The 57,199-nt window shown below is 67.0% G+C and carries 53 protein-coding genes, 1 tRNA gene and 1 pseudogene (2 of these 55 only partly in view); 30 read left to right on the forward strand and 25 right to left on the reverse strand.

Features of this window, described 5'->3' with window-relative positions; all coding sequences use genetic code 11:
• From AC5Y3Z_RS14465 to AC5Y3Z_RS14495, 7 genes and pseudogenes are all read right to left on the reverse strand, one after another.
• Window positions 1-30: the 5' portion of a thiolase family protein gene (locus AC5Y3Z_RS14465; RefSeq protein WP_473139367.1), read on the reverse strand. It extends 1,173 nt beyond the left edge of the window; the window shows 30 of its 1,203 coding nt (coding positions 1-30); its start codon is at window positions 28-30; the stop codon falls past the left edge of the window.
• Window positions 27-458, reverse strand: a complete 432-nt coding sequence (locus AC5Y3Z_RS14470) for a MaoC/PaaZ C-terminal domain-containing protein (RefSeq protein WP_463825736.1) — start codon at window positions 456-458, stop codon at window positions 27-29. The genes AC5Y3Z_RS14465 and AC5Y3Z_RS14470 overlap by 4 nt, the downstream gene beginning before the upstream one ends.
• Window positions 455-955, reverse strand: coding sequence for a MaoC family dehydratase (locus AC5Y3Z_RS14475; protein ID WP_463825735.1), 501 nt, complete (start codon window positions 953-955; stop codon window positions 455-457). The genes AC5Y3Z_RS14470 and AC5Y3Z_RS14475 overlap by 4 nt, the downstream gene beginning before the upstream one ends.
• Complete coding sequence (locus AC5Y3Z_RS14480) at window positions 948-2,072, reverse strand: acyl-CoA dehydrogenase family protein (protein WP_473139368.1); 1,125 nt, start codon at window positions 2,070-2,072, stop codon at window positions 948-950. The genes AC5Y3Z_RS14475 and AC5Y3Z_RS14480 overlap by 8 nt, the downstream gene beginning before the upstream one ends.
• Before the next feature lie 4 nt (window positions 2,073-2,076).
• Complete coding sequence (locus AC5Y3Z_RS14485; RefSeq protein ID WP_473139369.1) at window positions 2,077-3,255, reverse strand: acyl-CoA dehydrogenase family protein; 1,179 nt, start codon at window positions 3,253-3,255, stop codon at window positions 2,077-2,079.
• A gap of 51 nt (window positions 3,256-3,306) precedes the next feature.
• On the reverse strand, window positions 3,307-4,749 hold the full coding sequence (locus tag AC5Y3Z_RS14490; RefSeq protein WP_473139370.1) for an amidase: 1,443 nt from the start codon (window positions 4,747-4,749) through the stop codon (window positions 3,307-3,309).
• 13 nt (window positions 4,750-4,762) lie between these two features.
• A pseudogene (locus AC5Y3Z_RS14495) lies at window positions 4,763-8,064 on the reverse strand (LuxR family transcriptional regulator).
• Between the two features lie 124 nt (window positions 8,065-8,188).
• Between AC5Y3Z_RS14495 and AC5Y3Z_RS14500 the strand changes: the two are divergent.
• Window positions 8,189-9,535, forward strand: a complete 1,347-nt coding sequence (locus AC5Y3Z_RS14500) for a hypothetical protein (protein WP_473139371.1) — start codon at window positions 8,189-8,191, stop codon at window positions 9,533-9,535.
• A 10-nt stretch (window positions 9,536-9,545) separates the two neighbouring features.
• Complete coding sequence (locus AC5Y3Z_RS14505; protein WP_463825729.1) at window positions 9,546-9,908, forward strand: SgcJ/EcaC family oxidoreductase; 363 nt, start codon at window positions 9,546-9,548, stop codon at window positions 9,906-9,908.
• Here the strand turns inward: AC5Y3Z_RS14505 and AC5Y3Z_RS14510 are convergent.
• Window positions 9,901-10,164: a hypothetical protein gene (locus AC5Y3Z_RS14510; protein WP_473139372.1), complete on the reverse strand. Its 264-nt coding sequence runs from the start codon at window positions 10,162-10,164 to the stop codon at window positions 9,901-9,903. The two genes, AC5Y3Z_RS14505 and AC5Y3Z_RS14510, sit on opposite strands and share 8 nt — an antisense overlap.
• A gap of 13 nt (window positions 10,165-10,177) precedes the next feature.
• Window positions 10,178-11,134, reverse strand: a complete 957-nt coding sequence (locus AC5Y3Z_RS14515; protein ID WP_463825727.1) for a DNA polymerase domain-containing protein — start codon at window positions 11,132-11,134, stop codon at window positions 10,178-10,180.
• A gap of 371 nt (window positions 11,135-11,505) precedes the next feature.
• On the opposite strand from AC5Y3Z_RS14515, the gene AC5Y3Z_RS14520 reads away from it, so the two are divergent.
• The 4 genes from AC5Y3Z_RS14520 to AC5Y3Z_RS14535 all read left to right on the forward strand — a co-directional run bounded on the left by AC5Y3Z_RS14520 (window position 11,506) and on the right by AC5Y3Z_RS14535 (window position 15,685).
• Window positions 11,506-12,309 (forward strand): mycofactocin-coupled SDR family oxidoreductase, encoded by an 804-nt coding sequence (locus tag AC5Y3Z_RS14520; protein WP_473139373.1) that lies wholly within the window; start codon window positions 11,506-11,508, stop codon window positions 12,307-12,309.
• A gap of 27 nt (window positions 12,310-12,336) precedes the next feature.
• Window positions 12,337-13,890, forward strand: coding sequence for a long-chain-fatty-acid--CoA ligase (locus AC5Y3Z_RS14525; protein WP_473139374.1), 1,554 nt, complete (start codon window positions 12,337-12,339; stop codon window positions 13,888-13,890).
• Window positions 13,891-13,903: 13 nt separating this feature from the next.
• Window positions 13,904-14,836 carry an LLM class F420-dependent oxidoreductase gene (locus AC5Y3Z_RS14530; RefSeq protein ID WP_473139503.1) on the forward strand — a complete coding sequence of 311 codons (933 nt, stop codon included), beginning with the start codon at window positions 13,904-13,906 and terminating at the stop codon, window positions 14,834-14,836.
• Window positions 14,837-14,902: 66 nt separating this feature from the next.
• A complete protein-coding gene (locus tag AC5Y3Z_RS14535; protein WP_473139375.1) occupies window positions 14,903-15,685 on the forward strand; it encodes an emopamil-binding protein in 783 nt (260 codons plus the stop codon).
• On the opposite strand, the gene AC5Y3Z_RS14540 is transcribed toward AC5Y3Z_RS14535, so the two are convergent.
• The 4 genes from AC5Y3Z_RS14540 to AC5Y3Z_RS14555 all read right to left on the reverse strand — a co-directional run bounded on the left by AC5Y3Z_RS14540 (window position 15,682) and on the right by AC5Y3Z_RS14555 (window position 19,352).
• Entirely contained in the window at window positions 15,682-16,827 is a 1,146-nt protein-coding gene (locus tag AC5Y3Z_RS14540; RefSeq protein ID WP_473139376.1) for an acyl-CoA dehydrogenase family protein, read from the reverse strand. The genes AC5Y3Z_RS14535 and AC5Y3Z_RS14540 overlap by 4 nt on opposite strands.
• Window positions 16,828-16,838: 11 nt before the next feature.
• Entirely contained in the window at window positions 16,839-18,314 is a 1,476-nt protein-coding gene (locus tag AC5Y3Z_RS14545) for a flavin-containing monooxygenase (protein ID WP_463825722.1), read from the reverse strand.
• Between the two features lie 106 nt (window positions 18,315-18,420).
• On the reverse strand, window positions 18,421-19,224 hold the full coding sequence (locus AC5Y3Z_RS14550) for a crotonase/enoyl-CoA hydratase family protein (RefSeq protein WP_473139377.1): 804 nt from the start codon (window positions 19,222-19,224) through the stop codon (window positions 18,421-18,423).
• Window positions 19,225-19,268: 44 nt separating this feature from the next.
• Window positions 19,269-19,352, reverse strand: a tRNA-Tyr gene (locus AC5Y3Z_RS14555).
• Window positions 19,353-19,422: 70 nt separating this feature from the next.
• Here AC5Y3Z_RS14555 and AC5Y3Z_RS14560 point away from each other — a divergent pair.
• From AC5Y3Z_RS14560 to AC5Y3Z_RS14575, 4 genes are all read left to right on the forward strand, one after another.
• Window positions 19,423-19,914 (forward strand): YajQ family cyclic di-GMP-binding protein, encoded by a 492-nt coding sequence (locus AC5Y3Z_RS14560; protein ID WP_463825721.1) that lies wholly within the window; start codon window positions 19,423-19,425, stop codon window positions 19,912-19,914.
• 32 nt (window positions 19,915-19,946) lie between these two features.
• A complete protein-coding gene (locus AC5Y3Z_RS14565; RefSeq protein ID WP_473139378.1) occupies window positions 19,947-21,455 on the forward strand; it encodes a flavin-containing monooxygenase in 1,509 nt (502 codons plus the stop codon).
• Window positions 21,456-21,515: 60 nt separating this feature from the next.
• Window positions 21,516-22,541, forward strand: a complete 1,026-nt coding sequence (locus AC5Y3Z_RS14570) for an NAD(P)H-dependent glycerol-3-phosphate dehydrogenase (RefSeq protein ID WP_463825719.1) — start codon at window positions 21,516-21,518, stop codon at window positions 22,539-22,541.
• Between the two features lie 248 nt (window positions 22,542-22,789).
• Entirely contained in the window at window positions 22,790-24,298 is a 1,509-nt protein-coding gene (locus tag AC5Y3Z_RS14575; RefSeq protein ID WP_473139379.1) for a SulP family inorganic anion transporter, read from the forward strand.
• A 3-nt stretch (window positions 24,299-24,301) separates the two neighbouring features.
• On the opposite strand, the gene htpX is transcribed toward AC5Y3Z_RS14575, so the two are convergent.
• Complete coding sequence (htpX, locus tag AC5Y3Z_RS14580) at window positions 24,302-25,165, reverse strand: zinc metalloprotease HtpX (protein ID WP_463825717.1); 864 nt, start codon at window positions 25,163-25,165, stop codon at window positions 24,302-24,304.
• Between the two features lie 92 nt (window positions 25,166-25,257).
• Entirely contained in the window at window positions 25,258-26,265 is a 1,008-nt protein-coding gene (grcC1, locus tag AC5Y3Z_RS14585; protein ID WP_473139380.1) for a nonaprenyl/(2E,6E)-farnesyl/geranylgeranyl diphosphat synthase, read from the reverse strand.
• Window positions 26,266-26,286: 21 nt separating this feature from the next.
• Here grcC1 and menJ point away from each other — a divergent pair, with 21 nt between their 5' ends.
• The 3 genes from menJ (at window position 26,287) to AC5Y3Z_RS14600 (ending at window position 28,701) form a co-directional block, all read left to right on the forward strand.
• A complete protein-coding gene (gene menJ / locus AC5Y3Z_RS14590; protein ID WP_463825715.1) occupies window positions 26,287-27,516 on the forward strand; it encodes a menaquinone reductase MenJ in 1,230 nt (409 codons plus the stop codon).
• A 126-nt stretch (window positions 27,517-27,642) separates the two neighbouring features.
• Window positions 27,643-28,332 carry a class I SAM-dependent methyltransferase gene (locus tag AC5Y3Z_RS14595; RefSeq protein ID WP_473139381.1) on the forward strand — a complete coding sequence of 230 codons (690 nt, stop codon included), beginning with the start codon at window positions 27,643-27,645 and terminating at the stop codon, window positions 28,330-28,332.
• Between the two features lie 33 nt (window positions 28,333-28,365).
• A complete protein-coding gene (locus tag AC5Y3Z_RS14600; protein ID WP_463825713.1) occupies window positions 28,366-28,701 on the forward strand; it encodes a DUF732 domain-containing protein in 336 nt (111 codons plus the stop codon).
• A gap of 10 nt (window positions 28,702-28,711) precedes the next feature.
• On the opposite strand, the gene AC5Y3Z_RS14605 is transcribed toward AC5Y3Z_RS14600, so the two are convergent.
• From AC5Y3Z_RS14605 to menD, 5 genes are all read right to left on the reverse strand, one after another.
• Window positions 28,712-30,490, reverse strand: a complete 1,779-nt coding sequence (locus AC5Y3Z_RS14605; RefSeq protein WP_463825712.1) for a hydroxysqualene dehydroxylase — start codon at window positions 30,488-30,490, stop codon at window positions 28,712-28,714.
• 88 nt (window positions 30,491-30,578) lie between these two features.
• Window positions 30,579-31,271, reverse strand: a complete 693-nt coding sequence (locus AC5Y3Z_RS14610) for a demethylmenaquinone methyltransferase (RefSeq protein WP_463825711.1) — start codon at window positions 31,269-31,271, stop codon at window positions 30,579-30,581.
• Between the two features lie 17 nt (window positions 31,272-31,288).
• Window positions 31,289-32,416 carry a glycosyltransferase family 4 protein gene (locus tag AC5Y3Z_RS14615; RefSeq protein WP_473139382.1) on the reverse strand — a complete coding sequence of 376 codons (1,128 nt, stop codon included), beginning with the start codon at window positions 32,414-32,416 and terminating at the stop codon, window positions 31,289-31,291.
• A 63-nt stretch (window positions 32,417-32,479) separates the two neighbouring features.
• Complete coding sequence (locus AC5Y3Z_RS14620) at window positions 32,480-32,980, reverse strand: DUF3592 domain-containing protein (RefSeq protein WP_473139383.1); 501 nt, start codon at window positions 32,978-32,980, stop codon at window positions 32,480-32,482.
• Complete coding sequence (menD, locus tag AC5Y3Z_RS14625) at window positions 32,977-34,623, reverse strand: 2-succinyl-5-enolpyruvyl-6-hydroxy-3-cyclohexene-1-carboxylic-acid synthase (RefSeq protein ID WP_463825708.1); 1,647 nt, start codon at window positions 34,621-34,623, stop codon at window positions 32,977-32,979. Before menD ends, AC5Y3Z_RS14620 begins: the two co-directional genes overlap by 4 nt.
• 104 nt (window positions 34,624-34,727) lie before the next feature.
• On the opposite strand from menD, the gene AC5Y3Z_RS14630 reads away from it, so the two are divergent.
• Window positions 34,728-36,200, forward strand: a complete 1,473-nt coding sequence (locus tag AC5Y3Z_RS14630) for a serine/threonine-protein kinase (RefSeq protein WP_473139384.1) — start codon at window positions 34,728-34,730, stop codon at window positions 36,198-36,200.
• The gene (locus AC5Y3Z_RS14635) at window positions 36,197-36,697 is read left to right on the forward strand and encodes an Rv1363c family protein (RefSeq protein WP_473139385.1); all 501 of its coding nucleotides are present in this window, start codon (window positions 36,197-36,199) and stop codon (window positions 36,695-36,697) included. Before AC5Y3Z_RS14630 ends, AC5Y3Z_RS14635 begins: the two co-directional genes overlap by 4 nt.
• A 1-nt stretch (window position 36,698) precedes the next feature.
• On the opposite strand, the gene AC5Y3Z_RS14640 is transcribed toward AC5Y3Z_RS14635, so the two are convergent.
• Window positions 36,699-37,487 (reverse strand): alpha/beta fold hydrolase, encoded by a 789-nt coding sequence (locus tag AC5Y3Z_RS14640; protein WP_473139386.1) that lies wholly within the window; start codon window positions 37,485-37,487, stop codon window positions 36,699-36,701.
• Complete coding sequence (locus AC5Y3Z_RS14645) at window positions 37,484-38,461, reverse strand: o-succinylbenzoate synthase (RefSeq protein WP_473139387.1); 978 nt, start codon at window positions 38,459-38,461, stop codon at window positions 37,484-37,486. The genes AC5Y3Z_RS14640 and AC5Y3Z_RS14645 overlap by 4 nt, the downstream gene beginning before the upstream one ends.
• Window positions 38,462-38,586: 125 nt before the next feature.
• Between AC5Y3Z_RS14645 and AC5Y3Z_RS14650 the strand changes: the two genes are divergently transcribed.
• Both AC5Y3Z_RS14650 and AC5Y3Z_RS14655 read left to right on the forward strand, forming a co-directional pair.
• Window positions 38,587-39,771, forward strand: a complete 1,185-nt coding sequence (locus AC5Y3Z_RS14650; protein WP_473139388.1) for an alpha/beta hydrolase family protein — start codon at window positions 38,587-38,589, stop codon at window positions 39,769-39,771.
• Between the two features lie 24 nt (window positions 39,772-39,795).
• Window positions 39,796-41,262 carry a wax ester/triacylglycerol synthase family O-acyltransferase gene (locus AC5Y3Z_RS14655; RefSeq protein ID WP_473139389.1) on the forward strand — a complete coding sequence of 489 codons (1,467 nt, stop codon included), beginning with the start codon at window positions 39,796-39,798 and terminating at the stop codon, window positions 41,260-41,262.
• On the opposite strand, the gene AC5Y3Z_RS14660 is transcribed toward AC5Y3Z_RS14655, so the two are convergent.
• On the reverse strand, window positions 41,256-42,854 hold the full coding sequence (locus tag AC5Y3Z_RS14660) for an amidohydrolase (protein WP_473139390.1): 1,599 nt from the start codon (window positions 42,852-42,854) through the stop codon (window positions 41,256-41,258). The two genes, AC5Y3Z_RS14655 and AC5Y3Z_RS14660, sit on opposite strands and share 7 nt — an antisense overlap.
• Before the next feature lie 65 nt (window positions 42,855-42,919).
• Here AC5Y3Z_RS14660 and fadD8 point away from each other — a divergent pair, with 65 nt between their 5' ends.
• The 10 genes from fadD8 to menE all read left to right on the forward strand — a co-directional run bounded on the left by fadD8 (window position 42,920) and on the right by menE (window position 51,053).
• A complete protein-coding gene (gene fadD8 / locus AC5Y3Z_RS14665) occupies window positions 42,920-44,521 on the forward strand; it encodes a fatty-acid--CoA ligase FadD8 (RefSeq protein ID WP_463825701.1) in 1,602 nt (533 codons plus the stop codon).
• Between the two features lie 23 nt (window positions 44,522-44,544).
• On the forward strand, window positions 44,545-44,997 hold the full coding sequence (locus AC5Y3Z_RS14670) for a nitroreductase family deazaflavin-dependent oxidoreductase (RefSeq protein ID WP_463825700.1): 453 nt from the start codon (window positions 44,545-44,547) through the stop codon (window positions 44,995-44,997).
• Window positions 44,994-45,680, forward strand: coding sequence for a hypothetical protein (locus tag AC5Y3Z_RS14675; protein ID WP_473139391.1), 687 nt, complete (start codon window positions 44,994-44,996; stop codon window positions 45,678-45,680). The genes AC5Y3Z_RS14670 and AC5Y3Z_RS14675 overlap by 4 nt, the downstream gene beginning before the upstream one ends.
• Complete coding sequence (locus AC5Y3Z_RS14680) at window positions 45,677-46,579, forward strand: 1,4-dihydroxy-2-naphthoyl-CoA synthase (protein ID WP_463825698.1); 903 nt, start codon at window positions 45,677-45,679, stop codon at window positions 46,577-46,579. Before AC5Y3Z_RS14675 ends, AC5Y3Z_RS14680 begins: the two co-directional genes overlap by 4 nt.
• Window positions 46,580-46,627: 48 nt before the next feature.
• Complete coding sequence (locus tag AC5Y3Z_RS14685; protein ID WP_473139392.1) at window positions 46,628-47,509, forward strand: SDR family oxidoreductase; 882 nt, start codon at window positions 46,628-46,630, stop codon at window positions 47,507-47,509.
• A gap of 19 nt (window positions 47,510-47,528) precedes the next feature.
• Window positions 47,529-47,915 (forward strand): VOC family protein, encoded by a 387-nt coding sequence (locus AC5Y3Z_RS14690; RefSeq protein ID WP_463825696.1) that lies wholly within the window; start codon window positions 47,529-47,531, stop codon window positions 47,913-47,915.
• 119 nt (window positions 47,916-48,034) lie between these two features.
• Window positions 48,035-49,261, forward strand: a complete 1,227-nt coding sequence (locus tag AC5Y3Z_RS14695) for an inorganic phosphate transporter (protein ID WP_463825695.1) — start codon at window positions 48,035-48,037, stop codon at window positions 49,259-49,261.
• The gene (locus AC5Y3Z_RS14700) at window positions 49,258-49,533 is read left to right on the forward strand and encodes a hypothetical protein (RefSeq protein ID WP_463825694.1); all 276 of its coding nucleotides are present in this window, start codon (window positions 49,258-49,260) and stop codon (window positions 49,531-49,533) included. The genes AC5Y3Z_RS14695 and AC5Y3Z_RS14700 overlap by 4 nt, the downstream gene beginning before the upstream one ends.
• A 60-nt stretch (window positions 49,534-49,593) precedes the next feature.
• Complete coding sequence (locus AC5Y3Z_RS14705; protein WP_473139393.1) at window positions 49,594-49,902, forward strand: DUF3349 domain-containing protein; 309 nt, start codon at window positions 49,594-49,596, stop codon at window positions 49,900-49,902.
• 44 nt (window positions 49,903-49,946) lie between these two features.
• The gene (menE, locus tag AC5Y3Z_RS14710; protein WP_473139504.1) at window positions 49,947-51,053 is read left to right on the forward strand and encodes an o-succinylbenzoate--CoA ligase; all 1,107 of its coding nucleotides are present in this window, start codon (window positions 49,947-49,949) and stop codon (window positions 51,051-51,053) included.
• A 6-nt stretch (window positions 51,054-51,059) separates the two neighbouring features.
• Here menE and AC5Y3Z_RS14715 read toward each other — a convergent pair whose 3' ends face one another.
• Complete coding sequence (locus AC5Y3Z_RS14715) at window positions 51,060-53,162, reverse strand: DUF7159 family protein (protein WP_463825692.1); 2,103 nt, start codon at window positions 53,160-53,162, stop codon at window positions 51,060-51,062.
• Window positions 53,163-53,603: 441 nt separating this feature from the next.
• On the opposite strand from AC5Y3Z_RS14715, the gene AC5Y3Z_RS14720 reads away from it, so the two are divergent.
• Entirely contained in the window at window positions 53,604-55,148 is a 1,545-nt protein-coding gene (locus AC5Y3Z_RS14720; RefSeq protein WP_499917931.1) for a DUF7937 domain-containing protein, read from the forward strand.
• Between the two features lie 4 nt (window positions 55,149-55,152).
• Here the strand turns inward: AC5Y3Z_RS14720 and AC5Y3Z_RS14725 are convergent, their stop codons facing one another.
• Complete coding sequence (locus AC5Y3Z_RS14725; protein WP_463825690.1) at window positions 55,153-55,929, reverse strand: S-methyl-5'-thioadenosine phosphorylase; 777 nt, start codon at window positions 55,927-55,929, stop codon at window positions 55,153-55,155.
• Window positions 55,930-55,963: 34 nt separating this feature from the next.
• Between AC5Y3Z_RS14725 and AC5Y3Z_RS14730 the strand changes: the two genes are divergently transcribed.
• Together AC5Y3Z_RS14730 and fabH are read left to right on the forward strand one after the other, a co-directional pair.
• A complete protein-coding gene (locus AC5Y3Z_RS14730) occupies window positions 55,964-56,836 on the forward strand; it encodes a 1,4-dihydroxy-2-naphthoate polyprenyltransferase (RefSeq protein ID WP_473139395.1) in 873 nt (290 codons plus the stop codon).
• 91 nt (window positions 56,837-56,927) lie between these two features.
• On the forward strand, window positions 56,928-57,199 hold the 5' end (the start) of the coding sequence (gene fabH, locus AC5Y3Z_RS14735) for a beta-ketoacyl-ACP synthase III (protein ID WP_463825688.1). The gene runs 736 nt beyond the window's last position; only the first 272 of its 1,008 coding nucleotides appear in the window; the start codon lies at window positions 56,928-56,930; its stop codon lies beyond the right edge, outside the window.

A 57,199-nucleotide genomic window follows, 5' to 3' on the forward strand; every position in this document is an offset into this window, starting at 1 on the left:
GATGGCCGCCTCGCCCCGCAGGCCGCTCATCGCCTGTTCCGGCGCGGCAACGCGACGCTCGCGGTGCCGGGCATCAGCACCTCCTCGCCGCGCCGGCAATAAATGTCCAGGTCCACCAGTGCACCGGACTCCGACTTGCCCGTCACGTGGCCGCCGAAGGCCAACTCCTGCCCCGGATAGGCAATCGCGCGGTTCTGCACCGCGAACAGCACCAGCCGTCCGGCCCCGCCGATCCAGTCGGTCAGGGCGCGTGACAACAGCGCCGCTTGCAGCGGGCCCTGGACGAGCACGTCGTCGTAACCCTCCACGTCACGCGCCCACGTCTTGTCGTAGTGAATACGGTGGCCGTTGTAGGTGGCGGCGCTGAAGAAGAACATCTGCGTCTCGGTCACCGTAACCGTCAACGGCGTGACCTGATGCCCGATTTCGATATCCTCGTAATGCAGCTGACCGGTCATGCGGGTCTCGCGATCATCGAGGTCGTAGCCTCGGCGAGGAGTTCGCGGTGCTCATTGCGGTATTCACCACGCCAGGTCACCAGCACGAAACGACCTGAGCGCCCCTCTTTTTCGACGATCGATTCGATAGTGCGCACCAACTCGATCTGGTCACGGTGGTAGGCGGGCCGGTGGAAGGTGGTGCTTTCACCACCGGCCATGCGCCGCGGGGCCCTGGGAAAGGCCAGGCTGCCGGTCGTCGCACCGGATGATCCGTCGGGCCGCAGCGAAGCTAGCGCTGTCACACCGAGGACGGCGTACTGCAGGAACAGCGGCGGGCAGATGACGTCCCGATACCCTTGTGCGCGCGCGTATTCGGCGTCGAACCACAGCCGATTATGGTCGTCGACTGCGGCGGCCCAACGTTGCCAGTCACGCCGGTTCACTTCGCCGGTCGCGGTCGCGACCACACTGCCGACCCGCGCAGCGGAGGCGGCATCGATCAGGGTCTCAGTCAATTCTATTCTCCCAGTTCATCTCTGCCTCCAACCATTTCGCAGCGATGTCAGCACCGCCTCCGAGTGTCGCGAGCACGCGGGCACGTTCGGAGTACAGGTGTAGATCGGTGTCGACGACATACCCCATCCCGCCGTGCAGCTGGTGGGCATCCAACGTGATCTGCTTGATGCGACTGGCGTGCATGCGCGCGATGGCGGTCTCGCGGGTGGCGGGGATCCCGCGGCCGATCCAGAACACCGCCGAGTGCGCCGCCAACCGAGCCGCTGCCAGCGCGATGTGCATGTCGGCCACCAGATGCTGGGCGGCCTGAAACGATGCGATCGGCCGGCCGAACTGTGCACGCATCTTGGTGTGGTCGACCGTGCGTTGCAGCACCGCCTCGGCCACGCCGACCAGATCCAGACACAGCAGCGCCAGCCTGGCGTTGGCGACCCTCCGCAGGTCTGATCCGGCCAACTCACCGAGTGCCCGCCTGGGTTCGTCGATCAGCACGCTCTCGAATCGCACTGTCGCCGCGCGATGTCCGCCCATCATCGTCAGCGGTTCGAGGGTGATCCCGGGTGAGGTAGCGTCGACGACGAATCCCATTGTGCCACTGCCGGTATCGGCGGCGACGACCATCAGGTCGGCCAGATCGGCGTCAGCCACGAAGTCGGCAACGCCGCTCAACCACCAGTGGCCATCGACATGCTGCCGGGCGTGCAAACCAGAAGCCAGGTCGGCGGCATTGCGCGGGCTGCACAATGCGGTGGTGCCGCGTGCCGCACCGGAGGCCAGGGTGGGCAGCCAGGCGGCCCGCGCCTCGGCACCGCCCAACCAGTCCACGGCGAGCGCGGCGTGCACGGTGCTGTGCACAACCATGGGGCACAACGCTCGTCCGGCCTCGACGCAGAAGATGCCGAGTTCGGGCAGCCCACCGCCGGCCCCGCCGAACGTCTCCTCGATTGCCAGACCGAGCAGGCCCACCCCGGCGAGCGCTTTCCACAGGCCCGGGGTGATGCGTTCCCCGTCCGGGCGGTGCAGTGCCCGCGCCAGCGTCGTCGGGCATTCGGCTGCCAGCAACTGCCGGCACATCGCGGCCAGGTCACGTTCATCCTGATCGGGGATCAGCCGCATGCGATCACCGGCCGTAGGAGGGCATGCCGTGGCCGCGCTGGGCGATGACATCGCGCAACACCTCGTTGGTTCCGCCACCGAAACGCATCAACGGCGACACCCGGTAGAGGCGCTCGAAGAAGCCGTCCTGCGGCGCTGCAAGGCTGCGGTGCACCAGCAGGCCGTCGGGCCCCAGCAGATCGATCGCCAGATCCGCTATCCGCTGGCGTAATTCGCTGGTGAAGATCTTCTCGACGCTGACCTCGACGCTGGGGATGGTTCCGGAGTCGAGCATGGATGCCGCCTGGTATCCCATCAACTGCGCGACTTCGACATCGGCCTCGGCCTCGGCGAGGCGGCGACGAAAGGCCGGGTCCCGGGCGGGCACCGACCCGTCGCGCCGCGCGGTCCCGGCCAGTGCCAGCAGGTCGTCGAGGGCGCGCCGCAGGTCCCCGGCGTTGGTCAACGCACCGCGCTCCAGGTCGAGCGCTCCGGTGATGTAGGTCCAGCCCCGGTTGACCTCACCGATCAGATTGGTGACCGGCACCCGCACGTCGCGGAAGAACGTCTCGTTGGTGCGATAGCCCGACCACGCGTACAGCGGGCGGACCTCGACGCCCGCAGCGTCGATGGGCACCATGAGCACCGAGATGCCCCGATGGCGGGGCGCATCGGGGTCGGTGCGCACACACAGCCACTCATGTGTGCAGCGTTGGGCGCCGCTGTTCCAGATCTTGGATCCGTTGATCACCCATTCGTCACCGTCCCGTACCGCACGGGTTTTCAGGCTGGCCAGGTCAGTCCCTGCATTTGGCTCGGAATAGCCGACAGCGCAGACGATTTCACCCTTCGCGATCGGAGGAAGAAATTGCGTCTTGTTCTGCTCGGTGCCGTGACGCATGATCATCGGCGCGACCGAGGTGACGGTGAGATCCGGTCCGGGGACTCCCCAGTACTCGAACTCGCTCATCAGCAGGTGCTGGTGCATGGCGGTGAGGCCGAGCCCGCCGTACTCGCGGGGCCAATTCAGCCCGAACCAGCCGCGCTCCCCGATCTTGCGACGGAACGCCGACAGCTCGCCACCGCGGAATTCCAGGTCGTGCTCAGCCATCTCGGCGCGCAGCGCGGCAGTGACGTTCTCCCGGAGAAACTCGCGCACCTCGACCAGCCACGCCCGCTGCTCGTCGTCGAGCTCGAAGTCCACACCGGCGACAGTAGTCCGCCCGCTGGCGGCGGCCAACGGCCCCGATACCCGTCAAGCGATAACGGGTCGCTGCGCTGCCCACGGATGTGCGGATTCCAGTTGAGCGGCAACGCGAATCAGGATGTCCTCCCGCCCGTACGCCGCGGCGAGCTGCACGCCGATCGGCAGACCGTCTGCGTTGCGGTGCAGCGGAAGGCTGATCGCCGGCTGCCCGCTCATATTGAACGGCGGTGTGAAGGCAGCGAATTCCCCGCCGCGGCGCATCGGCGCGGTGGGTCGCCCCGGATCGTTCTCGAATTCCGTCAGCGCCGGCGGCGGCTCGGCGACCGTCGGGGTGAGCAGCAGGTCCCAGCCGTCGGCCCACCACTGCTGCAACGCACGTCGGAATGCATACACCGCCTCCTGGGCGACGGCGTAGTCGACGGCGGTCACGTGTTTGGCCCGCTCGATCAGCTCCCAGTTCACCGGCTCGATGTCCGCGGCAGTCATCTCCCGCCCCACGATGGCGCCGAATCCCCTTGCTGCCATTGCCATCTGCGTTGCCCACAGCGCCATGAACTTCTGTTGCAGTGTGGTATCGGCAAGAGGCGACGGCCACGCGGGTTCGACGTGGTGACCGAGGCCTGCCAGCATCGACGCCGCGGCTCGCACCGCGGACACGCAGTCCTGGTGCAGGAAACCACCGCGCGGATGGATGTCCAGCAATCCGATCCGCAGCCGGCCGGGCTCGACCCTCAGTTCCTCGACATAAGGCCGTTGTGGCGCCGGGGCGATCACAATGTCGCCGACACCCGGGCCCCGCACCGCATCGAGCAGGCGCGCGGTGTCCCGCACGGTGCGACTGACACCGAGCTCGACGCCCAAGCCCACCTCGGAGCGCCTCGGCCCGACGGTGATCCGGCCCTGGCTCGGTTTGAGTCCCACCAATCCGCAGCACGAGGCTGGGATGCGGATGCTGCCACCGCCATCCGAGGCGTTGGCGAACGGCACCATCCCGACTGCCACCGCCGCTGCAGCACCACCGCTGGACCCGCCGGGCGTGCGATCCAGGGCCCACGGGTTGCGGGTGGCACCCCACGCCAGCGGCTGGGTGGTCGGCAGGCTGCCCATCTCGGGGCTGTTCGTGCGTCCGGCGATCACCAACCCGGCCGCCTTGAACCGGGACACCAGCGTCGTATCGGCGGTGTCGATCTTGCCGGCCGCCTTCAGCGCCGCATTGCCGTTGGACAACGTCTGACCCGCGAAGCTGGTGTAGAGGTCTTTGAGCAGAAACGGCACCCCGCGAAACGGACCGCCGGGCAGGTGCGGGTCGGCAGCCACCGAGCGCGCGTGGTCGAACCACTCGATCACCACGGCATTCAGCGCCGGGTTGGACTGCTCGATACGTTCGATCGCTGCCTCCAGCAATTCGCTGGGCGTCACTTCGCCGCTAGCGACCAGCGCCGCTTGGTCCGTGGCGTCCATCCATCGGGTGTCTTCGGCGAGACCGCTCATGGATATCGGTCTATCACGCGTGGCGCGCTGCCTCCTGCGCGAGTTGGACGCGAGAAGTCAGGCCCAGTTTGGTGTACACGTGGGTGAGGTGACTCTCGACGGTGCGCAACGAGATGAAAAGCCTTCCGGCGACGGCCTTGTTGCCCAGTCCCTCGCTGACCAGGTCGACGACGGCGCGTTCGGTCGGGGTGAGCGACGCCCATCCGCTGCTCGGGCGCTTGCGTTGGCCACGTCCCCGCTGCGCGTAGGCAATTGCCTCCTCGGTCGCCATCGCTGCGCCCTCGGCATAAGCGTCGTCAAACTCGTTGTCGCCGAAGCCCGCACGCAACTGGTCGATCGCCTCGGCATGCGAGGACTCGTAGACCTGGAATCGCACCGAACCCATCCGCTGCCGTAGCGCATCGGCCGCGCCGAACAGCCGCGCGGCTTCGGGGAAGCGCCCGGCGTCGATCGCCAGGGTCGCCACCAACTCGAAGAGATCCGGTACCCCGAGCAGCGCCCCCAACGCGGCCGCCAGCGACAGGCCGTCATATGCGTCACGTTCCGCTTGTTCGGTGTCCCCCTGCGCGATCGCCACGCGACTGCGGGTTGTCAGAGCCAGCACCCGGTGCCAACAGCTGGCAACCGAGACGGCTCCGTCGGCCCACCGGCGCGCCTGCGCGATGTCGTTGCCCAGCAACGCGCCCTCGGCCCGCAGATAGACATATGACTTTTGATGGAACTGGTTGACATACAACCGTTCCCAGGCTTCAGCACTGGTCCGCACGACGTCCGATGTCTCTCCGGCAGCCAGGTGCGCGACAGCGTGCATGCCGTTTGCGTTGCCCAGCCAGAGGTCGCCGAGGTCGGTGATGACCTGCATGGGTTTGTTGAGAGCCAGCTGAGCGGATTCCGTGTCACCCCGGTAGGCGAGGGCCAGGCCGAGATAAGTGTTGGCCAATGCCCACGGGAGTGCGTCCTGAGCGGCTGCCGCGTCAATTTCCAGATCGCGCAGGCGGGTAACGCTGCCGGCCAGGTCTCCGACCACAACCTGCGCCCAACCGAGCCACACGGTGCACAGTCGGAGGGTGAACCGATCGCCGACTTCGGTCGCCACCCGATGTCCCTCTTCGGCCGCTGTGCGGGCCGCGATCGGTTCGCCGGCAAGATATTCGAAACTCGCCTGCCAGGCCAATACCTGACCCAGCGTCCACTTGTCGCCGAGGGAGCGCGCCGAGCCGATGGCCTCGTCGAAATGCTCCTGTTTGGCTTCACCCCGACTGGCGGCCATCACCGCGCGGGCGGTCAGTGCACGCGCCACCAGCGCCTGGTCGCCGGTCTCGCGTGCCATCTCCACAGCGTGCTCAGCCCACTCGTCACCACAGCTTCCGACCGCCCACGTGTGCAGCACGGCTTTGTCCGCGAACGCACGTGACACCACCGCCGGTGATGCTGCCCCGGGACGGCGGTCACTTTCGGCCAGAGCGGCGTCAAACCAGCCCACGATGGCCTCCTGGATACGGCCGCGGATCACCCAGAGCGGAGCCAACGCGGTGGCCAACCGCAGCGCGGTTTCAGGATCGCCCCGGTCAAGGCTCCACGCGAACGCGGCCCGTAGATTGTCGATCTCGCTCTCGACCCGCCCGATCTGCTGCTGATCACTTGCCGCGCCCGGGTCGTCGAGAACCCGCGCAACGTCGAGGTAGTGGTCACGGTGCCGGGCCCGTACGTCGTCGCCCTCGCCCGATTCGGCGAGTTTTTCCAGCGCGTACTGGCGCACTGTCTCCAGCATGCGGTAACGTGTTGTGCCACAGGCACTTTCAGCGCTCACCAGAGACTTGTCCACCAGCAGAGTGATCTGGTCGAGTGCTTGGTAGCGCTCGACCTCATTGTCGCCGGCCACTGTCCGGGCGGCAGCCAGATCAAAGCCGCCGACACATACCGCCAGCCGGCGGAAAACACCCGCTCCGCGTCGGTCAACAACGCATGCGACCAGTCGACAGAAGCCCGCAGCGTCTGCTGGCGGCGCACCGCCGTCCGGGAGGTGCCGGTCAGCAGACGAAAACGGTCCTGCAGACTTTCGCGGATCTCCTCGACCGCCAACGCCCGCACCCGCGCCGCCGCCAACTCGATCGCCAGCGGCATGCCGTCGAGGCGCCGACAGATCTCGGATACCGCGGCGCTCTGATCGGCCAGCGAGAAATCCGGGCGGGCCAATCTCGCCCGATCGACGAACAACTCGATCGCCTCCCCGTCCAGCGACAGCGACGGCACCCGCCACGTCACCTCGCCAGCGACCCCGATCGGCTCGCGGCTCGTCACCAACAACCGCAGGCCGGCACCGGCGTTGAGCAGCGCCTCGATCATTTGCGCCGTCGCATCGAGCAGGTGTTCACAATTGTCCAGCACCAAGAGCAGCTGGCGCTCGCCGATGAACCCCAGCAGCGTCTCAATCGTCGAGCGACCCGGCTGGTCGGGCAGACCAAGGGCCCGGGCGGTGGCGATCGCCACGAGGTCGGGATCCGCGATCGGCGCCAAGTCGACGAACCACACGCCCGCGTCCAGCTCGTCGGACAGCGAGCTCGCCACCTCGATGGCGAGGCGGGTCTTGCCCACCCCGCCGGCTCCGGTAAGCGTCACCAACCTGCTCGTATCCAATGAGCGCCGCACCTGCACCAGCTGCTCACCGCGACCCACAAAGCTGGTCAAGTGCGCTGGAAGATTATGCAGTGCAACGGTTTCCGCGGTCCGGGGCGGGGCGAAGTCGTTGTTCAGGTCGCGATGGCATAACTGCACCACCCGTTCCGGGCGCGGCAGATCGCGTAGTTGATAGGTGCCGAGGTCGAGCAGCCACGCACCGGGCGGCAGGCTGTCCAAGACCATCGCCTCGGTCGCACCCGACAGCACCGTTTGGCCGCCGTGGGCCAGGTCGCGTAGCCGGCCGGTCCGGTTGATGGCCGGTCCGATGTAGTTGTTCTCGTCCCGGAGCTGGACGTCGCCGGTATGCAGCGCGATGCGCAGGCGGATTGGAGCCAAGGGAGCCAGTTGCAGGGCGAGGGCGCAGGCCACCGCGTCGGCGGCCCGGTTGAACGCGATGACGAAGCTGTCGCCTTCACCTTGATCGACCGGGCGGACACCGTTATGGACGGCCACCAGATCACCCAATGCGCGATCCAACCGGGCGATCGCGGCCGCCATCTCCTCGGGCTGGCTGTCCCAGAGCCGAGTCGAACCTTCCATGTCGGCGAGCAGCAACGTCACCGTGCCGCTCGGCAGCTCGTGCACGCCCAGGTCGCTCCAAGTCACTGTGTCCACGCGTAGGCCGGTGCCGCTCATGCTAGCGAGCCTGTCGGACCTCGCACAGCAAAACATCCGTGCAAACTCGTAGACCGCCCCGATTCGCCGGATACCGGCGCCGGCCCTAGGCTCGAGAAAACCGGGACTTGGCGGGGGAACGCTGATGAGGGTGTCTAACAGGCTGTTCACGTCCGGACGCATGCGTGCGTTGGTCGTGTCGTTTGCCTGCTTGGCCACGGCATCCTGCGCCACTTCAGCGACGGTCAGCCCGCCCGCCGGCCAGTCGGCGAGCAGTGCGGCACCGACGTCCAAAGTTGCCGCCAACACCGTTGCGCCGCCCCCGCCGCACATCAGTCCGCTGGCCAAGGATTGGAAAACATACGGCGGAACGGTCTACTTCGGTTGCCCCACCGAATTCACGCTCAGCAAATCCGCTCTGGACGACATCCGGCCGAAAGTCCTGGATACCAAGACCGCCGAATTGATCATGCCCGCGGTGCCGGTCGTCGCTGCCGGGGAAACCGTCACCGGCGCCATGTGTGCGCTGTCGAACACCGAACGCGACACCAAGGTCGTCTACGTGGTCACCACGACCAAACCCGCCCAGGGCGGCGACGTCACCAAGACCACCGGCTACATGTTCGACCTGAAGTCGAGTCAGCCGCTGGCGACCAAGGAACTGCAACCGCCGACCCCTGACCTGAAACTGGCCGCGGCCAAGGAATGGCGGCTGGCCCCGACCGTGCCCGGGGTGGCGTGGTTGAACGCCTACACCGACGGCCGCGGCGCAGCGGCACCGCCGAGGACGGTCGTCCTGTCCAACGCTGACCTGTCGACGCTGTGGGATGATCCGCAGCCGGGTCGGATCTGGCAGGACGTCCTGGCCTTTCAACGCAGTACGGTGGCCGGCAGCACGCTGGGCGCCGAATTACGGTTACCCACCGGTGAACCCGTCTTCCGGAATGACGAGATCGCCAGCGTGGACAGCGAATTGTCCGACGGGCCAGACAAACTCGTGCAGATCACGCAGTGGGAGTCGCACAATCCGCCGACCCAGTCCACCATGTTCTTCGACCTCACGACTCGGGCTCCCATCAAGGTCGGTGACGCCGACCGGATCGCGGGTGGTGGGTTGTCCGCCACCCTGTCGGACGGAAAACTCTTCGTCGACGGCCGTGGTTCGGCCACTTCACAATTCGGGTACGGCGTGTGGAATCTGCGCACCCAGCACTGGGATCTGCTCAAGAGCCGCGACGAAGCCAAGACGATTGCCAAGATCGCGTTCTTCAGCGATCACCTGTACGTGACCAACTCCGACAACACCTATTCGGTGTTCGCGCTACCCGACGCCAACCCGGTGGCGTCCGCGTGGACGGGCCGCCCGTTCGGCCGGATCGTGGGCTGGACGCTGGTGTGCCAGGGCGAGACCGCCGCGCCACCGAGCGGCGAGTGCCGCCAGATCGTGTTGGTGCGCGATACCGACGGCCGCTACCCGGGCCCCTGGTTTTAGGGTCGATGCTGTGGCGGACGCCGAACAAGTTATCCGCGAGGTGATGGACCGCTGGAAAGCGGGTATTGATGCACACGAACCCCACCGGGTGGCCGAGCTGTTCGCAGCGGACGGCATCTTTCAGGGGTTGCGGCCCTACAGCGTTGGGCGACAAGGCGTTACCGCCTACTACGACTCCCAACCCGTGGGGCTCACCGTCGTCTACCGCATTCTCGAGACCCGCAACATCGCACCGGACGCGGTCCTTGGTTATCTGCGGGCCGACTTCACGTTTCCCGACGGATCCGTCATCAACGTCAACCTCGGCGTGCTGATCGTAAACACCGGTGACGGCTGGCGAGTCCAGTACTACCAGGCGTCCCGGGTCACTTGACCGGACGACGTCGGGTGATCGACGCCCAGTCCCAGGTCGCGGCGCCCTGCATGCGCTCCTCGTTGCCCACCGCCCCCTTGGTGATGGCGAGCGCGATCATGATGTCGGCGTAGGTGATGAACAGTCCCGCCCAAAACGCCCACCGCAGCTGCGGGTCCGGTTGCGAGGCGAAAAACAAGATCAGAAATATCGGCCCGACGATGCCGAACACGAACATCATCGCCTGGATCACCAGGTACCGCTTGAACGTTGCCAACTCGCGCTGCTCCTCAGTTCTCCTGCGCCCGCCTGGCCCGGGCCCGGCGTTTCCCCTCGTGCATGGCGGCCACCCGTGCCACCGGGATGGTGCGCCCGTGCTCGATCAAATCATTCGGCAGCCGCTGGGGCGGCGGCAACGACGCCCAGGGGTCCTGACCGGGCAGCGCATCGATCGCCGTGTGCACGGTGAAATCTGTCGGACTGACCCGGTCGAGGTCCGACCAGTCCAGCGGGAATGACACCGGCGTACCCGCCCGCAGCCGCGGACTGTAGGCGGCGGCGACCGTAGCACCCCCGGCGCGGGTCGCGTCGACGAACACCTTTCCGGCCCGGTCTTCGACGATGAAAGCCGTTGTCGCCGTAGTGGGATCGAGCGCTTCGGCGCGAGCGGCCAGCGCCCGGGTGGCGGCCGCGACGTCGTCAACGGGCGCGTGATCGTCGATCGGTACGAATACGTGCACGCCCTTGGCGCCGCTGGTCTTGACCCCGCCGGCCAGACCGCTGTCGGCCAGTGCCTGCCGCACCAGGTGGGCCACCTGCACCACGGCCGTGAAGTCGGCGTCGGGCGGCGGGTCGAGATCGAGCACCAGATGCGTGGGCCGGTAGATGTCGTCGGCCAACCCCAGGGCGGGGTGGTACTCGACAGCCCGTTGATTCGCCAGCCAGAGCAGGGTGCGCAGGTCATCGCAGACCGGGTAATGCACCTCGCGGTGCGAGGCCTCGGCCCAGATCCCGACCGTGCGCACCCAGCCCGGGGTGTACTTGGGAACGTTCTTCTGCATGAACGGCGCCCGTCCCCGCAACACCCGCAGCACGGTGAGCGGACGCCCGACGAGTCCGGGCAACATGCGGTCGGCCACGGCCTCCAGGTAGTCCACCAGGTTCCGCTTGGTGGCGCCGGCGTCGGGACTGAGCGGTTGATCCAGATTGGTGAGATCGATTCCTGCGCGCTGCTCGTCGACGCTCATTTGCAAACCCTATGCAGTTGCCGGTCGGACAACGAACTGGGCTGGCGCGGCAACGAGGTCTATCGTCGTAACCGGGCGCAAGTGAGGGTCGAGGTCCACCACAGATGATCGCAGTTAAAGCATTCAGTGGGGTGTTGCTGGCGGCGTCGGCGATGCTCGCGGGCCCGGCGCCGGCACAAGCCGAAGAACCGCCATGTGCCGCCGGCGAATGTGAGCAAGCGCCCCGGCCCGCCCAATCCATCTATCCACGCCACAACTACGCGTGCATGCGGGGCGTCTGCGTCCCGTTGCCGGCCCCCCGGCCGAAGCACTGAGTGGCTGAACACCGCCCGCCGCAACCTGTTTCGGGGTCAGCGGTACCGTGACCTTTCATGGCTGCATTAGACGGACGGGTCGCATTGATCACCGGCGGGGCCCGAGGTCAGGGTCGCGCGCATGCGTTGGCGCTGGCCGCCGAGGGCGCCGACATCGTCGCGGTCGATGCGCCCGGGCCGATGCAGGAGCTGACCTATCCGCTGGGCACCGAGGACGATTTGCGGACGACAACCAAGCTGGTCGAGGAACTGGGCCGGCGTTGTGTGCCGCTGTCGGTCGATGTGCGCGACTCGGGTCAGGTCAACGTCGCCGTCGAGCAGACGGTCGCCGACCTGGGCAGCCTCGACATCGTGGTGGCCAACGCGGGCATCGTCAGCACGGGTCCGTTGACCGAAGTGAGCGATCAGATGTGGCGGCAACTGGTCGACACCAACCTCAGCGGTGTCTTCCACACCTTACGGGCGATCATTCCGGTGATGCGCCAGCAGCGCTTCGGCCGGATCGTGGTGACCTCCTCGATGGGCGGGCGGATGGGCATCCCGGATCTGGCGGCTTACAACGCCACAAAGTGGGGCATCATCGGGCTCGCCAAATCGGTGGCGCTGGAGGTCGCCAAGGAGGGCATCACGGTCAACGTCGTCTGCCCCACCACCACCCGCACGCCGATGGTCCAACCCGAGGGTGACGAGTCCGTTCCCGACGAATTGGTGCGCAGGATGATGAAGGCCAACCCGATACCGCAACCCTGGATCGAACCGGAGGACGTCAGCCGCGCGGTCGTGTACCTGGTCACCGATCCCGGGGTGATTACGGGCAGCGTCTTGGAGGTCGGACTCGGCGGGAGCGCCCGGATTCACTGATATTGACCAGGATGAGAGGCTCAAGTCATGTCGACTCCACCTGATCCCCGCTTGCTCGACGACCGCCTGGCCTATTGGGCCGAGACCAAGCCCGACGACGAGGCGATGGACTATCTGGACCGGCAGTGGACCTGGTCGCAGTGGAACGACCGGGTACGCCGGCTGGCCGGTGCGCTCACCGAGTTCGGTGTCGGGCGCGGTGACGTGGTGGCGTTCCTGGACAAGAATCATCCGGCTTGTGTGGAGCTGACATTCGCCGCCGCATCCCTGGGTGCGGCCAACGCGATCATCAACTTCAGGTTGGCCGCCGACGAACTCGACTACGTGCTCAACGATTCCGGCGCGAAGGTGCTCATCGTCGGCACCGAACTAAAACCCAATATCGACAAGATCCGCGGCGACCTGAACAGCATCGAACACGTCATTGAAGTGACGCCCGAAGGTGGCGACGGCGATGAATACGAGGCTCTGCTGGCCGGCGCGACACCGGTCGGCAGAGCCGACGACGTCGAGCCCGACGACGTGTGCATCATCATGTACTCCTCCGGTACCACCGGGCGCCCCAAGGGGGTGCAGCTGACGCAGGCGAACCTCATCGCGCACACGATCAACGCGCACGAGGGTTTCGAATTCGATCCGGGCGACAAGAGCATGGTCTCGATGCCGCTGTTCCATGTCGGTGGATCGTCCTACGTGCAGTTCGGGATTCACGACGGGGTTCCCAGCGTGATGACGCGCGACGCCGACGGCAAGACGCTGGCCGGCGCGATCCTCAAGGGCGCCAACCGGACATTCCTGGTCCCCGCGGTGTTGGCGAAGGTGCTGGAATCCGGCGAGGACGCGGTGAAACTGTTCGGCGCGCTCAAAACGTATTCCTATGGCGCGTCGCCGATGCCGCTGCCGCTGCTGCGCGCGGCGTTGAAAGCGTGGCCGGACACCGACTTCATCCAGGCGTACGGCCTGACCGAAGTCTGCGGCGTGATCAGCCACCTGCTGCCCGAAGCACACCGCGCCGAAGACCACCCGGAGCGGCTCAGCAGCGCCGGGACGTTGGTGCCCAACGCCGAGGTGCGGGTCGTCGATCCGTACACGCTCGAGGACGTGCCGACCGGCGAGCAGGGCGAATTGTGGTTCCGCACACCGCAGTTGATGAAGGGTTATCACAATCAGCCGGAGGCGACCGCGGAGGCGATCACCGAAGACGGTTGGTTCCGCAGCGGCGATATCGGCCGGGTTGACGACGGAGGCTACGTCTTCGTCGAGGACCGTTTGAAGGACATGATCATCTCCGGCGGCGAGAACATCTACTCGATCGAGGTGGAGCGGGTACTGGCCGAACACCCGGCGGTGGTTGAGGTCGCGGTGATCGGAGTGCCCGACGAACGATGGGGCGAAGTGGTCAAAGCCGTTGTCGCCCTAGAGGGAGAGGCTACCGAGAAAGAACTCATCTCGTTTGCCCGCGAGCGTCTGGCCGCCTACAAGTGCCCGAAGACGGTCGACATCACCGACGAATTACCGCGCAATCCGACCGGCAAGATCCTCAAGAAGGAGCTGCGCAAGCCGTACCTGGAAGGCAACTGACGTGAGCCGCTCCCTGCAGTGTCGAGTGTTCGTCGAGCCGCAACAGGGCGCGACCTACGCCGACCAGCTCGCCGTCGCGCAAACCGCCGAACAAGCCGGCTTCGACGCCTTCTTCCGCTCCGACCACTACCGCGCGATGAGCGGCGACGGCCTGCCCGGCCCGACCGACTCGTGGGTGACGCTGGGCGCGATCGCGCGGGAAACCTCGACCATCCGGCTGGGCACCCTGGTCACCTCAGCGACCTTCCGTCACCCCGGACCGCTCGCGATTGCGGTGGCACAGGTGGATGAAATGAGCGGTGGACGAGTCGAATTCGGCCTGGGCAGTGGCTGGTTCGAAAGCGAACATCATGCTTACGGGATTCCGTTTCCCTCGGTACGGGAACGCTTCGACCGATTGAGCGAACAATTGGCCATTATCACCGGGTTGTGGACGACGGCGCCGGGCGAGACCTTCGAGCACGCCGGCGAGTACTACACCGTCACCGACTCACCGGCGCTGCCCAAACCGGTCCAGACCCCGCACCCGCCGATTGTGATCGGGGGTACCGGCGCCAAACGCACGCCGGCACTTGCCGCCCGGTACGCCGCGGAATTCAACCTTCCGTTCGTGCCGATGGATGTCGCGGAGAAGCAGATTCACCGGGTCCGCGATGCCGTAGCCGCCGCCGAGCGGCCCGCGGACTCGATGGTCTACTCCGCTGCCTTCGTGCTGTGTGCCGGCCGCGACGACGCCGAGGTCGCCCGCCGGGCCGGGGTGATCGGCCGCGAGGTGGACGAGATGCGGTCCAACAGTCCGCTGGTCGGCACGCCCGCCGAGATCGTCGACAAGCTGGGCCCGTGGGCCGAGCTTGGCGTGCAACGGGTGTACGCGCAGACGCTGGACATGTCCGACCTGGCGCATCTCGAACTGGTCGCCGGCGAGGTGCTGCCCCAACTGCGTTGACCGAACCGGTAAGCTCGGTCGGTATCACAAGTAGTTGATACTTGCCTCGGCGACGGAGGATGCAGCGTGCCCGATGACGTGACGACGATCCGCGAACACGAGACCGACTTCGCCCAGCCGTGGGCGCCGCACCGGCTGAAAATCTACAAACTCACCGCGGTGTTCACCTTCGCCGTCTTCCTGTTGGTCACCATCGGCGTGGGCATCGGCATCATCAAACCGACGTTCACCACCGATGTCGTGGTCAACCTGATCTTCGGCATCCCGGTGCTGCTGCTGCCCTTCGTCATCCTGTGGAATGCACCGGGCGAGCAGCGATCTCGGCTCGACAGGGCGGCCGAACTGACCCTGTTCTATCTGCCGTACACCGCGGGCAGCCAGATCGGGTACGAACTGGTGTTCCTGATCGGCCACCCGTTGGGGTGGTGGGCGCCGACCACGGACCCCGGCTGGAAATGGTTGTGGTGGCAGTATGGGCTGGCCGACACCCGCTACGTCAGCGGCAATCCGTGGATCTTCGCGCTCGAGGTGGTCGGGGTCTGTACCGGGTTGACCGCGTTCGCGGCCTGGACGCGGCTGATCCGATCCGGGCTGCCCGCCGAATCCCGTATCCGCTGCCTGTGGGTCGCTTTCGCCGGTGTCGCGGTGCTGATGAGCAGCACGGCCGTGTACTTCCTGGCGGAAGTGGGCGCCGGGTTCAGCCACATCGGGCAGGGTGCTTTCGGACTGGGCTTCAAGTTCTTCGCCGAGAACATTCCGTTCATCGTGCTGCCGCCGCTGGTGCTGTATTCGATCCATCTCCAGATCGATCACCTCACCCGACGGGCGGGGGCGCAGGCATCTTTCTAGAGGCCCAGGTCGCGGCCGATCACTTCCCGCATGATCTCGTTGGAGCCGGCCCAGATCTTGGTCACCCGAGCATCCTTCCAGGCCCGCGCAACCCGGTATTCGTTCATGAAGCCGTACCCACCGTGGATCTGCACGCACTGATCGAGGATCTCGTTCTGGACGGTGGAGGTCCATAACTTCGCCTTGGCGGCGTCGATCGCCGTCAGCCGGCCTGCCACGTGGGCGGCGACGCATTTGTCGACGAATGCTTGTGCGACATCGAGTTTGGTGACCATCTCGGCGAGCAGGAACTTGTTCCACTGCAACGAGCCGATCGGCTGGCCGAACGCTTTGCGTTCCCGGGCGTAGGTCAGCGTCTCTTCTAGGACGTAGCGCGCGTGGGCGAGGTTGGCCACGCCGGCGCTGATTCGCTCCTGGGGCAGCAGGGTCATCATGTGGATGAAACCGCGGTCGAGTTCGCCGATGATCGCGGTCTCGTCGACCCGGACATCCTCGAAGAACAATTCGGCGGTGTCGGCCTCGGGTTGACCCACCTTGTCCAGCTTGCGGCCACGGCTGAACCCGGGATTGTCGGCTTCCACCGCGAACAGGGTGATGCCCTTCGAACCCTTCGCCGGATCGGTGCGGGCGGCGACGATGATCAGATCGGCCTGCGTGCCATTGGTGATGAACGTCTTGGAACCGTTGATGACGTAGCTGGTGCCGTCTTTGACGGCAGTCGTCTTCAGGGCAGCCAGATCGGACCCGCCCGACGGTTCGGTCATTGCGATAGCGGTGATCAGCTCGCCACTGCAGAATTTCGGCAGCCAGCGGCGGCGCTGCTCCTCGGTGGTCAACTTGACCAGGTAGGGCGCGACGACGTCGTACTGGATGCCGAACGCCGATGCCGCCGCCGCGCTGGACCGCGCCAACTCCTCACCGAGCACCGCGTTGAACCGGTAGTCGCCGGCGGCGCTGCCGCCGTACTCTTCGGGTACGTCCAGGCCGAGGTATCCGTTGGCACCTGCGTGCAGCCAGGTATCACGATCGATGCGGCGCTGCTCGATGAACTTTTCCTCGTTGGGCTCGATGTAGCGAGTGACGAAATCGCGCACCGAGTTTCGGAATGCGTCGTGATCGGCGTCAAAAAGGGTGCGGTGCATTGATCCGGAGGTCAGGCGGACAACTCAGCTGTCGCACGGTGTTTGCTGAATACCAGGCTCTCGTCGTCGACCTTTCCGTTACGGATCAACCGGAGGTCGACGAAGTAGTTCTGCTTCAACCGCCAGGGCAGCTTCGATCCCGATTTCGGTAACGTGTCCAGCGCCCGCGTGACGTAACCCGACTTGAGATCGACGAATGGCCGTGGTTCCACGTCCGGACCGGGATCTGCGGGCACGACGATGTCGAAACCCTTGGCGTCCATGTAATTGAGCAGCCGGCACACGAATTCCGATGTCAGATCGGCTTTCAGGGTCCAGGACGCGTTGGTGTAGCCGAAGGTGAACGCCAGGTTGGGCATCCGCGACAACATCATGCCCTTGTAGGCCATCGAATCGGCGAGGTCAACCGGTGCACCGTTGCGCCGCACCTCGGCGCCACCGAAGAACTGCACGTTCAAACCCGTTGCGGTGACGATGATATCGGCTTCGAGCTCCTCCCCCGACGAGAGCTTGATACCGGTCTTGGTGAAGGTTTCGATCGTGTCGGTGACGACGTCGGCCTTACCCTTGCGGATCTTCTTGAAGATGTCACCATTGGGCGCCAGGCAGACGCGTTGATCCCACGGCTTGTAGTCGGGGCTGAAGTGCCTGTCGAAGTCGTAGCCCTCGGGCAGCCGACGGGTAGCCATGGTGCGCAGTGCTTTTCGGAAAGTGTTCGGGAATTTCCGGGCCAGTTGATATTGCAGTGTGCTCTGCAGGATCGCTTTCCAGCGCACCGCGGTGTAGGCCTGTTTCTCGGGAGCGTATTTGTATGCGCGGGCAGCGAAACTGTCTTTGTCGGGCAACGCACCGATGTAGGTCGGTGTCCGCTGCAGCATGGTGACGTGACCGGCACCGGAATCAATCAGAGCAGGAATCAGCGTGATCGCGGTCGCACCGCTACCGATCACCACAATCTTCTTGCCCTGGTAGTCGAGGTCCTCGGGCCAGTGTTGTGGGTGCACGATGGTGCCTGCGAAGTCGTCGGCCCCCGGGAATTCCGGCGAGAAACCCTCGTCGTAGTTGTAGTAGCCCGAGCACGCCCACAGGAAGCCGCAGTTGATCTGGCTGCGCTTCCCGTCCTGCTCGACGGTCAACTCCCACAACCCGTCGTCGTCGGACCAGTTGGCGGCCACCACCTTGGTGCCGAACCGCATGTGCTGGTCGATGCCGTTCTCGGTGGCCGTCTCGTTCAGGTAGTTCCAGATCGACGGCCCGTCGACAATCGCCTGCTCGGACGCCCACGGCTTGAACCGGAAGCCCAGCGTGTACATGTCGGAGTCGGAGCGGATCCCGGGATATTTGAACAGGTCCCAGGTGCCACCGAGCTTGTCGCGCCGCTCCAGGATCAGGTACCGCTTTGTTGGGCACCGTTTCTGCAGATGCCAGGCTGCACTGATGCCGGAAATGCCGGCTCCGACGATGACGACATCGACTGTTTCAGTCATGTCCCGAAATTATCAACACTGTGTTGAGCAAGTCAACAGACTGTCGGACAGAGAGGACGACGTTCCAGGTGCCCGGGGTGCCGACGATCGGAACCGCCGACGCCGCTCACGCAGGGTCGGCGAAGACCGGCGGCTCGCCAGTCATGCCGGCCTTGACGGCGGCGAGTTGATTGGGCTTGCCGATCAATCCGTCTTGTAGCTCGGATTCGAGCAACAGGGCGGCAGCGGTGTCGTCGCTGACCCAGGTGCGGTCGTAGAGACGCTTGGCGGCGCGCACCGCATCCGGAGACCTCTGCGCGATCTCGGCTGCAAGCGCCAGCGCCGCGGCCAAGGGATCGTCGGTGCTGCGGGTGACCAACCCGAGGGCCACTGCCTCGCTGCCGCTGACGATGCGACCGGTGAACGTCAACTCTTTGGCGACGTCGATGGGTACCAGTCGCGGCAGCGTCTGCGTGATGCCCATGTCGGGCACCAGGCCCCACTTGACCTCCATGACGGACAGCTTCGCTGATGGCGCGGCGATCCGGATGTCGGCACCCAGGGCGATCTGCAATCCGCCGCCGAAGCAATTGCCGTGGATCGCGGCGATGACCGGCGCGGGCACCAGCGACCAGTCATAGGACACCCGCTGCGCCAGGTTGGCCACCCGGTCGCCGTCGCGTTCCATCAGCACGCCGACGCCGCCCTGCCCGGACATGAAGCTGGCCACATCGAGGCCCGAGCAGAAGCTCTTCCCTTCGCCGTGCAGCACGACCGCCCGCACCGACTTATCCGCTGCCAGTTGCGCGGCGGCGTCCACCAAACTCTCGAACATGGCCCGGTCCAGCGCATTGTGCTTGTCGGCGCGAACCATGGTCGCAGTCGCTATGCCATCGGCGCCGACCTGCACCCGAACTCGATCTTCGCTCACGCGTGAAATCTACTCCGCAAGCCGAATACGCACTGCTGCAGTGGTGGTGGCAGGTACTGGATTCGAACCAGTGTAGCTTTCGCGACGGATTTACAGTCCGCTCCCATTGGCCGCTCGGGCAACCTGCCGCCTAGCAGGGTACAACGAGCGGGTAGACATTTCACAAACGGCTAGCACCGATGAGAAAGGGCCAATCGCATGGCGGACTCGTCGTTCGACATCGTCAGCAAGGTTGACCGCCAGGAGGTCGACAACGCGCTCAACCAGGCCGCCAAAGAACTGTCCACCCGGTTCGACTTCCGTGGCACCGACACCACGATCGCTTGGAAGGGTGAGGAGAGTATCGAGCTGATCTCGTCCACCGAGGAGCGGGTCAAAGCGGCCGTCGACGTCTTCAAGGAGAAGTTGATCCGCCGCGACATCTCGATGAAGGCATTCGAGGCGGGCGATCCGCAGGCCTCGGGCAAGACCTACAAGGTCAGCGGCACCCTCAAGCAGGGCATCGACAGCGAGCATGCCAAGAAAATCACCAAGCTCATCCGCGACGAGGGACCCAAGTCGGTCAAGACGCAGATCCAGGGTGACGAGGTTCGGGTCACCAGCAAGAAGCGCGACGACCTGCAGGCCGTTCAGGCTTTGCTCAAGCAGGCCGACCTCGACGTGGCCCTGCAGTTCGTGAACTACCGGTAGCCGGCCCGACCAAGACCCAAGCGAGGTTCACGATGACCGTGACTCAACCAGATGCCGAGCGCGAATCAGCCAAGCCCTACGACGTCGACGTTTTGATCGTCGGCGCCGGAATTTCCGGACTCGGCGCGGCATACCGGATCGGGCAGCGCAACCCGTCGCTCAGTTACACCATCTTGGAGCGGCGCGAACGCATCGGCGGCACCTGGGATCTGTTCAGATATCCGGGCGTGCGTTCCGATAGCAGCATCTTCACGCTGAGCTTCCCCTTCGAGCCGTGGACACGCGAGGAAGGTGTCGCCGACGGCCCGCACATCCGCGAGTACCTGGTAGACACGGCCCGCAAGTACGGCATCGACGAGCACATCCAGTTCAACAGCTATGTGCGCCACGCAGATTGGGATTCGGCAACCGACACCTGGACAGTCACCGTCGAGCAGAACGGATCCACCAGGCACTGCCGATGCCGATTCCTGTTCTTCGCCAGTGGCTACTACAACTACGACCAGGGCTACACCCCCGAATTCCCCGGCATCGAGAACTTCAGCGGCACCGTCGTGCATCCCCAGCACTGGCCGGAGGACCTCGAATACAGCGGCAAGAACGTGGTGGTCATCGGGAGCGGCGCCACGGCCGTAACGCTGATTCCTTCAATGGCCGAACGCGCGGCCAAAGTCACCATGCTGCAGCGCTCCCCGACCTATATCGTCTCGGCGTCCAAGTACAGCAGGCTAGCGTGGGTCAGCCGGATATTGTTGCCGCGCAGGGTTTCTCACCTCCTCGTCCGTTTCTACAACGCTCTCATGGAGGGCGTGATCTGGTTCCTGTCGCGCAAGACGCCGGCCTTGATCAAATGGTCCCTGCGCCGCAAGGCGGTGCAGAACCTGCCCGAGGGTTACGCGGTCGACATTCATTTCAAGCCGCGCTACAACCCCTGGGACCAGCGGATGTGCCTGATCCCCGATGGTGACCTCTTCAACGCCATCAGCGCAGGCCGTGCCGAAGTGGTCACCGACCTGATCGACCACTTCGACGCGACCGGCATCGTGCTGAAGTCCGGGACGCACCTCGACGCCGACATCATCGTCACCGCCACCGGTTTGCAACTGCAGGCACTCGGCGGCGCAACCCTGAGCATCGACGGCGAGGCGATCAACCCCACCGACCGCTTCGTCTACAAAGCCCACATGCTCGAGGACGTGCCCAATCTGTTCTGGTGCGTGGGCTATACGAATGCGTCCTGGACCCTGCGCGCCGACATGACGGCCCGCGCGACAGCCAAACTGCTGGAATACATGTCTGCGCACGGATATACGCACGCCAGCCCACACCTGGGCGATCAGCCGATGCCCGAGAAACCGTCCTGGGACATTCAGGCCGGTTACGTGCGACGGGCACTGCATGCACTGCCCAAATCAGGAACCAAGCGACCGTGGAACGTGCGACAGAACTACTTCGCCGACGCGATCGACTACCGGTTCGACCGTATCGACGAGGCGATGACGTTCGGCCGCGCGACCGACCGGGCCGCACTGGCGGGTTGAGGCGACGCTCCATCGGAGAACCGCTGTCAAATGACAGGTGACCGCAATAGGGTGAAGCCCATGGCAGCTGACAAGCGCGAACCGCAAGTCGTAGTCCTCGGCGGAGGCTCGTGGGGCACCACCGTCGCGTCCATCTGTGCACGCCGGAGTCCCACGTTGCAGTGGGTGCGATCGGAAGACACCGCCAAGGACATCAACGACAATCACCGCAACACCCGCTATCTCGGCAACGAAGTGGTGCTGAGCGAGAACCTGACCGCCACCACTGACTTCTCCGAGGCCGCACACTGCGCCGACGTTCTCGTCATGGGCGTGCCGTCCCACGGATTCCGCGGGGTGCTGACCGAGCTCAGGAAGGAACTGCGCCCCTGGGTTCCGGTGGTGTCGCTGGTCAAAGGGCTCGAGCAGGACACCAACATGCGGATGTCGCAGATCGTCGAGGAACTGTTGCCGGGACACCCGGCAGGCATCCTGGCCGGACCGAACATCGCCCGGGAGGTGGCTGAGGGCTATGCCGCGGCGGCGGTCCTGGCCATGCCCGACCAGCACCTGGCGACCCGACTGTCCGGCCTGTTCCGGACCCAGCGCTTCCGCGTCTACACCACCGACGACGTGGTCGGGGTCGAGATGGCCGGCGCCCTCAAAAACGTCTTCGCGATCGCGGTCGGCATGGGTTACTCCCTAGGCATCGGCGAGAACACCAGGGCGCTGGTGATCGCGCGGGCACTGCGCGAAATGACCAAGCTCGGCGTCGCGATGGGCGGGAAGGCCGAAACCTTCCCCGGCCTGGCGGGCCTCGGCGACCTGATCGTCACCTGTACCAGCCAGCGCAGCCGCAATCGACACGTCGGCGAGCAGTTGGGCGCGGGCAAGAAAATCGAAGAGATCATCGAGTCCATGAACCAGGTCGCCGAGGGTGTCAAGGCCGCTGGCGTGATCATGAAGTTCGCCACGGAGTTCGGGCTGAACATGCCGATCGCCCGCGAGGTCGATGCCGTCATCAACCACGGCTCTACCGTCGAGCAGGCCTACGCCGGCCTGGCCGCCGAAGAGCCCGGGCACGAGGTGCACGGGTCGGGTTTCTAGGCTCGCTCCCTATTTTCATACGCGCTACCTAACATTTGGGTTCGGTATGCACCTGGCGCGTCAGGTTGCCCGTACCTAGCACCGCCCATACCGTCAATCGGAGGTCGACAGACGGTCCGGCCCGTGACATCGCGGTTTCGGGAAGTTCGTATTCGTTTGTGCGCCAAGATGTTACGGCCACGTTATGAAGCGTGACCCGGGGTGCGGAAGCACCAATGCGCCCCACAATGCCGACAAGGGAGCTTTCGATGCACGACGTTGAGCAATGCGAGAGTTCTGGCCAGTCCAAGCTGCGTGCGGTCTTTCAGCACGACCTGCCTGCGTCGCTGGTCGTCTTCCTGGTCGCCTTGCCGTTGTCGTTGGGGATCGCGATCGCTTCGGATGCACCGGTATTGGCCGGCCTGATCGCCGCGATCGTGGGTGGAGTAATCGGTGGCGCCCTGGGGGGATCACCCCTGCAGGTCAGTGGCCCGGCCGCCGGCCTGACCGTGATCGTCGCCGACCTGATCGCCGAATTCGGTTGGGGCATCACTTGCTTCATCACAGCAGTTGCCGGCCTCCTGCAGGTTCTGCTGGGACTGAGCCGGGTTGCGCGTGCGGCGCTCGCCATTTCGCCCGTGGTAGTGCATGCAATGCTGGCCGGTATCGGTATCACCATCGCGCTGCAACAGACGCACGTGCTGCTGGGTGGTGAGTCACACAGTTCGGCCTGGGTGAACGTCGTGGAGTTGCCCGCCCAGATCGTCGGCGCGCACCGACCCGGACTCTTCTTAGGCCTGATGGTGATCGCCATCATGGTTGCCTGGCGCTGGGCACCGGCCAAGCTGGCCGCGGTTCCCGGTCCATTGGTCGCCATCGTCGTGGTAACCGCCGCCTCGGTGGCATTTCCGTTCAATGTCTCCCGGATCACGCTGGAAGGTTCGATCCTGGATGCGCTGCAACTGCCTGCGATGCCTCACGGCAACTGGGGTGCCGTCGCGCTCGGCGTCATCACCGTCACACTGATCACGAGCGTGCAGAGTCTGCTGACCGCGGTGGCGACCGACCGGATGCACAGCGGTCCGCGGACCAACCTGGACCGTGAACTGATCGGACAGGGCGCTTCCAACATCGTCTCGGGCGCCGTCGGCGGCCTGCCCATCGCCGGGGTGATCGTGCGCAGTGCGGCGAACATCAAAGCGGGCGCCAAAACCAGCGCCGCGACGATCCTGCACGGATTCTGGATCCTGCTGTTCGCCCTTCCGTTCGCCGGCCTGATCGAACAGATCCCCAGTGCTGCGCTGGCCGGTCTGCTGATTGTGATCGGCATCCAACTGCTGCAGCCCGCACACATCGAAACAGCCTTCAAAACAGGCGATTTCGCTATCTATCTGGTGACGATCGTCGCGGTGGTCTTCCTCAACCTGTTACACGGGGTGTTGATCGGGCTGGTTCTGGCGATCGCGATGACCGGCTGGCGGGTGGTTCGGGCCAAGGTGGAAGCAGTCAGCGACGGCGACGAATGGCGGGTGATCGTCGAGGGTGCGTGCACGTTCCTCAGCCTGCCCCGGCTGACCAGGGTGCTGACATCGGTCCCCGAACGCGCAACTGTCACTCTGCATATCGCTGTCAGTTACCTCGATCATGCTGCGCACCAAGCAATTACCGATTGGCAACGCCAGCATCACGCCACCGGGGGCACGGTCCTGATCGAGGGCCTGCTGGAACACGGCAATACGCCACGGACACTCACGCTGGTGCGCGACGCAGCGGCCTGACGCTCACCCCCGCGCCATCTGCTCCAGCCGGCGGATCCGGTCCTCGATCGGCGGGTGCGTCGAGAACAGCGACCCGATGCGCTCACCCGCGCGGAACGGGTTGGCGATCATCAGGTGTGCCTGGTTGGCGAGTTGTGGCTCCGGGGGCAGCGGGGCCAGTTGCACGCCGCCGGAGATCTTGCGCAGCGCCGACGCCAGGGCCAGCGGATCACCGGTCAGCAAGGCGCCCGACTCGTCCGCCTGGTACTCGCGCGAACGGGAGACCGCCAGCCGCACGACCGTCGCCGCGATCGGGCCCAGCAGCGAAACCAGCAGCAGCGCAAACGGATTGGTGCCGCCCTCGCGATTGCCGCCGAACGCTCCGAACCACATGGCCATGTTGGCCAGCGCGGTGATCACCGACGCCAGCGCCCCGGCCACACAGGAGATCAAGATGTCGCGGTTGTAGACGTGCGAGAGCTCGTGGCCCAACACAGCACGCAACTCGCGCTCGTTGAGGATCCGCAGGATGCCGGTGGTGCAGCACACCGCGGCATTGCGCGGATTGCGCCCGGTGGCGAACGCATTGGGCGCGCTGGTGTCGCTGATGAACAAGCGCGGCATCGGTTGGCGGGCAGCGGTAGCCAACTCGCGCACAATGCGGTACATCATCGGTTCCTGCAATTCGGAAACCGGTTGGGCATGCATGGCGCGCAGCGCCAGCTTGTCGCTGTTGAAATAGGTGTAGACGTTGATGCCGACAGCGAACAGCGTCGCAAAAATCAGCGCCGTTCGGCCGAACAAAGCGCCGGCGAAGACGATCATCGCGGACATACCGACTAACAGCACGAACGTCTTCAACCTGTTGGCATGCGGATGCCAGGTCATTGGTGTGCCCCCTACGAACACGTCGGCTTTATTCGATTACAGCCGATCAACGCCCGGAGGCACAGTCAGGGTTCCATACGCCGGGGAAATGCCTAGCCATGCCGGCTGACGGTGTAGTCGACCAGCGCCTGCAACGCCCCCCGCCCCGGGCCCTCCGGTAACAGGCCCAGCTCGTGATGCGCCTGCGCCGCGTACTGCGCGAGGGTTTCCTTGGCCTTGGCCATGCCCGACGACGCCCGCAGCAACATGAGCGCCTCGCGGACCTGTGCATCGTCGTGAATCGGACCGGCCAGCAGCTCTCGCAACCGGGCGCCGTCGGGGCCGGTCTCCTGCAGGGCGTACAACATCGGCAGCGTCCGTACGCCCTCGCGCAGGTCGGTTCCGGGTACCTTGCCCGACTCCTCGGAGTCGCTGTCGATGTCGATGATGTCGTCGGCGATCTGGAACGCGGTGCCCACGATGGCGCCCAACCGGCTCAACCGCTCGACCTGGTCGTCGTCGGCGCCGGAGAACATCCCACCGAACCGGCCCGCGGCACCGATCAGGCTGCCCGTCTTTTCGTGGACCACCTTCAGGTACTGCGCGATGCGGTCCGCCCCGTCGGGCGCACCGCGCGTCTCGCGCATCTGTCCGGTGACCAGCTCGGCGAACGTCTCTGCGACGATGCGCACCGCCTCCGGGCCCAATCGGGACACCAGCCGCGACGATGTCGCCAGCAGATAGTCACCGGCCAGGATGGCCACGTTGTTGCCCCACCGCGCGTTGGCACTGGGCGCGCCGCGGCGCACCTCGGCCTCGTCCATCACATCGTCGTGATAGAGCGTCGCGAGGTGAATGAGCTCGACGATCGCGCCGGCCAGTGTGACTTCGGTGTTGACCGGGTTCGGCCCGGTGTGCGCGGCCAGCACGGTGAACAGCGGGCGGAATCGTTTGCCACCGGCTTTGAACAGGTGCAGCAGCGACTCGGTCATCACCTCGTCGGAGCCGCGCAGTTCGGCGTCCATCAGCTCCTCGACCCGGGCGACACCGTCTCGAACCGTCGCGGCAAATTCGGCATCGCCTAGGTCAACGCCCGCCACCACGGTCGCCGGAGTTCTCATTCGACCAACATACTGGTGAGCGTGAACACGAGAGTCTCCCAGGCCGACGTCGTGGTGGTGGGCGCCGGGCCGGCCGGGTCGGCGGCGGCCGCCTGGGCCGCTCGTGCGGGTCGCGATGTGCTCGTCATCGATTCGGCCAGCTTTCCGCGTGACAAGGCTTGCGGCGACGGGCTGACCCCGCGCGCCATCGACGAGATGCAACGGTTGGGGCTCGGCGACTGGCTGGCCGGGCGCATCCAGCACCGCGGCCTGCGGATGAGCGGTTTCGGTGGCGAGCTGGAAGTCGAGTGGCCCGGCCCGTCGTTCCCGTCCTACAGCAGTGCGGTGGCGCGCCTGGAACTCGACGACCGGATCCGCAAGGTCGCCGAGGAGTCCGGCGCGCGCATGATGCTTGGCTCTAAAGCTGTTGCTGTGCATCATGATTCGTCTCGGCGGGTGACCTCGTTGACGTTGGCCGACCGCACCGAGGTGCGGTGCGACCGGCTGATCGTCGCCGACGGGGCACGGTCCCCGCTGGGCCGCAAACTGGGCCGGCGCTGGCATCAGGAAACGGTGTACGGCGTTGCGGCCCGCGCGTACCTGGCCACCGAGCGTGCCGACGACCCATGGCTGACGTCGCATCTGGAATTGCGCTCGCCCGACGGCGCGGTACTCCCCGGCTACGGCTGGATCTTCCCGCTGGGCAACGGCGAGGTGAACATCGGCGTGGGTGCGCTGTCGACCACCAAGCGACCGGCCGACTTGGCGCTACGGCCACTGATCTCGTACTACACCGACCTGCGGCGTGCGGAATGGGGCTTCGAGGGGCCGCCGCGGGCGGTGGCCTCGGCCCTGCTGCCGATGGGCGGCGCGGTGTCCGGGGTGGCCGGGCCGAACTGGATGCTGATCGGCGATGCCGCGGCCTGCGTCAACCCGCTCAACGGTGAGGGCATCGACTACGGGCTGGAGACGGGCCGACTGGCCGCCGAGATGCTGGACTCCGATGACCTGTCACAGCAGTGGCCGGCTTTGCTGACCGACCACTACGCCCGCGGCTTCTCGGTAGCACGCAGACTGGCGCTGCTGCTGACGTTCCAGCGGTTCCTGCCCGCAACCGGGCCGATCGCGATGCGCTCCACCGCGATGATGCGCATCGCCGTCCGGGTGATGGCGAATCTGGTCACCGAAGACGACGCCGACTGGGTGGCGCGTGCGTGGCGCGGCGGCGGACGTGCCTCGCGGCTGCTCGATCGGCGCCCACCGTTCACCTGAGTGTGCCGAGCAGACGCAAAAGCCCCTTATTTCCGCAGAAATAGGGGGCTTTTGCGTCTGCTCGCGCCAGGGAAGGATATATCAGGCTGGTTGACATATATCAGTCTGGTTGATATACATGGAGTCATGAATGCACCAGTGGATTTTCAGTTCGAATCGGCCTACCGCGGCGACTCCCCACAATTCGGCGCAGGCGTCCGGCCCCCGTGGAGCATCGGCGAACCCCAGCCCGAGCTGGCTGCGCTGATCGAGCGGGGCAAGTTCAAAGGTGACGTGCTCGACGCCGGTTGTGGCGAGGGCGCGATCTCGCTGGCCCTGGCCGAACGCGGGCACCGCACCGTCGGCCTGGACGCCTCACCTACGGCAATCGAGCTGGCCCAGCGCGCGGCCGAGCAGCGGCGCATCTCCAACGCCAGCTTCGCGGTGGCCGATATCAGCGATTTCGACACCTATCCGGCCGATTCGGCCGGACGCTTCGACACGATCGTGGACAGCACGTTGTTCCACTCGATGCCGGTTGAACTGCGCGAGGGCTACCAGCGCTCGATCGTGCGTGCCGCCGCACCTGGCGCGTCGTATTTCGTGCTGGTCTTCGACAAGGCCGCGTTGCCCGGCGAGGGACCGGTGAATGCCGTAACCGAGGACGAACTGCGCGAGGTGGTTGCCAAGCACTGGGTGATCGACGACATCCGCCCGGCCCGCATCCACGCGCAGGTTCCGGCCGGTGTTCCCGGCATGCCCGGCTTCGATGCACGCGACGAAGGCGACGGCCGCATGTCCGTCGGCGCCTGGCTGCTATCAGCGCATCTGGGCTGATAGCGTGCACCGCCCAGGTGTATAGTCCGTCTAATGAAGGTAACTACGCTGGCTACTTTCGCCGCTCTGGCGGCCGCCGCTGTCGGGTCGGCGGCGCCCGCCGGGGCTGACGACTACGACGCGCCGTTCAACGCCCAGTTACACACGTACGGCATTTACGGCCCGCAGGACTACAACGCGTGGCTGGCCAAAATCAGCTGTCAACGGATCGAGCGCGGCGTGGACGGCGACGCGTACAAGTCGGCGACCTTCCTGCAGCGCAATCTGCCGCTGAAGACCACCCAGGGGCAGGCGTTCCAGTTCCTCGGCGCCGCGATCGACCACTACTGCCCAGAACAGGCCGGCTTCCTCCAGCGGGTAGGCCGCTGACTTCCCTGAGCTAACCGCTCGGCCGGCGGGTGTCGAGAATGTCGAGGGCGTTCGGTAGGCCCTTGCGGTATCGGATCCGGTCGGCAGTCTTGAGCGGATTCCACCACGGTGCCTGAAAAAGGTTGACCACGTTGACCTTCTGGCCCACATATCCCGACGCGTCCAGGACTCCGTTGGCGGCGTAGCGGCCCCCTTCGTTGGCGCCCTCCATCGTCGTCACGTTCTGATCGGTCTTGATCCACTCCCCCGCGAGGAACAGGTTGTCGATACCGGTGACCGCGCTGGGCCGCCGCGCCCACGAACCGGGATCCTGGATGAACAGCGGTTCATCGTTGCGGACATTGGGCGTGCCCGAGTCCATGATCGACGGATCCAGAAACCAGGAATGCAGCATCGAGTCGTCGACCACATGTCCGGTGTCGCTCAGATGCGCCTTGATCTGCGCCCACGCTTCCTGCGCGATCTCAGTCGGCGTGCACTGCCGTGCACTCTTGCGGTTGAAATTGCCCGGCGTGCTCCAGTCCGAAATGATCGCGGACAGGCAGTCTTTGACGGTTCCGTCGCCGTAGGTGGTGAGGCTGCGCTTCCAGAATTGCTCTTCGCTGATCGAGGTCAGTCCCCACCCCGAGTCGACGTAATTGACGTGGCCCTTGGTCACGTCCACGCGCTCCTTGAGATAGAACATCAACCCGTTCATCCACTCGGTCCGCAGCTGTGCGACGTTGCCGAGGACCGGGTCGGCGGCAATCACGTCCGGCGTGAGCACCGCTGCGAGCTTCTCACACGGGATCGCCGAAACGTACCAGTCCGCAACGACCGGTTGCGGAAATCCGTTGCCGTCAACCACGGTGGCCGACGCGATGTGCGATCCGTTCGGCGTGAGCCGGGACAGCGCCTGCCCCACTTTGAAAGTGACGCCCAGCGAGGTGAGGTGGTCGACCCACGGGTCGATCCACTGGGAGCTGGTCGGGCCGTTGAGCACCCGGTCGAAGCCCTTGCAGTCGCGGTCATTGCCGAACAACAGAATCGACCAGACCGATGCCTCACCGACCAAGCCGATCGAATGTGCGCTGGCATCTTTGGATTTCGACGCCGCCAGGTTCCGGATGATCCCGTCGGCCAGATAGCGGTTGTATTCCGCCGATCTCTTGTTCGCACCGATGAAATCCTCCCACGTCATGTAGTCCCATTGACCGAGCTTCCGCTCGGTACAGCTGGACACGTAGACGGCGAGTTTCTGTGCCGCATAGGCGGCTTCCCACAACGGCAACCGGAACAGTGTCTGGAAGACCGTAGTGACCGATTCGATGAACGCCTTCGGCGTGATCGGATTAGGAATCGTAGGCAACGGAAACGGCAGCGGGATCGTCAGATCGGCGCGACCCATCCCCGAATGCAGGTATGACGTCGCCCGGGTAAGGTTGTTCCACACGCCGTTCGCGTTGCCGCTGAACGGAATTCGACGCATCGTGTCGGTGACATTGCGATAGAAGCCTGGGAAGAACCGGAAGCCGTGTTCGGCTGGCAGCGGGGTGGCACCCGAATTCGGCACCGGAATCGAACGCGCCTTGCCGCCCAGCGCTTTACGTTCGTACACGGTCACGGTGTACCCGCGGTCGACCAGCTCATGAGCCGCCGTCAGGCCTGCCACACCGGCCCCGAACACCGCGACCGAATTGCCGGGAGCGGCACGACTCATCGGCATCGTGCAGGACAACGCGGCAGCCGCGGTAGCGGCAAGCATCGAGCGACGTGACACCCGGTATGCGGGACGCGGTGCGCTGGTCACGCCAACAAGTTAATGCGTGTTCTGAGCCCAGGACGTTATTGTCGACGGCGTTTCGCCTAGATGTGAACCGTGGTTTCTGCCGAAAGTTTCAGCGCAATGCCTTGTACGCGGCGTGCAACGCCACGATGCCGCCGGTCAGGTTGCGCCACCGCACCGCCGACCAGCCAGCCCGCGAGATCTCGTGCGCCAGGGCCGCCTGGTCGGGCCACGCCCTGATCGACTCGGCGAGATAAACGTAGGCCTCGGGATTGCTCGACACCGCCGTGGCCACCCGCGGCAGCGCCTGCATCAGATACTCCTTATACGCAGTCGCGAACAAAGCATTTGTGGGAGTGGAGAATTCGCACACCACTAACCGGCCGCCGGGGCGGGTGACGCGGGCCATCTCGCGCAGCGCCGCGGGAAAATCGACCACGTTGCGCAAGCCGAAGCTGATGGTGACCGCGTCGAATGCCTCGTCGGCGAACGGCAACCGGGTGGCGTCACCGGCGACCTTCGGAACCCTGCGGGCGCTGCCCGCCGCGAGCATCCCGACGGAGAAATCAGCCGCCACACACCACGCGCCGGACTTCGCCAGCTCCACCGTCGACACCGCGGTGCCTGCGGCCAGATCCAACACCTTATGCCCGTGCTCGATGTGCAGCGCTGCCCGGGTGGCGCGCCGCCAGAACCGGTCCTGGCCGAATGAGAGCACGGTATTGGTGATGTCATACCGGCGGGCGACACCGTCGAACATCGACGCGACGTCCCGGGGATTCTTTTCGAGGTCCGCGCGATTCACGCGTGAAACGCTACCCGCTATGCGACCTGGGCTCGTCGCGTCCCCAACACGGCCTCGTAGTGCCCGAGCAACTCGTCGCAGATCACCGGCCAGCTGCGGCCCAGCACACTGCGCCGCGCCGCTGGTGCGTAACGCGCCCGGTGCGCCACCAGATGAGCGACCGCGTCCGGCAGCCGAGCCTCGAAATCCTCGACCGGGAGCAACAGCCCGGTCCGGCATGGAGTGACCAGATCGCGGGGGCCGCCGGCGTCGGGGGCGATGACCGGCAACCCCGACGCCAGCGCTTCCTGCACGACCTGACAGAACGTCTCGTGCTCACCGGGATGCACGAAAACGTCCATGCTGGCGTACGCCGCGGCGAGCTGGTCGCCGTACAGCGCGCCGGTGAAAACCGCTGTGGGCATTGCCGATTGCAGTTTCGCGCGGTCGACGCCGTCACCGACCACGACGAGCCGCACCGCATCGGTGGCGGCGAGTACGGCAAGGCGGTCGACGTGCTTCTCCGGGGCCAGCCGTCCCACGAAGCCGACGATCGGTTTTCCGTCCGGAGACCACCGCCGCCGCAACTCCTCGTCACGTGCCGACGGTGCGTACCGGATCAGGTCCACGCCGCGCCCCCACCGGTAGACCCGTGGGAAACGCTGGGCGGCAAGCGCTTCCATCGTGGGCGTGGAGGGCGCCAGAGTACGGTCGGCCAGACTGTGCAGGTGCCGGAACCAGGCCCAGGCGGCACGCGTGGTGATGGGGATGCCATAGCTCTCGGCGAATCCCGGCACATCGGTCTGGTACACGGCGACCGTCGGCACGCCCAACCGACGCGCCGCCCGCAGCGCACCGTAACCAAGTAGCGCGGGCGAAGCCAGATGCACCACGTCCGGGTCGAATCCGCGCAACACCCGCAGGATCTGCGGGGTGGGGACCCCGAGCGGCAGCGTCGTCACCTTGGGGAACATCCGTGCCGGCGCGCGGTGCACCCGGATGCCGTCATGCAGGCGCGCGGCTCGAGGTGACCCCGGCGGATTGTCCGGGGCGATGACCAGAGCTTCGTGACCCGTCCGGCGCAGGTGCTCGAGAACCCGAAGGACCGAGTTGCTGACACCGTTGACCTGCGGCAGGAATGACTCGGCGACGATTGCAACGCGCACGCCACCAACGGTGGCAGCCACGGCTGTCGCGGAGGTTGCCGACGGGGATACGCGACGCGAAATCTAGTGGTGGGTGCGCGCGGCCAACCGCCGGTCCAGCACCGCCAGACCGGTCAACGCAAGGGCGGCTGCCAGCCAGGCGGCCACCGCGATGGATCCGGCGGGGATGATCGCCAGTCGGGCATTACGGTGTTGCACCCGCACCAGATTGGGATCCCGTTTGTTGTATTCGACGTAGATCCGCATCCCGGTGGCCAACTCGGACGGGTACAGCACACCGAGTTCCGGTCGATACGTGACCCGATCGGGTGTGACGAACTCGATGGTCGAGCGGCGCGGCCCGGCACTGAGCACCTCGGCCTGTGCGACGCCCATGTTGCGGCTGATCGCCAGGTCGTTGCGGTAGGCGCCGGCGACCAGCAGCACCGACTGCAGGGTCACCAGGAACGCAAGGATCAGCACCCCGATCCGCACCCAGCGCACCACGATTCTGGGCCGGGTATCCGGGAGCTCCTCGCTGGTTCCGTGAATCAGTATGCGCAGCAATGCTTTCGGCGATTTCACAGCGCAGCCCTGATGGCGGCGTGTAGCTGTCGCAGCGAAGACCGGTCAGCCTTGACCTCCAGCACCCGCATGCCGCCGGCGGGTTCGCCCAGGACCGTCGGCACGTCATCGAGCTCGATCTGCCGGCTGTCCACGTGGTAGGCGCGGCACAACGCGCCGACGTCGACGTCATGCGGGGTACCGAAGACCCGCGCCGAGACGTCGGTGAACCGCGGATCACCCTGTTCGAGCAGCTCGAAGATGCCGCCACCGTTGTCGTTGGACACCACGATGGTCAGGTCCCGCGGGGTCGGCTCGGTGGGCCCGATCAACAACCCGGAGCTGTCGTGGACGAAGGTCAAGTCCCCGATCAGCGCGATGGTGCGGCCCCGGTGGGCCACGTCGTGCGCCAGCGCCGCCCCGATGATGGTGGACACGGTGCCGTCGATGCCGGCCACGCCGCGGTTGGAGCGGACCTGGATGCCGTGGGTGTCGAGGCCGACCAGCGCCATGTCACGCACCGGATTGGAGGCCCCCAGCACCAGCTGGTCGCCGGGACGCACGGCGGCGGCCACCGCGGCGGCGACATGCAGGCCGGTCGTCAGGGCATGCCCGGCGAGCTGGTCGCGCACCGCGACCACCGCTTTCCGATTCAGTTCTGCGCAGCGGCGCAACCAGGCGGGATCCGGCGCGCCGGTGGTGACCGCCCTGGTGCCGGTGGCCTGGGAATTGCCGGACACGTCGGGCCAGCGGGGTCCGGTCGTCAACGCATACACCGGCACCTTCGGATCGGCCAGCAGCGCCGAGACCGGGCGGTGCAGGGTCGGCCGTCCCAGCATGATCACCTGTTGGGGGCGCAGCAGCGGCAGCGCCAGCGGATGCAGGGGGTTACCGCGGGTCGCCGGCGCGGGGGCCGTGGGCTCGGCGACGGTCGGCAGGTCGGCGAGCTCGGGAAGTGCGGCCGCGCCGTGCCCGGCGATGACGACGGTGTCCGGCGTCAGGTCGATGTCGAGCGGCTGGTCGAAGGTGACCGGCGGGGTATAGGTCCACGGCTTGCCATCGGGCCGACCCGCCGGGGCGACCGAGCCCTGCGGTCCCGGGTCGGGCACCAGGGGTTCGCGCAGCGGAATGTCGAACTGCACCGGGCCGGCGTTGGCGCTGCGAGAACCGGTGGCAGCGGCCAACACTCGGCACGTCGCCGACCGCCAGGTGGCGTTGAGGGCGGCCAGGCGCTCCGGGGCATCCTCGGCCAGGCCGAGGCTGATCGTGGCGCGCACCTGGGTGCCGAAGTAACCCAACTGCTCCATGGTCTGGTTGGCCCCGGTGCCCAGCAATTCGTAGGGCCGGTTCGCCGACAGCACGATCAGCGGCACCCGGGCGTAGTTGGCCTCGACCACCGCCGGGCCCAGGTTGGCCACCGCGGTGCCCGACGTCATCGCGATGCAGACCGGCGCACCCGCCCCGACCGACAGTCCGATCGCCAGGAACCCGGCGGTGCGTTCGTCGATGCGAACGTGCAGACGGATCCGGCCGGCGGCGTCGGCGTCCTGCAACGCGAACGCCAGCGGCGCGTTGCGCGAACCGGGGCACAGCACCACATCGCGCACCCCGCCGCGAATCAGTTCGTCGACGACGATGCGGGCCTGAATCGTCGAGGGGTTCACTACTACAGAGTGGCACAACCGGGCTTTAGCGGCGGCTCCGTGGCTGCCGGCCCTGTTAACCGCGCGACCGACATTGCGACGATTCCTCAGTAGGATGCGCTGTTATGCCGCTACGCGATGGCGACGTCTTTGCTGGATACACGATCCTGCGTTTGCTCGGCTCCGGGGGAATGGGTGAGGTCTACCTCGCGCAGCATCCGCGGTTGCCGCGGTCGGAAGCGCTGAAGATCCTGCCTGCGGCGTTGACCGACGATTCCGAGTTCCGGGACCGTTTCAACCGCGAGGCCGACCTGGCGGCCACGCTGTGGCATCCCCACATCGTGGGCTTACACGACCGCGGCGAGTTCGACGGCCAGCTGTGGATCACCATGGACTATGTCGAGGGCACCGACGCCGCGCGCGCGTTACGGGACGCCGGGTCGACCGGCTTGCGGGAACAGGATGTGCTGGAAATCGTCGCCGCCGTCGCCGACGCGCTGGACTACGCGCACCAACGCAACCTGCTGCACCGCGACGTCAAGCCCGCCAACATCCTGCTCACCACCTCCGTGGTCGATCATCGCCGAATTCTGTTGGCCGACTTCGGGATTGCGCGGCGCGCCGACGACGTGAGTGGATTGACCGCGACAAATGTCACGCTCGGCTCGATCGTCTACGCGGCGCCCGAGCAGTTGATGGGCCAACCGTTGGACGGTCGGGCCGATCAATACGCGTTGGCGGCCACCGCTTTTCACCTGTTGACCGGTGTTGCACCGTTCAACCACTCCAATGCCGCAGTGATCATCGGCAAGCACCTCACCGCGCCGCCACCGCTGCTGGCCGAACACCGACCGCAGTTGGCACGGTTGGACGCGGTGCTGTCGAAAGCGATGGCCAAGGACCCCGCGCAGCGCTATCCGCGCTGTGTCGACTTCGCGCAGGCGCTCGGTGCGGCGATGGCCGTGGCGTCGATCGAACCGACGAGTCCGGCCTTCACGCCCTGGCCGCCGCCCGATCAGCAGATGCCCGCGCCGCCAGTGCCCGCGCCGCCGATGCCCCACCAGACCGTCCCGTGGCAGCCGTACCCCTATCCGGCGCCGACCCCCGCCCGACGCCGCTGGCCGGCGATCCTGGTGCCGCTGATCTTGGCCGTGCTGCTGCTCGGCGCCGCCGCTTTCGCTGTGACGCAGGTGATGCGGCCCGCACCGAAGTCCACTGCGGCACCGTCCTGGCAGCCGTATGTCGACTACGCCAAGCAGTTCACCGTCTGGCTGACCAGTATCAGTTACCAATCAGCCGACAGCGACATTCAGCGTGTTGTCGATGGATCGACCGGCCAATTTCACGACGACTTCGCACAACGAAGTTCCGATTTCCGCAAAGTCGTCGAGCAGTCGAAGGTGACTACCGTCGGGACAGTCGACAGCGCGGCGCTGAATTCTCTAACCGGGTCGACGGCTCAGGTGCTGGTCGCCGCGACGTCAAAAGTCACCAACAACGACGGTTCATCAATAGACCCGCGGAAGCAGCGTTTCATCCTGAGCGTCGACAAGATCGGCGCCACCTACAAGGTGTCGAACGTGGCGTTCGCGGTATGAAACGCGTCGCATGGTGGCTGCTCGTCGTCGCGCTCACGGCAGCGACGCTGGTCGCGGTAGGCGTCGGTAGTTGGCAACTACTGACGAAACAAAGCCACCCGGTAGTGGTGGCTGATCAATCCGCGGCGCGGCAGGCGGCGATCGACGCCGCGAGCAACGGAACCGTTAAGATCTTGAGCTATTCGCCCGATACCCTTGAGCAGGACTTCGCTGCCGCGAAAGCGTGTCTCACCGGCGACTTCCTCAACTCCTACGACCAGTTCACCCGCCAGATCATCGAACCAGCCGCTCGCACGAAGAGAGTGACCGCGAAGGCAAAAGTCGTACAGGCCGGGGTGGAGAGTCTGGCCCAGGACTCAGCGTCGATCCTGGTATTCACCAATCAGACGACGACCAGCACGGGCAAGTCCGACTCGGACCAGACCTCGAGCGCGATGCGGGTCGGTATGACGAAGGTCAAGGGCCGCTGGCTGATCAACCGCTTCGATCCGGTCTGACCTAAGCCTTGACCCCCGCGAAGAACTTCAACATCGCGGCATTGACGGCTTCCGGCCGTTCCAGGAACCCGAGATGCCCGGCGTCGGGGATCTGCAGGTAGCGCCCATTCGGCAACGCGTCGGCGACCTCGCGGCCCAGATGCGGCGGCGTGACCACGTCGTCGGAGAAGCCGAGTACCAGCACCGGTGCGGCGATGTTGCGATAGGCCGGCAACCGGTTGGTCTGCGGCGAGATATCCAGATGCCGGCGATATCCAGGAGTCAGCTTGGTCGGCCACATGCTGAACATCGCGATCCAGTCCGCGATCGCGGCGTCGTCGTTCAAGGTCTTGCGCGAAAAGCTCTCCAGCAGACGGACTTTCGCGTCATAGGTGGCTGGTAGCCGCACCCCCGCCGCGTCGAGATCGGACTCAGCTTGGCCGAAGAACTGGCGTGAGCGGTCCAGCCGACCGCGAGTGGCCATCAGCACCGCGGAGCTGACCAACTCCGAGCGCACCACCATGAGTTCCTGCGCGATGAACGATCCCATCGACACCCCGACGAGGCGGACCGGACCCAGATTCAGCGACTCGATCAGCGCGGCGGTGTCGGCGACCATGGTCGCCGTGGTGAAACCTTCGGCGTTCTCGGTCGCACCGATCCCCCGATTGTCGAATGTGACGCAGCGGTACCCGGCGGCCAGGAACGCCGGCACCTGGTGCAGATGCCAAGTGCGGCCGGCACCGCCACGACCGGCGATGAAGACGACGGGTTCACCGTTTCCCCTGTCGTCGTAAGCCAGGTTGATCACTCGCTCGACGGTACAAGCAGCGGGTGGCAGGCCTTGACCCGGTCGATCCACCACCGCCGCCGCTCTGCGGGCGCGGCCAGCGCCTGCAGCCGCGCCGGGTCGGGTGCTACCGGCCCGACCGGTAGGCAGCCGTCGAGGGGTTCAGCGACGTCCGCAACGTCGTCCAGGAACAATCTGCCGGTGCCCAGCCCGCAGGCATGACGCAACTCCGGCAACGCCGCGGCGGCGGTCAGGCCGTAGCCGATACCGACGGCGGAATCGAGTGCACTGGACACCACGATCGGGATGTCGATCTGCTCGGCGATCGACAGCATCGCCGAAATCCCGCCCAGCGGAGCAACTTTGAGCACCGCGATGTCGGCGGCTCCCGCACGCACCACGGCCAGTGGGTCCTGCGCCTTGCGGATGCTTTCGTCCGCCGCGATGGGTACCTCGACCCGTCGGCGCAGTTCGGCGAGCTCGGGCACCGTCGCGCAGGGTTGTTCGAGGTACTCCAGCGCGCCATCGGCCGTGAGCGCTGCAGCGGCCCGCGCCGCCTCGTCCACGCTCCAGCCGCCGTTGGCGTCCACCCGCACGGTCGAAACCGACGCGCGCACCGCATTCAGCCGGGCGACGTCGTCGGCCAGGCTCTGTCCCGGCTCGGCGACTTTCACCTTGGCGGTACCCGCGCCGGGGAACCGGGCCAGGACTTCGGGCACCTCGGCGGCACTGACGGCGGGAACGGTGGCATTGATGGGAACGCGGTCTCGCAGCACCGGCGGCGCCTCCAGATACGCGCTCTCGATCGCCGATGCCAGCCAGTGCGCGGCCTCCGGCGGTTCGTAATCGACGAAGGCGCCGAACTCCCCCCAACCCGCCGGGCCCTCGATCAGCGCCAGCTCGCGGGTGGTGATACCGCGAAAGCGCACCCGCATTGGCAGTGCCACGACGTGCAGCCGGTCCAGCAGGTCGTCGACGGTAGGGAGCGGGGACACCCTCGTAGGGTCTCAAATTCTGGCCGACCGCGCGTCCGCATGTGATAACGTGATTCTCCAAAATAGAGAAGTTAATTCTTCACAAGTGCGGCCGGAGGATCGATGACTGCCGAACGAGCGCGACGGTGAGGCGGTCGACCCGGTGGGGTCTGACCGTCGCGACCGCGTCGCTGGCAGCTGTCGGTGCGGCCGGCGCGCGCGAGGTCGCGCGGGTGACGACCGCGACCCGCAACGGCGTGACTGCGCGGGACGGCGTGCCGGTGCCACGGCCGTCGGTCGGCCTGGGGGTGGCTGCCGCCCTCGACGCCCTGGCCGCCGGCCCGATGCCGCTATTGTCGTCGCTCGGATCGCCGGAGCACTATGCGGTGGCATCGGCCGAACTCGACGCTGCCGTGGCGTATTACCGGGACGCCGGCTGGCTCGACGACCCGGGTCGCCGGCATCGACAGCCGCCTAGCCCTGACGTGCAGACGAACTCACTGCAGGGGATCGAGCTCGTCCGGTTCGACAGCGGTTGGCAGCCCGAGGCGGGCGAACCGGGCGCCGAGCGCTGGCGGTCGTTCGCCGCCAACCACACGGTGCCGGTCCGGCTGCTGCGTCACCCCGGCGCGCCCCGACCGTGGCTGGTCGCCGTCCACGGACAGGGCATGGGACGGCCCTCCGATCTCCGGATGCTGCGGGTGCGCCGGTTGCACGAGCAGCTCGGCATCAACGTGGCGCTCCCGGCACTCCCGTTGCACGGGTCTCGTGCCTGCGGCTACTCCCCCTACGCACAGTTCGCCTCCAACGTCTTCGCGACGAACAACGTGCTGGGGCTCACCCAGGCCGTGTGGGACATTCGCCGACTGCTGCAGTGGTTGCGCGACGACCAGCAGGCGCCTGCGGTCGGCGTGTTGGGGTTGTCTCTGGGCTCCTACGTGATCAGCTTGCTGGCGACGCTCGAGGGTGACCTCGCCTGCCTGGTCGCGGTCGTGCCCACCAGCGACCTGGCCGCGTCGATGCGCGAAGCCGTCCCGCTGACGTCCGCCAAGCGCCGGTTGCACCGTCAGGTGCACGACGATCGCTCAGCGCTGGTGCACCGGGTCGTGTCGCCGCTTGCCCGGCCTTGCCTGGTACCCCACGAACGGCGCCACATCGTGGCCGGTCAGGTCGACGGGATCGCCCCGCCCCGCGGCGCCGCCGAACTCTGGCGGCACTGGGACCAGCCGTCGATCGCCTGGCGGCCGCGCGGCCACCTCACCGCGTGGCGCGGGAGAGACTATGACGACCACATCGCCTCGGTCCTCACCTCGTGCGGACTGCGACACTAGCCGGGATGCACCTGAGGAGGAACCATGCGTCAGCTGTCCAGCGCTGACTGGACGATGGTGGCACTGGACACCGCGAACGCCCACAACACCGTCGGCATCGTCGGCATCTACGACCCGTCCACGCGCGACGGCGAGCCCGTCACCTACGAAGAGGTGCTGCGCTACGTCGAAGCGCGTCTGCATGTCGCCGAAAGCTTCCGGGAGCGACTCGTGCACGTACCGTTCGGCGTCGACCGGCCGTGGTGGATCCGGGACGGCGACTTCGACCTCGAATACCACGTCCGGCACATCGCCCTGCCCCGGCCCGGCAGTTGGCGGCAGCTGTGCACCCAGATCGCCCGCATCCACGCCCGGCCCCTTGATCTGACCCGGCCGCCCTGGGAGCTGTACCTGATCGACGGCCTCGACGGCGTCGACCACCTGCCGGAAGGTGCCTTCGCCGTGTTCCTACGCATCCACCATGCCGCCATCGACGGAGTCGCCGGCGCCGAGATCCTCACCGCAATCCACACCCACGAACCCGACGGGACGCCGCCGCCGGTGCCTGAGGGTTATGACTGGAAGCCCGACCCCACCCCGTCGGACGTCGAGCTGCTGAGCCGCGCGGCGCTGCACGGCGTCATCCGCCCCTTCGACGTGCTGGGCCGGGTCCGCAAGGTCGCACGCCAACTGCCCACCCTCGTGCAGGACAACCGCGACCCCGACGTGACCTCGCCCGCGTCGCTGCCCAGGGCGACCCGCTTCAACCAGATCGTGTCGCCACACCGCGTCTTCGGCACCGCCTACACCACGCTGGATGTCCTCAAAGAGATCCGTACCGCCATGCCGGAAGCCAAGATCAACGACATCGGCCTGGCCATCGTCGGCGGGGCCATTCGCCGCTACCTCGCCGACAAGGGCGAGCTGCCCGACCAGGCGCTGGTGGCGATGATGCCGATCTCGGTCCGGCCGACCAATACCCGCGCCACCGGCGCGGCGAGCTCGGCGACCAGCACCAATACCAGCGGCAACGAATACGCGGTGTCGCCCATCACGATGGCGACCGACCAAACCGACCCGCTGGAACGCCTGGCGCGCATCGTCACGTCGACCGCGCACGTCAAGGAATCCGGCGCGCATCCCGTGCGCTCGCTGATCGAGATGTCGGAGGAAGCCCTCGGCGGGCTGATGGGCACGGTCCAGCGGGCCGCGGTGCGCGCGCTGAGCCGGCGCGGGCGCGCCGTCGTCGCCCACACGCTGGTGAGCAACGTTCCCGGACCGCTGACCCCGATGTACTTCTGCGGCGCGCAGATGGTCGACACCACCGGCCTGGGCCCGGTGCTCGACGGTATGGGCCTGAACAACGGCATCGGCAGCTACGGCAACCGCGTGACCTTCTGCTTCACCGCCGACCGCGCCGCGCTGCCCGACCCCGAGGTCTACGAGCAGTGCCTGGGCGCGGCCGTCGACGAGCTTCTCGCCGCAGCCCGCGCGCGCACCGGCAGTCAGTGAACCTGGCGTCCCGCCAGATAGGTCGCGCGCACGTCGAGATCGGCGATCTGTTCCGGCGGCACGGTTCGGGGATCGGCGGACAGCACCACCAGGTCGGCGTACTTGCCGACCTCGATCGAGCCGATCACGTCGTCGGCGAACAACTGCCAGGCGGCGTCGATGGTCTGCGCTCGGATCGCCTGCTCGACGGTCAACCGCTCTTCGGGAGCGAGCACCCGGCCGCTGGGCGCCATCCGGGTGGCGGCCACGCTGATGTTGCGCAGCGGCTCCTCGGGGGTGACCGGTGGGTCGTTGTGCAGCGAGATCCGCATACCGGTGGCCACCGCCGACCCGGCCGGCATCCAGCGGTTGCCGCGTTCGGGGCCGAACAACCCGTCGACAATGACGTCGCCCCAGTAGTGGATCTGGTCGACGAAGATGCTGCAGGTGACGCCGAGGTCGTGGGCCCGCTGCAGTTGTTCGGGGCGGATCGCGCCGACGTGCTCGAGCCGCAGGCGATGGTCGTTGCGCGGATGGCGTTGCAGCGCTCCCTCATACACGTCGAGGATGGTGTCCACCCCGGCGTCGCCCTGGACGTGGCAGGCCATCTGCCAGCCACGCGGAAAATAGGCGCCGACGATCTCGGTGAGCTGCTCCTTGGTGTAGTTGGCGCAGCCGCAGGACCCCGGCCTGATCCCCGCGCTGCGGGTGGCCGGGGTGTCCAGGTAGGGAAACGACAGCGCGATGTTGCCGATCCACGGTGAGCCGTCGACCCAGATCTTGATGCCGACCTGACGCAGCATGTCGTCACCCTGGCCGGGTGTCGCATCGGAGTGCAACTGGGCGTTGGACACCTCGTAGGTGCGCAACCGCACCGTCAGTTCGTCGTGCAGCGCCGCGACCAGCGGACCGAACTTGGGGTCGAAGGCCATCTCCGAGCAGGTGGTCAGCCCGGCGCGATTGAGCCGCGCGCACTCGGCGCGCAGCATGTCCGGGTAGCTGTCGGCCGCGATGGCACCACCGAGCAGCGGGAACACCGCGCCGATCTCCTCGGCGGTGCCGTCGAGTTCGCCGTCGGCGAGGCGGCCGTACTTGGCGCCCTTGGGGTCGGGGGTGTCGCGGGTCAGGCCATTGAGCTGCGCGGCACGCGAGTTGAAGTACGCCTTGTGCCCGGAGTTGTGGATGATCACCAGCGGCCCGTCCGGCGCGATGCCGTCCAGCCAGGCCGGCGTGGGTTCGGGAAGTCCGGGCTGCAGCAGGGCGTCCCACCCGTTGAGGTAGGCGCCGTCAGAGCCGCGGCGGGCGGCCTCGCGCCGGATGGTGGCAACCACGTCGTCGGGATCCCGGATCGTGACCGGGCGGATGTCGACGATCCGGTCCGACAGCGCGACGGCCTCCATCAGCGGATGACCGTGCGCCTCGATGAAGCCGGGCAGCACGCAGCCGTCCCCGATGTCGACGATCCGGGTGTCCGGACCGACGAACCCGCCGACCTCGGAACGGGTCCCGACGGCGAGGATCCGGCCGTCGGCAATGGCGAGCGCCTCTGCGTCGGGGTGCTTTTCGTCGACGGTCAGTACCGTCCCGAAGATGACGGTGTCAGCGGCACTCATGTGGGCCGATACTACGGATCGAGGGTGCGGCCGACCCGAATTGCAACACGTTCTAGTCTGACCCTATGAGCGACGACCTGCTGCGAAACCCCACTCACAACGGCCACCTGCTCGCGGGTGCACTCAAGCGCCACAAGAACCGGCCGGTGCTGTTCCTCGGCGACACCACGCTGACCGGGGGCCAGCTGGCCGAGCGGGTCAGCCAGTACGTCCAGGCGTTCGAGGCGCTGAACGCCGGCACCGGAGTCACGGTGGGCCTGCTGTCGCTCAACCGTCCCGAGGTGCTGATGATCCTGGGCGCCAGTCAGACCCAGGGCTACCGTCGCGTCGCCCTGCATCCGCTGGGTTCGTTGGACGACCACGCCTACGTGCTCTCCGACGCCGGCGCCAGTGCGCTGATCATCGACCCCAACCCGATGTTCGTCGAACGCGCGCTGGGGCTGCTGGAGAAGGTCGACTCGCTCACGCAGATCCTGACCATCGGCCCGGTGCCCGAGCAGTTGAGCGAGGTGGCGGTCGACTTGTCCGCCGAGGCGGCCAAGTTCGAGCCCAAGCCACTGGTCGTCGCCGACCTGCCGCCCGACCACATCGGCGGCATGGCCTACACCGGCGGCACCACCGGCAAGCCCAAGGGCGTGATGGGCACCACCGGCAACATCGCGGCCATGACGCAGATCCAGCTCGCCGAGTGGGAGTGGCCCGAGCACCCGCGTTTCCTGATGTGCACGCCGCTGTCGCACGCCGGTGCGGCGTTCTTCACGCCGACGGTCGTCAAGGGCGGCGAAATGGTGGTGCTGGCCAAATTCGACCCGGCCGAAGTGCTGAGAGTCATTGAGGAGCAACGCATTACAGCCACCATGCTGGTGCCGTCGATGTTGTATGCGCTTATGGACCACCCGGATTCGCAGACCCGCGACCTGTCGTCGCTGGAGACCGTGTACTACGGCGCCTCGGCGATCAACCCGGTGCGGCTGGCCGAAGCGATCCGCCGGTTCGGACCGATCTTCGCCCAGTACTACGGCCAATCCGAGGCGCCCATGGTGATCACCTACCTGGCCAAGGCCGACCACGACGAGAAGCGGTTGACGTCCTGCGGACGCCCCACGCTGTTCGCCCGGGTCGCGCTGCTCGGCGAGGACGGGCAGCCCGTGCCCCAGGGTGAGCCCGGCGAAATCTGTGTCAGCGGACCGCTGTTGGCGGGCGGTTACTGGAACAAGCCGGAGGCGACCGCCGAGGCATTCAGGGACGGCTGGTTGCACACCGGTGACATGGCCCGTGAGGACGAGGACGGGTTCTACTTCATCGTCGACCGGGTCAAAGACATGATCGTCACCGGCGGATTCAACGTGTTCCCCCGCGAAGTCGAGGACGTGATCGCCGAGCACCCGGCCGTCGCCCAAGTGTGTGTGGTGGGCACGCCCGACGAGAAGTGGGGTGAGGCGGTCACTGCGGTGGTGGTGCTGCGTGCCGACGCCGCCCGGGATGACGCCGCGATCGAGAAGATGACCGCCGAGGTGCAGTCCGCGGTGAAGGAACGCAAAGGTTCGGTGCAGTCGCCCAAGCGGGTCGAGATCGTCGACTCGCTGCCGCTGACCGGGCTGGGCAAACCGGACAAGAAGGCAGTGCGGGCACGGTTCTGGGAAGGCGCCGGACGCGCCGTGGGCTGATTGCCGACGCTAGGGTGGCAGTCATGGCTGAACGGATCAAGCCGCCCTGGTGGCTCAAGCCGGTCAACACGGTGTTCATCCAGCTGTCGAAACTCGGCCTCACGTTCGGTGGCGAAAGTCCCGTCGTACTGACCGTGCCCGGCCGCAGGTCCGGCACACCGCGTTCGACACCGGTGACGCCGATGACGCTGGCCGGCCGACAGTATGTGGTGGGCGGCTTCCCGGGTGCCGACTGGGTCTTGAACGTAAGGGCTGCAAGGGAAATCACCCTGCAGCGCGGACGCAGCACCGAGCGCATCCGTGCGGTGGAGCTGTCCCCGGCGGAGGCAAAGCCGGTGCTGCGGGCGTTTCCGACCGAAGTGCCGAGCGGTGTCGGCTTCATGAAACGCTCCGGTCTGATCAAGGACGGGCGCCCCGAAGAATTCGAGGCGCTGGCCGGGCGGTGTGCGGTCTTCCGTCTCGAACCGATCCGATGAACCGCGCGCTACCCGCGGTGCCGCTACTCGCCGCCGGCCTGCTCGCGGCACCGGTCTCACAGGCGTCCGCGGGTTGCCCCCCGGGTGGGGCCGCGCTCCCGCCCGCCAGCGTGCAGCGACAGGTGGGCGATCTCGACGGGGACGGGCTGCCCGACGCACTGTTCATCGGCACGATGCAGAGCGCCGACGGCGCCACGAGCCGTGTCGTCGGGGTCAGCACCGCCAGCGGCGCGCGCACCGAGGTCGACATCACTTCGGCGAGCCCGATTCCGTTGCGGGCATTGGCTATTGAGGCCCAAGGCGACGGCCGACACCAGGTGATCGTCAGCGACGGACGCAGCGCGCGACTGTACGCGTTCGCCGACTGCCGCCTGCAGGTCGTCGTCGACGAGCACTACGGCAGGCCGTTCGTCTTCGACCTGGAGAACCTGCGCGACGACGGCACCGGCGTCGGCTGCAGTGATCTGGGCGACGGGCGCCGCCTGGTCGGGCTGCAGGCACTGGACAGCGGCGGCGAATGGACCGTTCGGCGCACCGAGATCAACCTCGACGGAACCCGTGCCGCCACGGGCCGGTCCGATACCCTGACCGCCACGTCCGCGCAGGACCCGGTGGTGGTCAGCGCCCAGACGATCAGCTGCGGAGCCTTGAGCATCGACCAGGACGGAGTTCAACAGCCTTGAGCGACAACCCATTCAACGCAGCACAGTGGCAGGTCGTGGACGGCTTCGACGACCTGACCGACATCACCTACCACCGCCATGTCGCCGACGCGACGGTCCGGGTCGCGTTCGACCGACCCGAGGTGCGCAACGCCTTCCGGCCGCACACCGTCGACGAGCTGTACCGGGCACTCGACCACGCGCGGATGTCCCCCGATGTGGGCGTGGTGCTGCTGACCGGTAACGGGCCCTCGCCCAAGGACGGCGGCTGGGCCTTCTGCTCCGGCGGTGACCAGCGCATCCGGGGTCGCAGCGGCTACCAGTACGCCGCCGGGGACACCGCCGACACCGTCGACGCGGCCCGGGCAGGCAGATTGCACATCCTGGAGGTGCAGCGGCTGATCCGGTTCATGCCCAAGGTGGTGATCTGCCTGGTCAACGGTTGGGCCGCGGGTGGCGGGCACAGCCTGCACGTGGTCTGCGATCTCACCCTGGCCAGTCGCGAGCACGCGCGGTTCAAGCAGACCGACGCCGATGTCGGCAGCTTCGACGGTGGCTACGGCAGCGCGTACCTCGCGCGCCAGGTGGGGCAGAAGTTCGCCCGCGAGATCTTCTTCCTGGGCCGGCCCTACACCGCCGAGCAGATGCACCGGATGGGTGCGGTGAACGAGGTGGTCGACCACGCCGACCTGGAAACCGTTGCAGTGCAGTGGGCCTCCGAGATCAACGCGAAATCGCCTCAGGCGCAACGGATGTTGAAGTACGCGTTCAACCTGCTCGACGACGGGTTGGTGGGTCAGCAACTGTTCGCCGGCGAAGCGACCCGGCTGGCGTACATGACCGACGAGGCCGTGGAGGGCCGCGACGCTTTCCTGGACAAGCGCAAACCGGACTGGAGCCCGTTCCCGCGGTACTTCTGAGGCGTCGCCGGACGCCGAGCGTCAAGCGGCCCTCACTACGCTCGCTTGATGAGTAAGAGTCCGCTGCGCCGCCTCACCGACCAATTGGTGCTGGCCAGCATGCGCCCGCCCGCCTCGCCGCAAGTGCTGCTCAACCGACCGGCGATCCGACCCGTCGACCTCGACGGCAAGCGCGTCCTGCTGACCGGAGCGTCCTCGGGAATCGGCGAGGCGGCAGCCGAACTTTTCGCCGAGCGCGGCGCCACGGTCGTCGTCGTCGCCCGCCGCCAGGATCTACTGGACGCGCTGGCCGACCGGATCACCACCGCGGGCGGTACCGCGCTGTCGCTACCATGCGACGTTTCGGACATGGCAGCCGTCGACGCGTTGGTGGCCGAGGTGAACCGGCGCATCGGCGGGGTGGACATCCTGGTCAACAACGCCGGCCGGTCCATCCGCCGACCGCTAGCGGAGTCGCTGGACCGCTGGCACGACGTCGAGCGCACCATGGTGCTCAACTACTACGCACCGTTGCGGCTGATGCGCGGCCTGGCGCCGGGGATGATCGAGCGTGGCGATGGGCACATCATCAACGTCTCCACCTGGGGGGTGCTGAACGAGGCATCCCCGCTGTTCGCGGTCTACAACGCCTCCAAGGCCGCGCTGACCTCGGTGACCCGGATCGCCGAAACCGAATGGGGCCCCAAAGGTGTGCATTCCACCGCCCTGTACTACCCGCTGGTCGCCACGCCGATGATCGCGCCGACGAAGGCCTACGACGGGTTGCCCGCGCTGACGCCCCGGGAGGCAGGCGAGTGGATGATCACCGCGGCGCGTACCCGGCCGGTCCAGATAGCGCCGCGAATGGCCATCGCGGCCAAGGCGCTCAACACCGTCGGCCCGCGCTGGGTCAACACCCTGATGCAGACGCGCAACGACCGCCGGGAGTGACACGTGCTAGACACGAAGGATGGAGATTCTGGCGAGCAGGATGCTCCTGCGGCCGACGGACTACCAGCGCTCGCTGAGCTTCTACCGGGACGAGATCGGGCTGGCCATCGCACGTGAATACGGGGCAGGGACAGTGTTTTTCGCTGGCCAGTCGCTACTGGAACTGACCGGCTACGACGAACCGGACCACTCCCGCGGGCCGTTTCCCGGCGCGCTGTGGCTGCAGGTGCGCGACCTGCAGGCAACCCAGGCTGAACTGCGCGGACGCGGGGTGCCGATCGCGCGGGAGGCGCGGCAAGAACCGTGGGGCCTGCACGAGATGCACGTGACCGATCCGGACGGCGTTGCGCTGATTTTCATCGAGGTGCCGCGGGGTCATCCGCTGCGGACGGATACCCGGCAGTGAGCGCGCACCAACCGAAGGTGAACTGCTAGGTAACATCTGGCAACGTCTCGCGATATTCCTGCTTTTTGCCTAGTCACCGGTTCGACAAGCGAACACTCCGAGCACCAGAATCAGGCCCTGTGAACCTCCAGTTGTTCCTCTTGATCATCGTCGTGATCACCGCATTAGCGTTCGACTTCACCAACGGGTTCCACGACACCGGCAACGCCATGGCAACCTCCATCGCCAGCGGCGCGCTCAAGCCCAAAGTGGCGGTGGCACTGTCGGCGGTGTTGAACCTGGTGGGCGCCTTCCTGTCGACCGCGGTGGCTGCCACGATCGCCAAGGGGCTGATCGATGCGCACATCGTGACCCTGGAGCTGGTGTTCGCCGGTCTGGTCGGCGGCGTGGTCTGGAACCTGCTGACCTGGTTGCTCGGGATCCCCTCGAGTTCCTCGCACGCACTGATCGGCGGCATCGTCGGTGCGACGATCGCCGCGGTCGGCGGTCACGGGGTGATCTGGAAGGGTGTCATCTCCAAAGCGATCATCCCGGCCGTGGTCTCGGCCTTATTGGCCATCTTCGTCGGGGCACTGGCCACCTGGCTGGTCTACCGAATCACCCGCGGCGTCCCGATCGAGCGCACCGAGGCCGGATTCCGGCGCGGCCAGATCGGCTCGGCCTCGCTGGTCTCGCTGGCGCACGGCACCAATGACGCCCAGAAGACGATGGGCATCATCTTCCTGGCGCTGATTTCCTACGGCGCCGTCAGCAAGACCGCCACCGTGCCGCCGCTGTGGGTGATCGTCGCCTGCGCGGTGGCGATGGCGTCCGGAACCTACCTGGGCGGCTGGCGGATCATCCGCACGCTGGGCAAGGGCCTGGTCGAGATCAAGTCCCCGCAGGGCATGGCTGCCGAATCATCTTCGGCGGCGGTCATTCTGCTGTCCGCCCACTTCGGCTACGCGCTGTCGACCACGCAGGTCTGCACCGGCTCGGTGATGGGCAGCGGACTGGGCAAACCCGGTGGCGAGGTGCGTTGGGGTGTCGCCGGGCGGATGGCGACCGCATGGCTGGTCACGCTGCCGCTGGCCGGGCTGGTCGGGGCGCTCACGTACTGGATAGTGCACCTCATCGGCGGCTATCCCGGCGCGATCATCGGCTTCGGCCTGCTGGTCGGGGTGTCCGCCGCCATCTACCGCCAGTCGCGCAAGGTCAAGGTCGACCACCGGAACGTCAACGAGGCGTGGGAGGGCAGCGTCACCGCCGGCCTCGAGGTCGCCGGCGTCGAGCCACCTGATGTTCCGCCATCCCCGCCAACCGAGTTCGGCACCGACGACCAGATTCCAGCGAGGAACGCCTCATGACCGGTTGGTTCAATTACGAAGCCACCCTGAAGATCCTGCTGTTCAGCCTGCTCGCCGGCGCGGCCCTGCCGGGGATCTTCGCGCTGGGTGTCCGGTTGCAGGCCGTGGGCACCGGAAACGTCAACGCCGACAAACGGAATCCCGCGCTGGTGGTGCTGGCTTGGACGATCTATGCCCTGGTTGTCGGCGTCGTCATCTTCGGGGTGCTCTACATCGCGCGCGACTTCATCGCGCATCACACTCACTATCCGTTCCTGGGGGCCAAGCTGTGACGACGCAAACCTGGTCGACCTAGGTTTTCCGGCCGTCCTGCCGGGTAAATTGATCAAACGATGAACCGATTCCTCAGCTCGATTGTGTCGTGGTTGCGGGCCGGCTATCCCGAAGGCATACCACCGACGGACTCCTTTGCGGTGCTCGCGTTGCTGGCACGCCGGTTGACGAACGACGAAATCAAAGCCGTCGCAAGCGAACTGATGCGGCGCGGCGAGCTCAACGTCGACAACATCGACATCGGTGTCGCAATCACTCAGCTCACCGACGACCTGCCGACTCCGGCCGACGTGGAACGGGTGCGAGCCCGACTGGCCACCAAGGGCTGGCCGCTCGACGACGCCCGGGACAACGGAGACCGCGCATAGCTATCCTGCGGCAGCTGCGCGTCCCGCCGGGCTCGGCCACCGCACTGCTGCTGCCCGCCCTTCGGCGCGTCCTGGACGGGCAGGATCCCGCGCTGGTCGCGGTACCGGACCAACCCCACTCCGACGCTCTGCTGCGCGCGCTGCGGGTCGGCGAGGCCATCGACGACGACGTGGCCGTGGTGGTGACGACCTCGGGCACCACCGGTGCACCCAAAGGCGCGTTGCTGACCGCAGCGGCGCTGCGCGCGAGCGCGACGGCCACCCACCGCCGTCTCGGCGGACCGGGCCGTTGGCTGCTGGCGGTGCCGCCCTATCACATCGCCGGGCTGCAGGTGTTGATCCGCAGCGTCGTCGCCGGTGCACCGCCGGTGGAACTCGATGTGTCGGGCGGCTTCGACATCGACGAATTGCCCGCTGCGATAACACGATTGGGGCCTGGCAGACGATACGCATCGCTGGTCGCAGCGCAGCTGGCCAAGGCGCTGACCGATCCCGCAGCCACCGCCGCCCTGGCCGAGCTGGACGCCATCCTGCTGGGGGGCGGGCCGACGCCGCGACCGGTGCTGGATGCCGCGGCGAGTGCCGGTCTCACCGTGGTGCGCACCTACGGGATGAGCGAGACGGCCGGCGGCTGCGTCTACGACGGTGTCGCGCTGGACGGGGTCGAGGTGCGGGTGCGCGCCGACCGCCGCATCGTGCTGGGCGGTGCCACCCTGGCCCGCGGTTACCGCAATCCGGTGAACCCCGACCCGTTCGCCGAACCGGGCTGGTTCGTCACCGATGACCTTGGCGCATTGGACGATTCGGGGACGCTGACCGTGCTCGGCCGAGTGGACGACGCGATCAGCACCGGGGGGCTCACCGTGTTGCCGGATCTGGTGGAGGCGGCGCTGCGCACCCACCCCGCAGTCGCCGACTGCGCTGTCTTCGGAGTTGCCGATGCCCGATTGGGCCAGCGGGTGGTCGCCGCGATCGTGGTGAGCCCCGGGTCGACGGCCCCGACGTTGGAGGCGCTGCGGACCCATGCCGATCACACCCTGGACATCACCGCGGCGCCTCGCGAGCTGCACATCGTCGCAGACCTGCCGCGCCGCGGGATCGGCAAACTCGACCGGGCGGCGTTGGCACGACGATTCGAAGCGGCGCGCTAACCGGCGTTACCGCGGACCCCGCGGGGTCTGGGGTGCCTGCGTTCGCGGCGCCTGCGTCTGGGGGGCCTGCGTGCGCGGCGCCGGCGCCTGTGTCTGCGGGGCCTGCGTGCGCGGCGCCGGTGCCTGCGTCTGCGGCGCCTGAGTCTGCGGGGCCTGCGTCCGTGGCTGCGGCGCCTGGGTCGGCTGCGGCGCCTGGGTCGGCTGCGGCGCCTGGGTCGGCTGTGGCGCCTGGGTCGGCTGCGGTGCCACCGTTGTCTGCCGGGGAGCGGCGGTGGTGGGAACGGCCGTCGACGGGGGCGCCGTGGTGGGCGGAATCGTCGTCGTCCGGGGCAGCGTAGTGGTGGGCTCGGTGGTGACCGCCGTCGTGCTGGGCGGTGAGGTCGGCGCAGTCGTGGGCGGCGTCGTGACAGCAGTCGTCGTGGGCGCCGTGGTGGTGACCGGTGTGGTGTACGGCGTCGTCGGCGGCGTCACCACCGGCCAGGTCGGCATGCCCGGCTGCCAGCCCGGGAACGGAACGATGATCGGCACCGGGATGGGCACGGGAGCGACCGGCGCCTGATTCGGCACGGGAGCGGCGGGCGTCCCACCGGGCACCGGGCTCTGTTGCCGCGGCGGCGCCTGAACAGCGGGAACTGTGCCGCCCTGGAACCCGACGGTGGGCGCCTCAGGCGGTGGGGGCGGCACCGGCGCCTGCTGCTCCGTCGGCAACAGGGGCATGAACTTGCCGGGCTGCGCATTCTGGTGACCTTCGACCGGCATCGACGCCGCGGTCGGACGGACGGTCACGGCCACCGCGACCGCTAACGAGGCGAAGCCGAGAACCGCGAACCCGACCACGGCATTGCTGATCAGCAGCCGCCGCAGACTCTGCGGTTGGCCACCGGCCGCTTCGGGGTCATCCTCGTCGAACCCGTCGTCGTACTCATCGGCGTACCCGTCGCCGTACTCGTCGAGGCCGTCGGAGTCGACCGGCAGGATGTCGTACTCGCCGGCCTGCGAATACGCCAGCTGCTCGTCGCCCGACCCCGGCGGACCCCCGTCGGCGGGCTGCATGTATGCGGTTGCATCTCCCGGGGTCCCCGGGTCACCCGCGGGCGCACCCGAATGGAAATACGCATGCGGGTTCGCGTCACCGGCCAGACCCGGGTCGCCCGGGGAAGCACTCGGGTCGGTGTAGGAGTGCGAGTACGAGACCAGAGTCATGTCGTCGGACGTGACCCCCTGAGGGGCGTTCGCCCCGCCGTCGCCCCAGATCGGGCTGGCCGTGGTCGCATCCGCCGGGAACGCCGAGTGATCCGCGCCCGAACCCGACGGGCCGAACCCGCCGTGGTCCGGGGGCAGGTGCGGATCTTCGATCGGCGACGCATAGCCGCCGCCGTCGCCCACCGGACCGGAAACGCCACCGTCGCCGGGTACCGCCGACTGGTCCACGCCCGAGCCGGACGGGCCGAAGCCGCCGGCCGAGCTGGATGAGCCGCCATCCGAGGGCAACACCGGCTGAGCCATCGTCGCGTTGGCGGACCCGAAGCCGCCACCATCGACGGGCGGTGCCGACTGGTCGAATCCCGACCCCGTGGGACCGGAGCCGTAGCCACCGTCGCCGCCCAGCGCGGGCGCGGCCATGGTGGCATCGGGAGACAACGCCGGGGCAGCCATCGTCGCGTCCGGGCCCGCGCCGTAATTGCCGTCCATCGGCGTCGCCGACATCATGGTCGCCGGCGCCGACGGGTCACCGGATGCCATCGGGCTGGACAGGTGGCTGCCGAACAGCAACGCCACAGCGGCGGCGCGGCCGGGACCCACCGGCCGCATGGCCGCCTGCGACTCCGGGACCAGCTGCACATTCGGCACGCCCGCGTAGTCCAGCGCCTGCCGTAAGCGCTCGGCCTGATAGTGGTCGGACCAGCACAACTCGGTCGCGAACAGCCGGTGCCCTTCGTCGGCCAGCAACCGGCTGGTGCCGACCACGGTGTCGGTCAGCATCCCGACCGAGTCTGCGGGCAGATTGATCGAATACTGGTCGATGACCTCATCACGGCGGGCAGCCACGTCGATCAGAGCCAGGCGTGCGACCCGGTCCGTGACCGCCACCCCCAACACGACGTCCATTGCGGCTCTCCTTCAGCTGGTTACCCCACAACCAGCGATGTCCCGGCATAATTACACTGCGATACCGTCAGGCACTATTCGTCATTCAGGCGACAAGGTTTGCACCTATGAGCGCAGCGTAACCGCATTCTCAACCGGCGGGGCCGGGCATAGCGAATCCTTCCGCTGTTCATAGCCTGCTCTCAGCCACTGCCACGTCGTCCGAATGGAGAATATGTTCGCAACCGAACAACGCAGTGGCCCCGGCAGGGGGTTCCCTTGCCGCCAGACCAACGCGGCACCCGCAGCACCCGACCTCAAACCCTGGGGGGCACCGTGAGCCTGAACAGCGACGACGCGCCGACCGGCCCCATCGCGGGCACTCGCACGGCGCCGCCCGGACCGCCACCCGCCGCGGGTACGTCGCAGCGCCCCGCACCGGCGCGGGAAGCCGCCGCGCAGCTGGCCAAGCGCAACACCCTGCGCGACCTCGTTGCGGTGGTCCTATTGCTGCTGGCACCGCTGTTCCCGTGGAACCTGTATTTCGGGTTGGGCATCCCGGGCAGCAGAGCGGTGCTGTGGGCCGTCGTGGGAGTGGTGACGCTGCTGTCGCTGACGGCGATCGCGGTGTCGCGTGCCCGACTCGACCCGGCAAAGCTCGCCAAGCTGCGGTTGAGCCTGAACCTTCCCTACGTGCTGGTGATCGTGGGCTTCATCGTTTTCGACGCGATCCAATCGATCGAATTCGGTGGCCAGGTGCATGTGCCGGGGGGCGTCGGACCGGGCGCCTGGCTGGGGTTCGCCGGCGCTCTGCTCAGTGCGCAGCCGGTGTTCGTCAGTCCGGTCATCGACGAAAGTCGGTACGCCCGGGGGCTGCGGGCCGCGCGGTTCATCGGTTACGTCTCGATGTTCGGGGCGGCGCTGAGCGCCGGCTTCAACCTGTGCTGGCGGTTGCGCTACGCCTTGCAGGGCGTCGAGGGTTCCGGGGAATTCGGCACCCAGAACATCGCGGTGATCCTGACCTCCGTCGTCTACGGAGCGGTGGCGCTGGCCGCCGTGCTGGTCGCGTCGCGGTGGATCCTGCGCAACACCAACGGATCCCGGTTGGCGACGCTGGCCCTGGGCGCCTCCAGCGTGGTGGCCGGCATCGTCGTGTGGACCCTGCCGGGCGGCCGCGAGATCGACGCGTTCCACGGCATCGCGCAGAACACCTCCACGGCCGGCGTCGGGTACGAGGGATACCTGGCTTGGGCCGGCGCGGCGGCGCTGTTCGCGCCGCTGGCCCTGTTCAGCTCCGCCCAGACCCGGTCGGACCGGGAGCTGTGGCGGGCCGCCATCCGCAAAGGCCTGGCGCTGATCATCGTCTGGTGCCTGGGCTCGGTGCTGATGAGATTCACCGACCTGGCCGTCGCGGTGATGCTGCGTTACCCGTTCTCGCGCTACGACACCATGACGTTGGCGGTGTTCGCTCTCGCCACCGGGGTGTTGGCGTGGTGGCTGCGCGCCAAGCTGGCCAGCGGACCGCTGCGGTCGTCGCTGCTGGTCTGGCTGAGCGGGCTGGTGTTCACCCTCGCAATCTCCCGGGTCGTCCTCGGCGTACTGCTGGCGCCCCGCTTCGATCAGGTCTCGGTCAACCCGGTCTACGGGAACAACCTGGCGCAACAGATCGACAGCATGTTCGACGTGACACTCTGCGGACTCGCCTTCTGCATTTTCGCCGCGGTCATCATCGCGGGACGTATCCGCAAACCTCGGCGCCGGATACGGCGACCCGGCCAGCGGCCCACCGCGGGCTCACCCGGACCGGGGCGCCCGGCCGCGCCCATCCCGACCCGGCCCGGCATGGCGCCACCACCATCGGAGGCCAGCACCACCCGGTTCGGGGCTGCCGGGGGCAGGCATGAGGCACCTACCTCGGTGCTGTCCGGCCCGTCGCCGCGGATTTTCCGGCCCGGCGAATCGGCACCGCGGCCGAAGATCTACCGCCCCCCGGGCAACCCGTCGTAGTTCTTCAGGGCAGCTCGAACGGCAACGGAACGCCGGCATGCCGGCGACAGTGCGTGCAGGTACGTTCACCCGCGACCCGGCTGATCGCCGCGCGCACCAGCCCTTTGAACTTCGGGATGTTCTTCTCGAATTCAGCGAACACGTCGATGCCTCTGACGCCCTCCCCCACCTCGACTCCGGCGTCGACATCGGTGATCAAGGCGATTGCGGCATAACATAATTCGAGTTCGCGAGCCAGTATCGCCTCCGGATACCCGGTCATGTTGATCAGTCCGAACCCGGCCGCGGCGAACCACCGGCTCTCCGCGCGGGTGGAAAATCGGGGGCCTTGGATGACCACCATGGTGCCGCCGTCGACGACATCGCCCAGCCCGGTGATTGCAGTCCGCAACGACGGACAGTACGGGTCGGCGAAGCTGGTGTGCACCCCGCCGGAGTCGAAGTAGGTGTCCGCCCGCCCACTGGTCCGGTCCACCAACTGATCAGGCACCACCACCGTGCCCGGCCCAACCTCGGGCTGCAGGCTGCCGACCGCGCAGGGGGCGAACACCCGCCGCACGCCGAGGGCACGCAGCGCCCACATGTTGGCCCGGTACGGCACGGTGTGCGGCGAGAACTCGTGCTTGGCACCGTGCCGGGGCAGAAAGGCGACGTCGTGCTCGCCGACGGCGCCGATCGTGATCGGCGCGCTGGGACTGCCCCATGGCGTGTCGGGAGACACCGTCCGGGTGCGGGACTCGAAAAACGTGTAGAAGCCGGTGCCACCGATCACTCCGAGCATCCGCCCATTGTCACGTATAGGGCAGGATCAGTTGGTGGCCACATTTGCGCAATGGGTGTCCGGTGCTCGCCCGCGGACGTTGCCGAACGCGGTGGCGCCCGTGATCGCCGGCACCGGCGCGGCGGCCTGGTTGCACGCGGCGGTGTGGTGGAAAGCGTTGCTGGCGCTCGGTGTCGCGATTCCGTTCATCGTGGGCGTGAACTACGCCAACGACTATTCCGACGGCATCCGCGGCACCGACGACGAGCGGGCCGGGCCGATGCGCCTGGTGGGTTCGCGGCTGGCCGCGCCGCGAGCGGTCGCCACCGCGGCGCTGGTCAGCCTGTTCCTGGGGTGTGTGTCCGGCCTGGTGCTGGCGCTGGTCAGTGGGCCCTGGCTGATCGGGGTCGGTATCGCCTGCGTCGCCGGCGCCTGGTTGTACACCGGGGGCGCCAAACCGTACGGCTACTCAGGGTTGGGCGAGGCCGCGGTTTTCGTGTTCTTCGGCCTGACCGCGGTGCTCGGCACCCAGTACACCCAGGCGTTGCGGATCGACTGGGTGGGGCTGGTGCTGGCCGTGGGGATCGGGGCGCTGTCGTCGTCGGTGCTGGTGGCCAACAATCTGCGCGACATACCCACCGACACCGTGTCCGGCAAGATCACGCTGGCGGTCCGCCTGGGCGACAGCCGCACCCGGGTGCTCTACCACGCCCTGCTGGCCGGCACCGCGGTGCTGACGCTGGTGCTGATGATCGCGACACCGTGGTGTGCCGCGGGCTTGGTCGCGACGCCGCTGGCGCTGCGCGCCGATCGCCCGGTGCGCTCGGGGCGTGGCGGGCCGGAGCTGATTCCGGTACTGCGCGACACCGGCCTGGCCATGGTGGTGTGGGCGACCGCGGTGGCCGCGGCGCTGACACTGGCCAGCTGAGAACGTGTTGACGACCCGGATGCGCGCCCCGCACCGACGCGCCTAGAGTCGATCAGGCTTGGGGGATTCGAGACTGCCCGGAAGGACGAAGATGTCTGAGATCGCCTCGGTCACCGGACCCAAGAAGATCGGCCTGCTCAGCGTGGGGGCCTACCGCCCCCAACGCGTCGTCACCAACGACGAGATCTGCCAGAACATCGACTCGTCCGACGAATGGATCTATGCCCGGACCGGCATCAAGACGCGACGCTTCGCTGCCGACCACGAGTCCGCGACCTCGATGGCGATCGAAGCCAGCCGGGAAGCACTCGCCCGGGCCGAGGTGGACGGTTCCGACATCGACGGCGTGATCGTGGCCACCAA

The organism is Mycobacterium sp. NGS61 (assembly GCF_059812325.1).

Bases quoted from the DNA above. Each gene is read 5' to 3' on its own strand.
- AC5Y3Z_RS14690 (WP_463825696.1), top strand. From the start codon at position 47,529: ATGGAGATTCTGGCGAGCAGGATGCTCCTGCGGCCGACGGACTACCAG.
- AC5Y3Z_RS14600 (WP_463825713.1), top strand. From the start codon at position 28,366: ATGAAGGTAACTACGCTGGCTACTTTCGCCGCTCTGGCGGCCGCCGCT.
- AC5Y3Z_RS14540 (WP_473139376.1), bottom strand. From the start codon at position 16,827: ATGCACCGCACCCTTTTTGACGCCGATCACGACGCATTCCGAAACTCG.
- AC5Y3Z_RS14700 (WP_463825694.1), top strand. From the start codon at position 49,258: ATGACCGGTTGGTTCAATTACGAAGCCACCCTGAAGATCCTGCTGTTC.
- AC5Y3Z_RS14480 (WP_473139368.1), bottom strand. From the start codon at position 2,072: ATGCGGCTGATCCCCGATCAGGATGAACGTGACCTGGCCGCGATGTGC.
- AC5Y3Z_RS14595 (WP_473139381.1), top strand. From the start codon at position 27,643: ATGAATGCACCAGTGGATTTTCAGTTCGAATCGGCCTACCGCGGCGAC.
- AC5Y3Z_RS14545 (WP_463825722.1), bottom strand. From the start codon at position 18,314: ATGACTGAAACAGTCGATGTCGTCATCGTCGGAGCCGGCATTTCCGGC.
- AC5Y3Z_RS14725 (WP_463825690.1), bottom strand. From the start codon at position 55,929: ATGCTCGGAGTGATCGGTGGCACCGGCTTCTACACGTTTTTCGAGTCC.
- grcC1 (WP_473139380.1), bottom strand. From the start codon at position 26,265: ATGAGAACTCCGGCGACCGTGGTGGCGGGCGTTGACCTAGGCGATGCC.
- AC5Y3Z_RS14715 (WP_463825692.1), bottom strand. From the start codon at position 53,162: ATGGACGTCGTGTTGGGGGTGGCGGTCACGGACCGGGTCGCACGCCTG.
- htpX (WP_463825717.1), bottom strand. From the start codon at position 25,165: ATGACCTGGCATCCGCATGCCAACAGGTTGAAGACGTTCGTGCTGTTA.
- AC5Y3Z_RS14635 (WP_473139385.1), top strand. From the start codon at position 36,197: ATGAAACGCGTCGCATGGTGGCTGCTCGTCGTCGCGCTCACGGCAGCG.
- AC5Y3Z_RS14470 (WP_463825736.1), bottom strand. From the start codon at position 458: ATGACCGGTCAGCTGCATTACGAGGATATCGAAATCGGGCATCAGGTC.
- AC5Y3Z_RS14560 (WP_463825721.1), top strand. From the start codon at position 19,423: ATGGCGGACTCGTCGTTCGACATCGTCAGCAAGGTTGACCGCCAGGAG.
- AC5Y3Z_RS14670 (WP_463825700.1), top strand. From the start codon at position 44,545: ATGGCTGAACGGATCAAGCCGCCCTGGTGGCTCAAGCCGGTCAACACG.
- AC5Y3Z_RS14520 (WP_473139373.1), top strand. From the start codon at position 11,506: ATGGCTGCATTAGACGGACGGGTCGCATTGATCACCGGCGGGGCCCGA.
- fadD8 (WP_463825701.1), top strand. From the start codon at position 42,920: ATGAGCGACGACCTGCTGCGAAACCCCACTCACAACGGCCACCTGCTC.
- AC5Y3Z_RS14525 (WP_473139374.1), top strand. From the start codon at position 12,337: ATGTCGACTCCACCTGATCCCCGCTTGCTCGACGACCGCCTGGCCTAT.
- AC5Y3Z_RS14660 (WP_473139390.1), bottom strand. From the start codon at position 42,854: ATGAGTGCCGCTGACACCGTCATCTTCGGGACGGTACTGACCGTCGAC.
- AC5Y3Z_RS14565 (WP_473139378.1), top strand. From the start codon at position 19,947: ATGACCGTGACTCAACCAGATGCCGAGCGCGAATCAGCCAAGCCCTAC.
- AC5Y3Z_RS14705 (WP_473139393.1), top strand. From the start codon at position 49,594: ATGAACCGATTCCTCAGCTCGATTGTGTCGTGGTTGCGGGCCGGCTAT.
- AC5Y3Z_RS14655 (WP_473139389.1), top strand. From the start codon at position 39,796: ATGCGTCAGCTGTCCAGCGCTGACTGGACGATGGTGGCACTGGACACC.
- AC5Y3Z_RS14570 (WP_463825719.1), top strand. From the start codon at position 21,516: ATGGCAGCTGACAAGCGCGAACCGCAAGTCGTAGTCCTCGGCGGAGGC.
- AC5Y3Z_RS14630 (WP_473139384.1), top strand. From the start codon at position 34,728: ATGCCGCTACGCGATGGCGACGTCTTTGCTGGATACACGATCCTGCGT.
- AC5Y3Z_RS14515 (WP_463825727.1), bottom strand. From the start codon at position 11,134: ATGAGCGTCGACGAGCAGCGCGCAGGAATCGATCTCACCAATCTGGAT.
- AC5Y3Z_RS14575 (WP_473139379.1), top strand. From the start codon at position 22,790: ATGCACGACGTTGAGCAATGCGAGAGTTCTGGCCAGTCCAAGCTGCGT.
- AC5Y3Z_RS14490 (WP_473139370.1), bottom strand. From the start codon at position 4,749: ATGAGCGGTCTCGCCGAAGACACCCGATGGATGGACGCCACGGACCAA.
- AC5Y3Z_RS14685 (WP_473139392.1), top strand. From the start codon at position 46,628: ATGAGTAAGAGTCCGCTGCGCCGCCTCACCGACCAATTGGTGCTGGCC.
- AC5Y3Z_RS14500 (WP_473139371.1), top strand. From the start codon at position 8,189: ATGAGGGTGTCTAACAGGCTGTTCACGTCCGGACGCATGCGTGCGTTG.
- AC5Y3Z_RS14675 (WP_473139391.1), top strand. From the start codon at position 44,994: ATGAACCGCGCGCTACCCGCGGTGCCGCTACTCGCCGCCGGCCTGCTC.